The 56,734-nt window shown below is 62.5% G+C and carries 53 protein-coding genes (1 of these 53 cut by a window edge); 32 read left to right on the top strand and 21 right to left on the bottom strand.

The genetic code is table 11. The features are described 5' to 3' along the window. Positions 1-205: 205 nt before the first annotated feature. Entirely contained in the window at positions 206-454 is a 249-nt protein-coding gene (locus E2E30_RS20250; protein ID WP_133192457.1) for a hypothetical protein, read from the bottom strand. Between the two features lie 281 nt (positions 455-735). On the opposite strand from E2E30_RS20250, the gene E2E30_RS20245 reads away from it, so the two are divergent. The 4 genes from E2E30_RS20245 (at position 736) to E2E30_RS20890 (ending at position 5,694) form a co-directional block, all read left to right on the top strand. Beyond that, positions 736-1,857 (top strand): site-specific integrase, encoded by a 1,122-nt coding sequence (locus E2E30_RS20245; protein WP_133192456.1) that lies wholly within the window; start codon positions 736-738, stop codon positions 1,855-1,857. A gap of 504 nt (positions 1,858-2,361) precedes the next feature. Then, the gene (locus E2E30_RS20240) at positions 2,362-3,567 is read left to right on the top strand and encodes an SIR2 family NAD-dependent protein deacylase (RefSeq protein ID WP_133192455.1); all 1,206 of its coding nucleotides are present in this window, start codon (positions 2,362-2,364) and stop codon (positions 3,565-3,567) included. Beyond that, entirely contained in the window at positions 3,564-5,462 is a 1,899-nt protein-coding gene (locus E2E30_RS20235) for an ATP-binding protein (protein WP_443018423.1), read from the top strand. Before E2E30_RS20240 ends, E2E30_RS20235 begins: the two co-directional genes overlap by 4 nt. Positions 5,463-5,475: 13 nt before the next feature. Further along, the gene (locus E2E30_RS20890) at positions 5,476-5,694 is read left to right on the top strand and encodes a KTSC domain-containing protein (protein ID WP_165954609.1); all 219 of its coding nucleotides are present in this window, start codon (positions 5,476-5,478) and stop codon (positions 5,692-5,694) included. Positions 5,695-5,781: 87 nt separating this feature from the next. Here the strand turns inward: E2E30_RS20890 and E2E30_RS20230 are convergent, their stop codons facing one another. Then, on the bottom strand, positions 5,782-8,412 hold the full coding sequence (locus E2E30_RS20230; protein WP_133192454.1) for an AAA family ATPase: 2,631 nt from the start codon (positions 8,410-8,412) through the stop codon (positions 5,782-5,784). Then, positions 8,409-9,518 (bottom strand): metallophosphoesterase family protein, encoded by a 1,110-nt coding sequence (locus E2E30_RS20225; RefSeq protein ID WP_133192453.1) that lies wholly within the window; start codon positions 9,516-9,518, stop codon positions 8,409-8,411. Before E2E30_RS20225 ends, E2E30_RS20230 begins: the two co-directional genes overlap by 4 nt. 320 nt (positions 9,519-9,838) lie before the next feature. On the opposite strand from E2E30_RS20225, the gene E2E30_RS20215 reads away from it, so the two are divergent. After that, positions 9,839-10,729 (top strand): DUF4238 domain-containing protein, encoded by an 891-nt coding sequence (locus E2E30_RS20215; RefSeq protein ID WP_133192451.1) that lies wholly within the window; start codon positions 9,839-9,841, stop codon positions 10,727-10,729. Between the two features lie 12 nt (positions 10,730-10,741). Here E2E30_RS20215 and E2E30_RS20210 read toward each other — a convergent pair whose 3' ends face one another. The 8 genes from E2E30_RS20210 to E2E30_RS20180 form a co-directional block, all read right to left on the bottom strand. Continuing rightward, positions 10,742-11,506, bottom strand: a complete 765-nt coding sequence (locus tag E2E30_RS20210; RefSeq protein ID WP_165954608.1) for a hypothetical protein — start codon at positions 11,504-11,506, stop codon at positions 10,742-10,744. Next, a complete protein-coding gene (locus E2E30_RS20205) occupies positions 11,503-12,234 on the bottom strand; it encodes a hypothetical protein (RefSeq protein ID WP_133192449.1) in 732 nt (243 codons plus the stop codon). The genes E2E30_RS20210 and E2E30_RS20205 overlap by 4 nt, the downstream gene beginning before the upstream one ends. A gap of 46 nt (positions 12,235-12,280) precedes the next feature. Next, positions 12,281-13,624 carry an McrC family protein gene (locus E2E30_RS20200; protein WP_133192448.1) on the bottom strand — a complete coding sequence of 448 codons (1,344 nt, stop codon included), beginning with the start codon at positions 13,622-13,624 and terminating at the stop codon, positions 12,281-12,283. Next, complete coding sequence (locus E2E30_RS20195; protein WP_133192447.1) at positions 13,621-15,807, bottom strand: AAA family ATPase; 2,187 nt, start codon at positions 15,805-15,807, stop codon at positions 13,621-13,623. The genes E2E30_RS20200 and E2E30_RS20195 overlap by 4 nt, the downstream gene beginning before the upstream one ends. Positions 15,808-15,861: 54 nt before the next feature. Continuing rightward, positions 15,862-19,257, bottom strand: a complete 3,396-nt coding sequence (locus E2E30_RS20190) for a type ISP restriction/modification enzyme (protein ID WP_240699151.1) — start codon at positions 19,255-19,257, stop codon at positions 15,862-15,864. Between the two features lie 214 nt (positions 19,258-19,471). Further along, a complete protein-coding gene (locus tag E2E30_RS20885; protein WP_165954607.1) occupies positions 19,472-19,627 on the bottom strand; it encodes a hypothetical protein in 156 nt (51 codons plus the stop codon). A 230-nt stretch (positions 19,628-19,857) separates the two neighbouring features. Then, entirely contained in the window at positions 19,858-21,144 is a 1,287-nt protein-coding gene (locus E2E30_RS20185) for a type II toxin-antitoxin system HipA family toxin (protein WP_133192446.1), read from the bottom strand. After that, positions 21,141-21,425 carry a helix-turn-helix domain-containing protein gene (locus tag E2E30_RS20180; protein ID WP_240699150.1) on the bottom strand — a complete coding sequence of 95 codons (285 nt, stop codon included), beginning with the start codon at positions 21,423-21,425 and terminating at the stop codon, positions 21,141-21,143. Before E2E30_RS20180 ends, E2E30_RS20185 begins: the two co-directional genes overlap by 4 nt. Before the next feature lie 335 nt (positions 21,426-21,760). On the opposite strand from E2E30_RS20180, the gene E2E30_RS20175 reads away from it, so the two are divergent. The 3 genes from E2E30_RS20175 to E2E30_RS20165 all read left to right on the top strand — a co-directional run bounded on the left by E2E30_RS20175 (position 21,761) and on the right by E2E30_RS20165 (position 22,648). Further along, complete coding sequence (locus E2E30_RS20175) at positions 21,761-21,967, top strand: hypothetical protein (RefSeq protein WP_133192444.1); 207 nt, start codon at positions 21,761-21,763, stop codon at positions 21,965-21,967. Positions 21,968-22,063: 96 nt separating this feature from the next. After that, positions 22,064-22,351 carry a hypothetical protein gene (locus E2E30_RS20170; protein WP_133192443.1) on the top strand — a complete coding sequence of 96 codons (288 nt, stop codon included), beginning with the start codon at positions 22,064-22,066 and terminating at the stop codon, positions 22,349-22,351. Positions 22,352-22,357: 6 nt separating this feature from the next. Next, complete coding sequence (locus E2E30_RS20165; protein WP_133192442.1) at positions 22,358-22,648, top strand: DUF1488 family protein; 291 nt, start codon at positions 22,358-22,360, stop codon at positions 22,646-22,648. Positions 22,649-22,745: 97 nt separating this feature from the next. Here E2E30_RS20165 and E2E30_RS20160 read toward each other — a convergent pair whose 3' ends face one another. Genes E2E30_RS20160 through E2E30_RS20145 form a run of 4 tightly spaced genes read right to left on the bottom strand, consistent with a single transcriptional unit; the run spans position 22,746 to position 28,760 of the window. Then, positions 22,746-23,033 carry a hypothetical protein gene (locus E2E30_RS20160; protein ID WP_056626057.1) on the bottom strand — a complete coding sequence of 96 codons (288 nt, stop codon included), beginning with the start codon at positions 23,031-23,033 and terminating at the stop codon, positions 22,746-22,748. A 3-nt stretch (positions 23,034-23,036) separates the two neighbouring features. Then, positions 23,037-26,303, bottom strand: a complete 3,267-nt coding sequence (locus E2E30_RS20155) for an error-prone DNA polymerase (RefSeq protein ID WP_133192441.1) — start codon at positions 26,301-26,303, stop codon at positions 23,037-23,039. Next, positions 26,300-28,084 carry a Y-family DNA polymerase gene (locus E2E30_RS20150; RefSeq protein ID WP_335925476.1) on the bottom strand — a complete coding sequence of 595 codons (1,785 nt, stop codon included), beginning with the start codon at positions 28,082-28,084 and terminating at the stop codon, positions 26,300-26,302. Before E2E30_RS20150 ends, E2E30_RS20155 begins: the two co-directional genes overlap by 4 nt. Continuing rightward, a complete protein-coding gene (locus E2E30_RS20145) occupies positions 27,999-28,760 on the bottom strand; it encodes an ImuA family protein (protein ID WP_240699149.1) in 762 nt (253 codons plus the stop codon). The genes E2E30_RS20150 and E2E30_RS20145 overlap by 86 nt, the downstream gene beginning before the upstream one ends. Before the next feature lie 303 nt (positions 28,761-29,063). Between E2E30_RS20145 and E2E30_RS20140 the strand changes: the two genes are divergently transcribed. The 3 genes from E2E30_RS20140 to E2E30_RS20130 all read left to right on the top strand — a co-directional run bounded on the left by E2E30_RS20140 (position 29,064) and on the right by E2E30_RS20130 (position 30,663). After that, complete coding sequence (locus E2E30_RS20140; RefSeq protein WP_133192440.1) at positions 29,064-29,507, top strand: hypothetical protein; 444 nt, start codon at positions 29,064-29,066, stop codon at positions 29,505-29,507. Positions 29,508-29,720: 213 nt separating this feature from the next. Further along, positions 29,721-29,990 (top strand): HU family DNA-binding protein, encoded by a 270-nt coding sequence (locus E2E30_RS20135; RefSeq protein WP_133192439.1) that lies wholly within the window; start codon positions 29,721-29,723, stop codon positions 29,988-29,990. A 49-nt stretch (positions 29,991-30,039) separates the two neighbouring features. After that, positions 30,040-30,663, top strand: a complete 624-nt coding sequence (locus tag E2E30_RS20130) for an SOS response-associated peptidase (RefSeq protein WP_133192438.1) — start codon at positions 30,040-30,042, stop codon at positions 30,661-30,663. A 42-nt stretch (positions 30,664-30,705) separates the two neighbouring features. On the opposite strand, the gene E2E30_RS20125 is transcribed toward E2E30_RS20130, so the two are convergent. From E2E30_RS20125 to E2E30_RS20115, 3 genes are all read right to left on the bottom strand, one after another. Beyond that, the gene (locus E2E30_RS20125; RefSeq protein WP_133192498.1) at positions 30,706-31,575 is read right to left on the bottom strand and encodes a DUF7146 domain-containing protein; all 870 of its coding nucleotides are present in this window, start codon (positions 31,573-31,575) and stop codon (positions 30,706-30,708) included. Positions 31,576-31,826: 251 nt separating this feature from the next. After that, the gene (locus E2E30_RS20120) at positions 31,827-32,150 is read right to left on the bottom strand and encodes a single-stranded DNA-binding protein (RefSeq protein ID WP_037533373.1); all 324 of its coding nucleotides are present in this window, start codon (positions 32,148-32,150) and stop codon (positions 31,827-31,829) included. A 51-nt stretch (positions 32,151-32,201) separates the two neighbouring features. Then, a complete protein-coding gene (locus E2E30_RS20115) occupies positions 32,202-32,891 on the bottom strand; it encodes a hypothetical protein (protein WP_240699147.1) in 690 nt (229 codons plus the stop codon). A gap of 417 nt (positions 32,892-33,308) precedes the next feature. Between E2E30_RS20115 and E2E30_RS20110 the strand changes: the two genes are divergently transcribed. The 15 genes from E2E30_RS20110 (at position 33,309) to E2E30_RS20040 (ending at position 47,802) form a co-directional block, all read left to right on the top strand. Then, entirely contained in the window at positions 33,309-33,965 is a 657-nt protein-coding gene (locus E2E30_RS20110) for a muramidase (protein WP_240699146.1), read from the top strand. Beyond that, positions 33,962-34,315 carry a hypothetical protein gene (locus tag E2E30_RS20105; RefSeq protein ID WP_133192436.1) on the top strand — a complete coding sequence of 118 codons (354 nt, stop codon included), beginning with the start codon at positions 33,962-33,964 and terminating at the stop codon, positions 34,313-34,315. The genes E2E30_RS20110 and E2E30_RS20105 overlap by 4 nt, the downstream gene beginning before the upstream one ends. Continuing rightward, entirely contained in the window at positions 34,312-34,929 is a 618-nt protein-coding gene (locus tag E2E30_RS20100) for a lytic transglycosylase domain-containing protein (protein ID WP_133192435.1), read from the top strand. Before E2E30_RS20105 ends, E2E30_RS20100 begins: the two co-directional genes overlap by 4 nt. Next, positions 34,926-36,254, top strand: a complete 1,329-nt coding sequence (locus E2E30_RS20095; RefSeq protein WP_133192434.1) for an LPD7 domain-containing protein — start codon at positions 34,926-34,928, stop codon at positions 36,252-36,254. Before E2E30_RS20100 ends, E2E30_RS20095 begins: the two co-directional genes overlap by 4 nt. A 21-nt stretch (positions 36,255-36,275) precedes the next feature. Continuing rightward, positions 36,276-36,599 carry a TrbC/VirB2 family protein gene (locus E2E30_RS20090; RefSeq protein ID WP_133192433.1) on the top strand — a complete coding sequence of 108 codons (324 nt, stop codon included), beginning with the start codon at positions 36,276-36,278 and terminating at the stop codon, positions 36,597-36,599. After that, complete coding sequence (locus tag E2E30_RS20085; protein ID WP_133192432.1) at positions 36,592-36,933, top strand: type IV secretion system protein VirB3; 342 nt, start codon at positions 36,592-36,594, stop codon at positions 36,931-36,933. The genes E2E30_RS20090 and E2E30_RS20085 overlap by 8 nt, the downstream gene beginning before the upstream one ends. Next, on the top strand, positions 36,926-39,292 hold the full coding sequence (locus E2E30_RS20080; RefSeq protein WP_133192431.1) for a VirB4 family type IV secretion/conjugal transfer ATPase: 2,367 nt from the start codon (positions 36,926-36,928) through the stop codon (positions 39,290-39,292). The genes E2E30_RS20085 and E2E30_RS20080 overlap by 8 nt, the downstream gene beginning before the upstream one ends. Before the next feature lies 1 nt (position 39,293). Continuing rightward, positions 39,294-40,019, top strand: a complete 726-nt coding sequence (locus tag E2E30_RS20075) for a type IV secretion system protein (RefSeq protein ID WP_133192430.1) — start codon at positions 39,294-39,296, stop codon at positions 40,017-40,019. Positions 40,020-40,021: 2 nt separating this feature from the next. Beyond that, positions 40,022-40,294 carry a hypothetical protein gene (locus E2E30_RS20070; protein ID WP_037533493.1) on the top strand — a complete coding sequence of 91 codons (273 nt, stop codon included), beginning with the start codon at positions 40,022-40,024 and terminating at the stop codon, positions 40,292-40,294. Positions 40,295-40,339: 45 nt separating this feature from the next. Further along, positions 40,340-41,404, top strand: coding sequence for a type IV secretion system protein (locus E2E30_RS20065; RefSeq protein WP_240699164.1), 1,065 nt, complete (start codon positions 40,340-40,342; stop codon positions 41,402-41,404). A gap of 436 nt (positions 41,405-41,840) precedes the next feature. After that, on the top strand, positions 41,841-42,518 hold the full coding sequence (locus tag E2E30_RS20060; protein WP_133192429.1) for a virB8 family protein: 678 nt from the start codon (positions 41,841-41,843) through the stop codon (positions 42,516-42,518). 1 nt (position 42,519) lies between these two features. Further along, the gene (locus E2E30_RS20055; RefSeq protein WP_133192428.1) at positions 42,520-43,527 is read left to right on the top strand and encodes a TrbG/VirB9 family P-type conjugative transfer protein; all 1,008 of its coding nucleotides are present in this window, start codon (positions 42,520-42,522) and stop codon (positions 43,525-43,527) included. Between the two features lies 1 nt (position 43,528). Continuing rightward, positions 43,529-44,839, top strand: a complete 1,311-nt coding sequence (virB10, locus tag E2E30_RS20050; RefSeq protein WP_133192427.1) for a type IV secretion system protein VirB10 — start codon at positions 43,529-43,531, stop codon at positions 44,837-44,839. Positions 44,840-44,843: 4 nt separating this feature from the next. Further along, complete coding sequence (virB11, locus tag E2E30_RS20045; RefSeq protein ID WP_133192426.1) at positions 44,844-45,866, top strand: P-type DNA transfer ATPase VirB11; 1,023 nt, start codon at positions 44,844-44,846, stop codon at positions 45,864-45,866. 13 nt (positions 45,867-45,879) lie between these two features. After that, the gene (locus E2E30_RS20040; RefSeq protein ID WP_133192425.1) at positions 45,880-47,802 is read left to right on the top strand and encodes a type IV secretory system conjugative DNA transfer family protein; all 1,923 of its coding nucleotides are present in this window, start codon (positions 45,880-45,882) and stop codon (positions 47,800-47,802) included. Positions 47,803-48,255: 453 nt separating this feature from the next. Here the strand turns inward: E2E30_RS20040 and E2E30_RS20035 are convergent, their stop codons facing one another. Genes E2E30_RS20035 through E2E30_RS20025 form a run of 3 tightly spaced genes read right to left on the bottom strand, consistent with a single transcriptional unit; the run spans position 48,256 to position 50,554 of the window. Beyond that, on the bottom strand, positions 48,256-49,674 hold the full coding sequence (locus tag E2E30_RS20035; RefSeq protein ID WP_037535052.1) for a YncE family protein: 1,419 nt from the start codon (positions 49,672-49,674) through the stop codon (positions 48,256-48,258). Continuing rightward, complete coding sequence (gene copM, locus E2E30_RS20030) at positions 49,671-50,051, bottom strand: CopM family metallochaperone (RefSeq protein WP_051211422.1); 381 nt, start codon at positions 50,049-50,051, stop codon at positions 49,671-49,673. The genes E2E30_RS20035 and copM overlap by 4 nt, the downstream gene beginning before the upstream one ends. A gap of 23 nt (positions 50,052-50,074) precedes the next feature. Beyond that, positions 50,075-50,554: a hypothetical protein gene (locus tag E2E30_RS20025; protein WP_043150680.1), complete on the bottom strand. Its 480-nt coding sequence runs from the start codon at positions 50,552-50,554 to the stop codon at positions 50,075-50,077. Between the two features lie 244 nt (positions 50,555-50,798). Between E2E30_RS20025 and E2E30_RS20020 the strand changes: the two genes are divergently transcribed. From E2E30_RS20020 to E2E30_RS19995, 6 genes are all read left to right on the top strand, one after another. Then, the gene (locus tag E2E30_RS20020; protein ID WP_051583499.1) at positions 50,799-51,968 is read left to right on the top strand and encodes a YncE family protein; all 1,170 of its coding nucleotides are present in this window, start codon (positions 50,799-50,801) and stop codon (positions 51,966-51,968) included. A gap of 46 nt (positions 51,969-52,014) precedes the next feature. Next, positions 52,015-52,998, top strand: coding sequence for a malate dehydrogenase (locus E2E30_RS20015; protein ID WP_133192424.1), 984 nt, complete (start codon positions 52,015-52,017; stop codon positions 52,996-52,998). An 88-nt stretch (positions 52,999-53,086) separates the two neighbouring features. Then, positions 53,087-53,959: a LysR family transcriptional regulator gene (locus E2E30_RS20010; RefSeq protein WP_019054677.1), complete on the top strand. Its 873-nt coding sequence runs from the start codon at positions 53,087-53,089 to the stop codon at positions 53,957-53,959. Positions 53,960-54,024: 65 nt separating this feature from the next. Continuing rightward, positions 54,025-55,107 (top strand): TDT family transporter, encoded by a 1,083-nt coding sequence (locus tag E2E30_RS20005; RefSeq protein ID WP_231958561.1) that lies wholly within the window; start codon positions 54,025-54,027, stop codon positions 55,105-55,107. 107 nt (positions 55,108-55,214) lie between these two features. After that, positions 55,215-56,459 (top strand): molybdopterin-dependent oxidoreductase, encoded by a 1,245-nt coding sequence (locus E2E30_RS20000; RefSeq protein WP_019054679.1) that lies wholly within the window; start codon positions 55,215-55,217, stop codon positions 56,457-56,459. Positions 56,460-56,472: 13 nt separating this feature from the next. Continuing rightward, positions 56,473-56,734: the 5' portion of a hypothetical protein gene (locus tag E2E30_RS19995; RefSeq protein WP_037535047.1), read on the top strand. The gene runs 215 nt beyond the window's last position; only the first 262 of its 477 coding nucleotides appear in the window; its start codon is at positions 56,473-56,475; its stop codon lies beyond the right edge, outside the window.

The following is a 56,734-nucleotide window of genomic DNA, read 5'->3' as shown; positions in this document are numbered from 1 at the left end:
ATCTTGGCTTGTTGAGCGAGCAGGTGCGCGACACGGCCGACTCGTTGACCGGGATCGATGCGATGGCCAGACGGCACCAAAAGGCGGTCGCAGCGGAGTTGGGTAGGGGTTGGCGTTCCTTAGCCGTAAGTTCGTAGCCGGTTGAAGAACCCGAGAAGAATTTGATTCAAGCCGACCACACTATTGCCGCAGATAACGCATGAACTCAGCGGCGACCGTCTTGTGGGTAAAGCTGAAGTATAAGGCTTGGCATCAATCTTGGTGGAACGCCCTCGTCAAGCATCATTGCAAACATCTCATCGTCATCCGCCGTCGGTACAAGCCCCTCGATGACCAAATTAGCGCGCGCTTCCGCCAGATCGTCACGCCAAAGGGCAATTTGATCCGGTGTGCCACGTTCAAACGTCATCGAGCGGATCTGCGTTTGCATTTTACTCAGATCGACACTTCCCATTGTGGCTCGGCCTCCGCACGTTTGAGGGTGTTCCTGAACCTATACGATCGATGCAGATCGACAAAGGAACGCGTCAGCGGTCGCGCCGGACCGTGTCGAAAAAATCGTTCTCCGAGTTACACTCCGCCCGTCACCTACCACGCCATATAATTAGCGATAACGCTGATTCCCGCTAATTACATGCTGGCCTCAAAACGATCGCTCGCGTATCGATTCCGAAGGTTCAAAAACGGCCGCCGACGCGTCTGTTTCGGTTTGGACGAGCAACGCAGGAGTTCGGCATGGCCGACGAAGGTAGCATCGATGACGTGACGCGCGTCGATCCTTCGGATCTGGCTGGTATCGTGGCTGACGCGCTGGTTGTGGTCGACCAGGTTCAGTCGCTCGAGCCGTATCTCCCGCAACTTGCGCCCGACGATCGCGAACGGGTCGACGATTATGTCCGTCGGGCCTCGGCCGACGCGACGTTGCGCGCCTACAAATCGGATTGGCGTCTGTTCTGCGCGTGGTGCCAGGAGAGCGGCTATCGGCCCCTTCCAGCGACGCCGGCGACGGTCGCAGCGTTCCTCACGTTGCTCGCCGAGAGCGGGTTCAGTCCGCAGGAAGTCCGCCGAACGAAACGCGGGACGGCGCTGCCGCGAAAGGAGCCCGTGCCGCTCGGCCGCGCGACGATCGGTCGGCGGCTTGCTGCGATCGTCTTCGCGCACCGTGCTGCGGACGTCGAGCCGCCGACGTCGCAGCCAGACGCCGCGCGCCTCGAACGGGCGATGCGCGGGATCCGCAAGGACAAGCGCGGCGAACTGCCCGGGAAGAAGCGTCCTGCCGACGGCGACGTCCTGCGTGACATGGTGCGCGCAATCGTTGGTGAGGATTTGCGCAGCTACCGCGACCGCGCGCTACTCGCGATCGGGATGGCGGGCGCGTTCCGGCGCTCAGAGCTGGTGGCCATCACAGTCGGCCATGTGAGCCAGGACAGACGCGGGCTCCTGGTGCGGATCGCTGCATCGAAGACCGACCAAGAGGGCAAAGGCCACACCGTTGCGATCCCCGACGGACGCCGCTTGGAGCCCGTGCGTCACTATCGCGCCTGGCTCGAGAGTGCTGGTATAAGCAGCGGGCCAGTGTTTCGAAAGCTCACGCCGCAAGGCCGGCTGACCGACAAGCCGATGAGCGCGCAAGGAGTGGCGTTGGTCGTGAAGGCGGCCGCGGTGGCGGCGGGCTATCCGCCGGAGTTGTTCTCGGGTCACTCGCTGCGCGCTGGCTTCCTGACCGAGGCCGGTCGGCAAAATGCTAACCTCTTCAAGATGAAGGAGCATAGTCGGCACTCGTCATTGGAAATGGTTGCGGAATATGTGCGGGACCATGAGCGGTTTCGAGAGCATGCGGGCGAGGGTTTCTTATAAGCCGGCCCACACGGCGCCATTCACTCTATAGAGCTCTCTTTTATCGCTCACGGATTTTTCTATTATGCGGCAATCTCGCATTCAATACTTGATCACGGGTTTTCGGTATCTCGCCAGTCCTCCCAGGGGGAAGCGATCTGTTTGCGCAGTCGCACTTTAGTTCATTCCAAGCGCAAAAAGTGCGTTATCAGTAAACTCTTCCGGCTAGGAGCCGGCCAGCTCATATGATGGGCATCAAAAACATAGCCCAATAATTTATCTTATGTTAAGTAATATCAATAACTTAGATGTTGCTTACACCAAAGCGGGTCATTCGGCGGAGTATCTCGCGGAGCCCTGCGATCAGTATTCCTCCAGTCGTACTCACGTCATTTTATTCCGTGATCTGCTGTGTTGCACAGGTGCAAAGAAGCAGGCACCAAGCTTTATCAGGCTTGGTCGTTCGGCTCGCGGCATGCTAATATCATGCCTTCTATCCTTCCGATTTCTTGTTCGCGGACCATCATGATCCAGCACGACCCACTTCATCAGATCAGTTTTATCCAGCAAGCCCTCTCGCAAAATCGAAAGCCGATCGGTTTCTTCATCGGCGCCGGATGCCCCTTGTCGGTTCGGATTGAGCGTGAGGTCGACGGTGTGACGAAAAATGAGCCGCTCATTTGGGATGTAGCGGGCTTAACCGCGATCATTCACAAAGCCTGCACGGGCACCCCGGAGGCGCCGTCCGCTTGGGACAGAGTTGTTACCGTGGTCGACGAGGATGGCGGGGATTCGAAGAATATCGAACTTCTACTGAGCACGATCCGTCTTCTTATCAGCGTTGCAGGTAACGGCACGGCACGTGGCCTTCAACGAGACGAACTGCGCGCACTCGATGAAAAGATTTGCAAGGTGATCTCGGATGTCGTCGACGTCCCGCTGCCATCTCACGACACGCCCTATCACAATCTCGCGATATGGGCGCGGGCCATCCACCGCGAGCAACCGGTCCACGTCTTCACGACCAACTATGACTTGCTTCTCGAACAGGCTTTCGAGGAAAGCGACGCGCCCTATTTCGATGGCTTTATCGGCGCGCGCCGGGCGTTCTTCGATCTTGGAGCAGTCGAGGACGAGACCCTGCTTCCATCCCGCTGGGCGCGCCTTTGGAAAATTCATGGCTCGCTAAACTGGCGCCTCGATAAGACCGGGGCGGTCGTCCGCAGCGACGTCAAGAATGATGGGTCATCCTACCTGATTTACCCATCGCACCTAAAATACAACGAGAGCCGCAAAATGCCCTATCTGGCGATGCTCGATCGCCTGAAGGCGTTCCTCTTGAAGCCATCGTCTGCGCTCTTCATTTGTGGTTATTCGTTCGCCGACGAGCATATCAACGATGTCATCTGCCGCAGCCTTTCGACCAACTCGACCACACAGGTCTTTGCCTTCATGCATGGCGCCCTCGGCGATGCGAAATACAAAGCGGCCCGTGAGTGCGCATTGCGTACGCCCAATCTGAGCTTGATGGGGTTCGACGAGGCCATCATCGGACGCAATGCGGGTAGCTGGAAACCAAATGACGGCGATCCACCCGCCCTCCCGCCAAAAGTCTACGTCTCGGACGGGACGACGGCATCGGTCCAGCTCGGCGATTTTGCCGCTTTCGGCAATCTCCTGCGAGGCCTGTCAGGCGTCAAGGAAGATACATCGACACCTCCGGTGTCATGAGCATGCGGTCTGAAAGCCTCAACGCGGCGACGGCGATTGGGTCGGTCCAAGATGTCAGCGGAACGTCCGTCAGCGTGACCTTGCGCGCTGACCGCTTCTCGGGCCTTAGCTTCGTCGATGGCCAGGGCTATCGGATCGGCCAGATTGGTAGCTTCGTAAAGATCCCGATCGGCTATATGGACCTGTTTGGCATCGTGTCCCAGGTCGGGGCCAGCGCCGTTCCTGAGAGCTTGGCCAAGGAACTGCCAAACGGATTGCGCTGGATGACAGTCCAGTTGATCGGCGAGGGCTATCGAACGGGCCGTTTCCAGCGCGGGATCTCGCAATATCCGACAATCGACGACGAGGTTCATCTCGTTTCCGAAGCCGACCTGAGAGTGATTTATGGCAAATCCGATCGGCAGAACCACCTGGTGCGTGTCGGGCATATCGCAGGCAGCGAGTCGATAGACGCCTTGGTCGATATCAACAAGCTCGTCACGCGGCATTCCGCTGTGGTCGGCACCACGGGCTCGGGCAAGTCGACTACCGTTGCTGGTTTACTCAACGTGCTGTCGAACGAAGAACGCTTTCCATCTGCGCGCATTGTCGTTCTCGATCTTCACGGCGAATATGCCAAGGCGCTCGGTGATAGGGCGACCGTGTTCCGGATCAATCCGGACCCGCGCAACCCGAACGAGCAACGGCTTTGCATCCCCTTTTGGGCGCTGAGCTTTGACGAGATGCTGCGCGTGACATTTGGCGCGCTGTCGACAGATGGCAAGGCGCGTAATGTCATTCTCGAACGCGTGCTTGCCGCAAAGGCGGCAAGCCTCGCGACGTCGCCGATCCGCGGACTTACCGCGGAGAATCTCAGTGCGGACAGCCCGGTCCCTTTCTCGCTGCATAAGCTCTGGCATGAACTCTACGGCCTGGATTTCGCGACCTATTACAACAGCAAGGGCAGTCCGGCAGATCCGGCGACCTGGGCCTATGAGTTAGATGCGAACCACAATGAGATCGCCGGCAACGCCGAGGCGGGCCATCCGCCGCGCTTTCGCAAGGTCAAGAACGTCAAGGACGATCCGGAGAAGATCAACTATGTTCCTGATGGCCTGAATATCCGAGCCCAACTCGAGGCGCTCGGATCGAAATTACGGGTGTCGCGCTACGATTTCCTGCTCCGTGCAGGCGACTGGCACCCAGATGCCGAAGGCATTGTGACCAAGGGTCTCGCCGACCTGATGAAGGCATGGCTCGGCAGCCCCAAGCCGATCACTATTCTCGACCTGTCCGGCATTCCATCGTCAATGACCAACGACATCATCGGCAATGTTCTGCGGGTGCTCTATGATGGGCTGTTCTGGGCAAGGAACCTCTCAGAAGGCGGCAGGGAGCGGCCGTTGTTGATCGTGATGGAAGAAGCTCACGCCTATTTGAACGACAATTTCGACAGCGCTGCCTCGCTGATTACACAGCGTATCGTCAAAGAAGGCCGCAAATACGGTATCGGCGCGATGATCGTCAGCCAACGCCCTTCGGAGATCAATGCAACGATTCTGTCGCAGTGCGGCACGTTCTTCGCCATGCGGCTGAGCAACGGCTCTGATCGCTCGCAAGTGACCGGTGCCCTTTCGGACAATCTTGAGGGATTGACCAATATGTTGCCGATTCTGCGAACAGGGGAGGCGATCATCCTTGGTGAGGCGGTTGGCCTACCGATGCGAACGATGATCCAGGCCCCGCCCAAAGGAAGGCGACCAGACAGCCAGGATCCAGTGATCTGTGACGAACTCTCGCCCGACGAGTCGATGACGCCTGGTGGGTGGAACATCAAGCCGCTCGAAGCGCCCAGTTACGATCCCTTTGTCGAAACCTGGCTTCAGCAAAACCCCATCCCGTCGAACAACCCATAAGGACAAGACGCAAATGGCATGGCAGCAATTTCCTGCGTTCACTTCGTCGAATATCAGCGCGATTAGATATGAAGACCAACAGCTGATCCTGGAAGTGACCTTTCACAATGGCGGGACCTATCAATATTACGACGTGCCCAATCATGTCGCGGCGGCCCTCAACGCGGCCGGTTCGAAGGGGGAGTATCTCGCCAGCGATATCAAGGGGAACTATCGGTACAGCAAGGTCTGAACGAACGGCGGATTAAACCCCGGCCGTTGAAAGCCGGCACGATTGAAAAGGCACGGGGCTGCAGCCTGGCGCCTTTCCCCGATCCTCTCAGATCGGGCTGAATGAAATCCGATTGCCTGGCACATGTCGAAAAGCTCGATCTCGGCACGTCAGCAAGATAACCTGCATCCGCTCGGCAGCCTCACTCAATATCTCGACCATGAGGTCGAGCCGAGCATCATCGGCATAGACAAGCGGATCGTCGAGAATGAGCGATACCGGCCGCCCCTGCTCGAGAAGCATGTCTGCAAACGCTATCCGGGTCAGTACCGCTAGCTGCTCCTGTGTGCCACGCGACAGATCCCCGCATCCTTCGCTGATCCCGCCCCGGACGACCGCATCGAGCATAAGATCCTCAGAGAAGGATAAATCGCACCCAGGCAAAAGCCGCTCGATGTGCTGTTTCGCGCGCTTCGCCACCGGGCCGACGAACTTAGCCGACGTCTCGTCGCGTGCCTCATCGAGAATTTCGCGCAACAGCTTCAGGGTTTCGGCCTCTTCGGTGACGCGTTGCACGGCCGCGCGTGCGGCCTCAGCTTCCTCTCGGGCGCTTGCATCACGGTCGGCAAGACCCTTGCCCCCCTCGCTCTCGATCGTCCCTTCAAACCGGGCAATCTCCATCTCAAGCTTTGTCCGCGCTTCCCCGGCGGACCTGCTCCGCGCATCCACCGTCTCGATCTTCCGCGCGATCGCCCCAGCGTCGTGCGCTGTTGCGTCGCGGGTCGCATCTTCGAGCTTCACGGCCGCCTCAGCAGTCTGCTGGCGGGCACGAGTGAGATCCTCCGCCAGGCTCGGAAATTCCGGCCGGCTCTCGATCGCTGTGATTTGACCCGTAGCGTTTGCGAGATCGCTCGCGGCACCCGCTTCGGCGGTGGCGAGCGGTGCATCCTCTTCCTCGGCACGCCGGAGAGCGGCGAGCGCGCTATCCTGACCGCCTTCGGCCCGCGCAAGCGCGGTGTCGGCCACCTCCAATGCTGTGGTGAGGACTGCGATATCGGGAAGAGCGCCCTCGCCCGCCTCGGCTTCATCGCCGAGCTCGACGATGAAGAGCTTGAGCGCGCCGGCGCCGGCGGCGAGCCCGATATTTTCGTCGGCCGCCGTCGTTGCTTCGATCCGGGCTGCGATGGTGCGCAGCTCGCTTGCGGCATCCCGCGCAGCGTCATTGCGTAAACGCGCAGCCGCAAGGTCGGTAAGATCGAGATCCGCCAGGGCAGACTGCTGCTTTTTCAAAGCTGACGACAGAGCCTCTTCGGCGCTGGCCGTGCCTGTCGGCGGTATCACTATCAGCTCAGCGCCACCGATACGGAATTGGGTCCTCCCGGTGAGGGTCCGCTCTCCGGCGCCCGCGGGTTCGCCGTCAATCAAGATGCCGGCAGTGTCGCCGGTCAGCGCAATGCGCGTCGCACCCGCGTTCTGCGCTGCGCGCGCCTCGGCACTCGCTCGCTCATTCGTCTCGAGCAATTCGATCGTCTTGGCAGGGATCAATGTCGCCGCGAGGGTCTTGGCCTTGCCCTGAAGCCGTTCAAGCTCGACCAGTTCCGCATGCCGTTTGCGCGCAGCCGCGATCCCGGTCTTGCGACGTGCAGCTCGCACACGATCCTCGCCGGCACTGAGTGCGACGCGCGCGTCCTGACGCGCCTTCCGGGCGCTTTCGAGCGCTTCACGCGCATCAACGAGGCGCTGCTTGGCCGCAGCCAGTCCCTCGCCGAGGTCCGTCCGTTTGGCGCGCGCCTGCTCCAGTGCAAAGCTTGCCTTGTCACGAGCTTCCGTCGCCGAGCGGTGGCGCTCCGAAAGATCCTCGAGCCCCCTGCCCTTCGCGCTGACAGCTTCGTGCTCGGCGCGACGGGTCGCGAGGATCTGTGCGGCCGCACGCGCGACCTCAAGGGACGCGACCAGGTCCTTCCGGGTCTGGACATCCGTGTCGTCGGCGATCTCCCGCTGAACGACCTTCAGCCTGGCCCGCGTGGCTTCAAGCTCAGCGAACGTCTTCTCCAATCCCGCGTGCCTATCAGCGGCGTCTCGCGCGGCGGTCTCAGCGCTTTCGACCCGCTCCCGCACGTCATTCTGTCGCTCGCGCTTCTGACCGGTTGGCGACCAGTAGCGGGCAAACTGCTCATCGAACCTGGTGCGGACGCGTTTGTAAGCCGGACCGCCCATGATCGAGCCAACCTCGGCTTCAAGAGTCGACCTGACGGTATCGCGTACGATCTGCCCGGGTGCGGTGACCGCAAGAGCGTCCGTTTGCGCCACCCAGAGCAGGCCCAAGGCACCATAGGTTCCCGCATCGCCCTTCTGACTAGTATCGCGGACGGACCCGAGAAGCGTATGGAGCCGCGCTTCGGCTTCCTCGCCCTGGGCCTTTCCCTGTGGCCCCGTGACCTCGATCATGGCGCCCCGCAGGAACCGCTTGGTGACGGTCCACGGCGCCCCGTCGGCCTCGAACGACACCTGGATCTCGGGCCCGACCGCCTCGCCATAGGGCGCGAACGACTGGGCAAGCTGGTTTTTGGTTCCATGGCGCACGAAGAAGGCTGCTCGAAGTGCTTCGAGCAGTGTCGATTTGCCGGTTTCGTTGGGCTCAATGATGATGTTGAGGCCATCGGTCAGGCCTTCGATCGCCATAGGCTCGCGAAACTTGCGGAAGCCGTCGACGGCGATCCGGCGGAGGCGCAGGCTCATGCCTTCTCCTCCCGGCTATATTCAACGAACAGACGCTCTAGCGCCCGTTTCGCGACCAATGCCTCAGGTCCACCGGCTTCAATCCGGGCCGAGAGTTTAGCGGCGGCAACGCCTAGCATGCCTTCGACCGCAAGCTGAGCGAGATCATCTTCGCTCGGCCGACCGACGAGGTCGTTGGCGCGAACATCGAGGTAGCGAACGCGGTGGCTGATGTCATTTTCGAGCCGTCCGAGCATCGCCACCCGATCGGTGAGGCTGGTGATCCCGGCGAGCGATAGTTCGAAAAGCGTCGCTGGCGGGTCGATCATCCCCAGCAGCTGGTCGCATTCGGCGTCGAACGCAGCCTGATCGTTCACGGTCCAGCTGCGCCTAATCCATTGGAAACGGCCGGTGCGGATCGGGGTGACGGTCGGCTCGCGGCCTTTGCCGACGTCGACCAGCAAGATGTGGCCCGGCTCGTCGCGCTGGAAGCGATCGGTCTCAGGCGTGCCCGAATACCAGGTGCGCCCGTCGACCTTCAACGTTCCATGCCAGTCGCCGAGCGCCAGGTAATCGAGATTGGATCTGCGAGCACGGTCGGGCGCAATCTGATTCTTGGTCTCACCCTGCGTCCCGAAATCACGGATCGACCCGTGAGCCACGCCGAGTCGCAGCCGTGCGCCGGGCGTTGCCATGCCGTCGAACAGGTCGGTCGGATCATCGAGATTGTGCCGGTGCGTGAGCGGCGCAGGCAACAGCCAGACGCCTGGCTCGATCTCCTGGGCCTGCGGTTCGGAGAAGACGGTGATAGTGCCGCCCGCGCGCTGGCGCAAACGATCCCACAGACCGCCATTACGGGCGAAGTCATGGTTGCCCGGGAGAAGCCACCAGCGACACGGATGGCGCTCCATCCGCGATATCGCCTGCACGATCGTGCGATCCTCGGGGCCTTCGGTATCGAAGACGTCGCCGGCGACAAACACATGATTGGCACCGTGAAGGGTGGCCGCCTTACCGATCTCGTCGATCGCATCGAAGCGCGCCTCGGTCAGCGCTCCGCGAACCTCCGGTTCGAAGCGGCCATAAGGCTTGCCAAGTTGCCAGTCGGCCGTGTGGATGAATTTCATTGTACTCTATCGATGGCAGTTTCGTCGGACGGCCTGAGAGGCTCAAGCCGACCGGCCGATCAAAGCCGACCTGCCAAAGCTCCGGCTGCCGCATCCGTGATTGTATAGACTGCCTTTCGCTGCGCACCACGTTTATGGTGATCGACGCGAGAGCCCTGATAGTGACGGCGAACGAGACCGGCCCGCACCAAATCTGGCACCGCGCGGCTGACGTTTGCTCGACCCGACCGCCGCGCTACCGGGGTCCTTTTTCCACGCCGATCCACAGACCTCGGTTGCGGAAGGTCCATAAGATCGGCAAAACTCTCGCTTGAACTGGTATGACCCAATCCACAAAGCAAAACCCGTCACGGCGACACCACTTTATTCCCCAGTTCCTGCTGAGGGAATGGGGTGACGGTGCAGGCGACCTGGTCTGTTATTGGCCTCGGGGCGATGGCAAGGTTCGCAGCAAGCCGCTCAGTCCCAAGAGCGTGGCTTACAAGGACTGGATCTACGAGACGACTGGCTTCTCAGCCGAACACGCGCAACAAATGGAAGACATCTATTTCAAGCTGATCGACGATCGTGCGTCGAACGCCCACCGTCTTCTGGTAGACGGCCGAACCGGCGAGATGAGTCACGAGATGATGTGCGACTGGGCGCGGTTTATCATGTCGATCTGGTTTCGCACACCGGGCGACGTGAAAGGGCTAAAGACCGTTATTAACGCGCTTTCCGACCCTGCCGTTAGCGAGGCTGCTATCGGCCTGACCGTTCCTGATGACTTTCCCGAAGCAGCCTTGAATCAATTGCAGATGGAGGCCATACGCCGCGCCATCGACGATCCCGAGCGGGGACAGGTTTTCCTTTCTATGGAGTGGGCCACGATCACGTCGACGGAAACCCGTAGCTTCCTGATCTCGGATTGGCCGCTCGATACGGCCAAAGATCTGCCGTTCCTGGGACATCCGAAATCGTACATTACGATCCCGATCAGCCCCCGGCAGCTCTTCATCGCGGCGCCATCGCGGGCGTTTCTCCTCGCTCTTGGCGATCTCCAAGAAGGTGAGCTCGAGCGCAGGCAGAATTATGCCACGGTCGCTCAAGCGCGGAGCTTTGTCGGCGCCTCTAACGATGAGGAGGATGCCTTTATCAAGCAAAACTTCGGATGCGAAAAAAGGCCCTCGATCGCACGATCGATCGCGGAGGCTTGGAATGTCGAAATCTGACCTCCGCGTGCTCTATGCCTTTCGGCGCCGATCCGCTTGGGCAGCCGATTGAAAAAACGCATATTCTGCGGTTTCCTCGAAGCGAACATGAGGCACTATCAGCGAGGTGGACGCGTTGACGATATATGGCCGCATTTCCTTGTGGAACGGCCGTTGATCGATCTTCGCTAGAACCTGAAACCCTCCCAGGCCCATGCTGAACACATTCAGGTTTCCAGACCGGATGCGGAATGGATTGAAGATAAATCTGCGCGCGTCATGATCGGCAGAGGCATACCGTAGCAAAGCGATCTCGATTTCAGGGAAATCTGGAAGGTTGCTCAGCCCGAACAATATGTTGCCGATGATGGACTCGTATCTCCCCAGGGTGATTTCGATCCATTCCTCTCGCACGCTGATCGATGCCCGCCAGAGGATTGCCAACATCGCGCGCGCAAAGATCGCGCCGTTGAATTCCGATTGCCGGTAAAGACTGCCTGTCGGAGCGGCGCTGCTCGCCGGCAACGACCCGCAGAAATTGATCGCATATTCGTCAAACACACCAAGCTTGCCGTCGCATTCGGAGCACAGAATGTTGAGATCGAATGGCCCTAGAGGTTGGTTCGCGGGTTTTGCGCCGCCCGCGCGAACCGCTTTGTTATGACCGTCCGCTTCGCTCAAGGGCCGCGCAAACCCCTGCGGGATGATGTGCGCTTTGCAGAGCTTGGTAGCGTCGCAATCGGGCGCTCTGCACTGAGCGAGAGGCATCCCTTCATCTCCTCGCCGGACGACCTTCATAGCGGCTCATAATACTGATCGCAGCCCGTCAGCTCTGAAAAATCGGCGGACGGAAAGGTGACGATCCTGCGGATGCACTCCCTGGGCAAGGCAACTCGGACGCGGTCATGCGGCAGACCATCGTAGGAGTGGCCAGCACGCCAAGCAGAGAACTGCCGCGCAATGTGCGACTCGAACCCGAGGCTATCTGGAAACAAAGCGATGGGGATCGCCGCCTCCACAACGGATGGGATACCAACCGATCGCAACACCGGTCCGAGCGTCGGGTCGCGGTCGATCGCCGCGTACAGGGATTCCCCACCCCAGAAGCGGAGAAAATCCTCAATCCCCGTGTCGTTATGCGGCCGCGTGAACAGAAACCAGATGCGGCCAGCTCGGGTTGGCGAGTCTGCCTGGTGCCGTCCCTTGAACCCATCGGCGATAGCCGAGGAGAAAGCGCCTTCCGCTTGTGCTGCATCGATCCGCTGGAGCAACGCGTCAACGCTGGGCAGAAACATGCCATTGGCGAGGATGGCTTCTGCTTCGCGCGCCGTCAGGCGAGTGTTATGCCAAGCGAGAATGTCATGAGGCTCGAGCAGGGCGTAGAGCCTGCGAATGATATCGTCATATTCATAGGGCGTCGCAAAGCGCTGAACGCCGTGCCAGTCGTCGAGAATCGCGACCGTCTCGTCGAGGAAATTGATGACCTCCGCCGGCCATGTGGCGGGCGCATCGTAATCAAGAATCATGGCGCCTTCTCGATCATCGAGGCGAGGCAGAAAGGCAAACCCGCTTTCACGCTGGGAAGGCTTCGGAAACCCGGTTCGAGGTCGCCCAGAGCGCGGACATGCCGGAGAGTTGGTCGAGGATGAGCGGCTCGCGCAATCGTACGTCGACGCTTCGCAGATGAAGGCAGGCCGCGCTGTTCGAAACGCGATAGGGCAGGGTCAGCACGGTCTCGCCCAACCCGGCGTGGTGCGGATAGAGCAAGACCAACTCACCGCAGTCGTACAATTGGCCGTAGGCCATCATCTGGTAGACATCGGACTGGCTGACACCGTGCTTACGATCCTCGACCGAAGGTGACAGCCGTTTCCACTTGGTGTCGATTATCGCGACAACTTTCCCGCCGTCCTTAGGATGGCGACGGAGAACCAAGTCGGGCTTCGTCTGGAAGCGCCCGCGCCCCCCCTCCTCAATCAAACAGAACAACCGACCGCCCTGCGCCTCCACGCTCAGATCGAGCGGGCGGATCGCCTTTCTCATCAAAGCCGCGACATAGGCTTCGAACAGATCATTCATCGGAAAGAGGAGCGCGATCCCTTGGCCGACGTCAGAGGCGCGGTGCGTCGCCTGCCAGTCGCGCTTTAGAAACAGCCGCGCGAGCCCGTAGAGCGTTTCCCAGCGGCGATTGGTCCGGTCGATGCGAACCGATCCCCAAGGAAGGGCGGACACGTCGACATCGCTGATATCCGCCAGAACGAAGCGCAACTCGTCGAGTTTCCGGGTTGTCGCCCCTGCCCTGGCATGGCGACGGAGCGCGATCACACATGCCTTCATGACCTGCAAAAGCGGAATATCGTTGGAGAGAGCGTCAAACCGGCAAGCAAGCCTATCCGGCCGCACTGCATGCGCGGTAAATTGCCTCACCACGTTCAGGCGGCCACGCAGGGCCGGCAGGTCTTGCTCCTGTGCCAGATACATCCGCGGCAACCCGCGCCGCGCCTCTTTCAACAGCTTGTCAGCAAAAATCCGGATCAGGATATCAAGCAGGCTCTCTTGCTGCCGTGCCATACTCGCCGCCACGCCATCGCCGATGTTCAATCCCAAGGCCACATCAAGCATTCGAACCAGACGCTGGCGCACGGAGCTCCGGGTTTCGATGTCCTCCCCTTCCGTTGGGTCGATCTTCGGAAGGATTTCGAGGCTGCATCCCGGCGCGGCGATCACCCCGACCATCTGTCGTGCGGTCAGGTGGCGGTAGTGATCGCCGAGGATCCCCGTGCCCTCATCACCGCCGAGGGGGTGAGCGCGAGCAGCAGCGATCAGCGCATTGGCCTGCGCGCGCGTGAAGCCGGCCTCGTCTGATCGATCGAGTACTGGGACACGTCCCCATTCGCTGACCGACAAATGGCTCATTCGGGCTCGGATTCTGCCGGCGCCTTGCCGACCAGGCCTGCGAAGGCATCATCCCCGAACCTGTCGCGCACGAACCAGCTATCGCGCTCCTCGCCTTCGATGCCCGGGGGAGGTGCGAGCTTTCGCGCGCCGATGAAGCCATCGCCAAGCACGCCCTGTATCCGGCTCCAATCCTCAAAGAAATATTCCTGAAGAAGCGGAATCACCTTGTCTCGCATGACGCTGGCGACAGCCGCTCGGCTGTCGCATCCCATGAAAAACGCGTGACCGATCCGATGTTCTCGATCGATCAGGTACTCGATCCGGTCGTTGATCTTCACAAGCACAGCCTTCAGATCGATGCCATCGACGGTCCCGAGCAACTCCGGTCTTGGCGTGATCTCCTGGAAGACGAAGCGGCGGCGTAACGCTGTATCGAGCAGCGCGATCGAGCGGTCGGCCGTGTTCATCGTACCGATGATGTGAAGGTTGGCGGGGACGCCGAAGTCTCGCTTCTTCGAGTAAGGCAAGGTCAAAGTCAGGGCATTGTCCATACCGAGCCGCTTGTCAGGCTCGATCAAGGTGATCAGCTCGCCGAAAACCTTGGAGATATTGGCTCGGTTGATTTCATCGATGATGAGAACGAACTGGTCAGGCTCGACCTCTCCTTCACCAACCGCTTCCGCGCTCTCATCGCCAATCAGGCGCCCGAGTGCCGGCAGGTTCACCCGCTTCGTCGCGATCGGATAAAGCGTGCGCATCGTGAAGTTGCCGTCGACGATGGTGTCGAGGGCTAAAGGCTCATCGAGCGTGAGCAGCCAACGCACATCCCGCCGATGCGCGTAATGCCCCTCGGCTGAAGGTTCATATCGATAGTCGCCTGTTACCTCGGCGACGGCCCGGAAGGCCGTATTACCGTAGGGGACAATGACGATGTCGCCCACCTTCATTTCACTGCGGAAGGGCCACATCTGGGTCCAATTGCTGGGTGTGGGATCCTCGGGATTCCGTTCAAGCCACTCCGCCTTGATTGCTTCGAAGGTGGAAAATCGCTCGTCACTCCAGTCTATCGAACCTCCCCAACCGAGCGTGATGTAGTTATTTGAAATCGCAGCATCGTAGACATCGTCCTCGCTGCCGATCGCGCCTTGGCCCATCTTCCAAAACCGGCGATCGCTGAAATCGAAGCCTGTTGCACTGACCGGCGGCACGGTGCGCGTGCGCGCCTGATCGGCAAGCGCACAAATTTCACGGAAGATGCCAGGACGTGCCTCAAGCCGAAAACCGACCGTGGCTCCGTCGTTGTCTCCGGTCTCAGGGCGCAGCCCCTCCACGAAGCTCTCATAGTCGTAATTCTGGTGGAAGGTGACGAAGGCGATCCGTTTCTCTGCCTCCAGGTCGCGATATCGGCCCATGAGGGTCTTCCTGCCATCCGCGGTGTCAGGATAATCCGCACTGCCGTCACAGAGCGCCACGGCCTCACGGGCCGTCTGATAGGTCTTGCCGGTGCCCGGCGGTCCAAAGAGGATGAGGTTGGTTGGCAATTGCTTTGGCCCGGTCACGTCGCCAGCCTTCGATTTCAGTGAAAAGGTCAGTTTGCGGGTCGTGCTTTGCCGCGGCCCCTCCGCTGTTGGGCGCGGCACATTTGCAAGCTCCAAAAAGAGTCGGCCCTCAAGCGCCTGACAGATGTTCGGCCACGCCATCTGCAGGCCCATCTCATTGTTCAGCGGTCCAACGGTGATCGTTACCGTCGGCTGCCCCTCGGCGCGCGCAGGGGTGATGTAATTGTCCAAGACGTACCGACGGATCTTGTCCGCCTGGCTCTCGTCTTCCTCGTCCTCGTCCGTCGTCTCAGACGTCGAATAGTTCGGATCACGACCTTCGCGAAAATAGCCATATTGCTTGAGGGCCGCGATCATGTTTCCTAGCTGGACATGCGGCTCCTCCGCTTTTGGCACCACGGCCCGCATGCCTTCCAGATCTGCTTCCGGGTCGCTCTTAAGCGCGGTCAGCTTGTCGAGAAGTTGCTGCCATTTCCCGGCATCGAACAGTTCGTCGAGCGTGTCTTCGGCGAAGCCGAGACCGTGTATACCGCGTTCCGCCCGGAAGCTTCGACGGACTCGGTTGTCCGTTGCCTTTTTGGTCAGGGACTGTCCCTTCCAAAGGCGTTTGCCCAACCAAGTCCTGAACTCTTGTTCCTGCATCTCTTCCCCCACGCCGGGCCAGCGGCACCGAATTTGATATCTTTCTATGCAGCCCTAATGACCTTCGGGACGACCGTCAGACCAAGGAAGCGGGTTCGCCTTTGCGGCGAGATAACTCGCATCCAGGCGTGGCGTCAGGAGCAGGATGGCCGATATGCGTCGCGCCGCGTCAGGCAAGAACATCATCTCTTGGATGGATAGAGGGCGGCCCAGCACCCCTTGCTCTCGATAGGAGAGCCACTTTTTCAAAACTTGGTATCCTGAGAGCGAATAACTCCACACCAATTCTGGGATGTTTTTGAGAAATACGCGGTCAGATAAATAAATATCGTATGTTGCCAGTCCGAGAAGGGCAAAAAGCTCCTCGCTATCAATCTCCTGCGCCGCGGCCTCCTCCTCGAAAGCCACGCGCTCTTCGACGGAGTAACCACGACGGACAACCTTCCCTCTTCCGGGCATGACAATCTGGTTTCCGTTGGCGGTGATCTGGATGTTGCCCCAGCCGGCCCGTACCGACAGATCGTCGTCAGCAATCATTTCACCATCGGTGCGGGCCGGTTGGGCGACGACCCTTAGACCCGGATGTGCAGCGCCGCCGATCATTGGCGCGACGTTTGATTCGGTGTCGAGCAGCTTCGCCAGTATCTCGCCAGCTCCTGCAGAGACGGCGAGGACGGGAGGATCTGCCGGTACAGGAACGCGCGGCCACCCCATCCGCAACGCGCTCCTGTTGTCCGTCCTGTTCGCCGGCGAATGCAACATGGCGAGCGCGTGATGAAATATTGTTGTTGGCGCGAGCTCTAGGTCTCGTAGATACTCAGCAACCGAACGCGAGAGGTTGATCCTCGGCTCACCTTTAGGCTCGTCCGGTGCGAGCAGCATCGGGAAGAAGGTAGAGAACCCACTCCCATAATTATCCGCAAGCGTGCTCGTCAGAGCGCCGCGATCGAAGCTCTCCTGAGTTTGCTTCTCACGCGCCTCGATCCAGAGATTTCCGCTGAACGCATTCGGAAAGAAGTCGGGGCTTTTTTCACCCAGCAGCTTTGTCTCCGGTTCCCAATATATCCATCGCGTGTCGAATGGGCGGTAGCTGTACTTCACGATGTTATCAGCAAGGATGCCCGTTTTCAGAAGTTCAGCTCGCGTCTTGGCCGGTTCATATCGCTTAGTTGCTTGAGAAGCCTCGGGGTAGCGAGATGCGAAATTCTCGAAGCTCAATGCCGTATCGTAATATTCAGCAATACGTTTGCCGAGCGCATTACGGTCAATATCTACAAGAAATTGATCACGTTTCGTCTGAACACCAGACATATATGCCGGCAGCAATTCCGTGATCTGTGGCCAATCTAAATATCCGTTCTGGAGGTTGGTCTTGATGAACGGCAGGCCAAGCGGCAGCGAAGGCGTGATCTTTTCGTAGATGTCCTCAGCCGCCGCGCTCCCGGTCGCTGCGAGTTCGTCTACCTTACCCGTGCCCCAGAGCAATCGTGACTCGATGGTCGATGCGGCGACATGGTCCAGCCGGCGAACCATCGTCGTGATGGTTGTTCCGACCTGGATTCCCTCTCGATTTTGAACCGTCGAGAAGATCGAAGGGTCTGCAAGGCCATCCGGTGTCTTCTTCCCTGTCTTATATTTGTCGCCGTTCAAAACATCGACGCGGATAGCGTCAAACACGTCGAGAAAACGCTCGCGCATTCCCGTGAACGATAAGCCGTCGAGCCATGAGTAATTCGATATGAAGCAGACGACACCCGCGCCTGTCTTGTCGATGATGCGCCGCTCGGCCATCCGAAAGAAGCGAACGTACAGGTCGTTGAGGCCCTGTCCTTCGGGCGGTTGGACAGCCTTAGTCGTCTTATAAGCTGACGATAGCTCGCGCTCTTCCTCAACGGCGACACCCGCAAAGCCGTTATAAGGAGGATTGCCTAGGATCACTAAAATAGGCGCGTCCTGCTTCACTTCGTCAGCGCGTCGCCGTTCTTCTTCGAGTTCGGGGAAGGGCAACGGCTTCGATACCACCGGCTCCCAACCGGTCAGCGCGTTGGTGAGATAGACTCTCGCCCGCTCGTCTTCCGATTGCAGAACCGCGCCCAACGAGCGCAGAACAAGCCCCGCCTGAAGATGCGCGACGATGAAAGGCGCGGGCATGATCTCAAATCCGAAAACGCGTTCCAGCGCAGCTTTCTTGACCAATTGGCCCGTCATGCTGCCATAGCCCGCTGCAGCCAATGACTCGCTGATCCTGCGTAGGACCGACGCGATAAACGTCCCGGTCCCGCAGCACGGGTCAAGAATGTATACGTTCTCGGATGCCAGACCCTCAGGCAGCCCGAGGTCTGTTTTCAACGCAAGGTCTACCCGCGCGACCATATAATCGACGACAGGTGTCGGCGTGTACCATACGCCTAGTTCCTTGCGCAGGACCGGGTCAAAGGCCTCAAGAAACGGCTCATAGAAATAGGGCACCGCCTCGGCGTCGTCGAACTTGTCGAAGAATGAGTCGACCTGAACTCGATTCAGCGTCCCCGCCGTCCAATCCAGCACCTCCGTCAGGTGCAACGGCTGGAGGTGGAGGGGGCTTGCGATTTGCTGGAAGAGAGTACGTACGAACGGAACATTAAGGTGCCAAACTGCACCATGCCAGTCGAACCGCTCCGTCGGCCTCGGTAGCTGGCGAGCCCAAAGCACCCAGGCGGAAAACACTCCATAGAAGAGCGTTTGCACGAGCGTGGATCGGAAGAAATGGTCGCCCTTCTCAGCTTCGAAAGCGACTCCCAAAGCCCCTTCAAGCGACTCGCGGACGGTGTGAAGCGCGGGTAGATCTCCGGCATCCGTAACCCTTTGAAGCGCGTCTCTTGCGTAGGATGCGAGGAACCAAGCGACGTCTTTTGGTTCATGGAGTGCTACAGATTGTGTGAGAGCGCGGCGGAGGAACTCAAAGAAAGTGCGCCCGTATTGCCGTGCCGATTTCGTTGGTTCCGAGACCAAGTCCCAGAATGCTTTCTCGGACGTAGCAAACCGGAAGGTTTCCAGCCGCACTGGCAATCCGCCCGGCCCTTCGCCGATGACGATGAAATCGCGTAAATTTGTGACGAGGACGCTTCGGTAAGCGCCAAAATATTTGGTGACCTGTTCCGTTTTGGCGGTCACCCAAGCGTCGTCACCGACGCTCTTCATTTCAATCACGCCGCGCTCGGGGGACTGGCCGCGCCGAGGTTCTCCCTTCTGCAGCTGCGACGCTGCGAAAAGGCCAAAATCGGGGTGGCCCGCGCCAGTGTTTCCAAGGTCCGACAGGCATATGACCCGCGGGCTCAACTCGGCGCCGATGCCGTTGAGGACTTCAGCAAAAGCGGGATAATAAGACCGCTCTTTGGTTCCCGCTCCTAGGCTTCGAACATCCCTGAGCGATCGAAAATAGCTCTCAATCTTGGCCTCGACCTTATCCACGTGTACCCAATGCCCCCATCCTCTCACGGGGGCGTGATCGCCCCAAGCCTGCGTCTGCGCCCATACGGAGAGTCAATCCGAATATCGCGGCGATGCTGCCGCGTGGCAATGTCAAACCTGACCCGCTGGCCGCGGCCCTAAACGTCGACTTCAATCGCCAGCTTAAGCTGCATATGCTGACAATATTCCGTCGAGCCGCGATATTTTACTGAATTCACGCGGCGGCCGCAAAGATGTGTTGGATCAGAAAAGGATCGCCCGTGCCGCTGCGGTGATGCGATATATAGAAGACGCGCTTAATCTGGGGCACGAAGCTCGATCTGAGCAGCGCGGCGTCGCCGTCAATCATCAGGTCACGGCCGCTGTACATAATCGTCGTCTGGACAGACTGGATCGCGAGAAAGATCTGGCTGTCATGCGCCTACCGTGCCGTTTCAAATTCAGGTGATCCGATAATACATGCAGGACTAAGGTTCTCGACATTTATTACTTCGCAGTTGTCACACTGATCCAATTAACCAGCCGCTAGTTAGCGGCGTGGATCAGGCGTATCATCAGAATTCTTCTAAATGGCTGCAGATTTAGACGTCGAGCGCTGCATCATGCCAGCACGGCACGTGCCGCGGCGCGCTCACCGTGTTCGAACGCCTCGGCAAAGCTGTCGAGGTCGGCGCTGGTCATGCCGAGCGCGCGTCCCTCGTCTTGCCAAGCCGCGACGGCATGTTCGACCTGAGCTAGCATCTCCCTCGCGCGATACGGGCTGATGCGAAAGTATGGCAGCACCGACATCAGGGCATCGATCGTCGCTTCAGGTCCAACCTCTTCCGAGACCCAGGTCTTCAGCTCGCGCAGTCGCTCGGGGAATGGATTGATGTCGAAGGCTGGCGCCAGCCGCCACAGGCCACGGTCGACGTGCAGGAAACCGTGGTTCATCAGGTGATCGTCGACGTTCGTAATCAGGATCGAGAAAGCGATCCGGCGCCATAGCTCCTCGATGTCGGCGGTGGGGGCGCTGCCATTTACCCGAAGCGCATCGACGATCTCGGTATAGGCGTGCTCCTGCGCATCGCCGGGCTCCGCACCGATCATCGTCGCTGCCGAGACGTACATGAGCCGCCCGCCCCCTGCGGGCCGATCGAACCGCCGGATCAGCGCGATCGCGTCACCATCGCTTTCGATCAGCCGGGCTTCGGCCGCGTCGATCCCGGCGCGACGGGCCAGCCGCATCGCCAGTACCTCCCCTCGTGTGACCGAGCGCTCGTCGGCGACGCTCGGAAACTTGCCGATCGACACGCGCCCTTCGTCATCGACGACGGTGCATTTGGGGCGGAGTCCACCGAGCGAAGTGCCGCGACCGCGCAGATAGGCAAGGTCTGCCGCGGTTTCGGTATTGGTCTCGACCGCACGACTGGCAGCGAGGAGGTGGCCCAGCTCGATGAGGGGCGGCGTGGTGCGGCGACCATCCTCGGTCGCGCGCTGAGCAACCCCCTGTTCGTCGACAAGGCGTAGTGCCCCCACCCGGCTGACGTCATCGACTGCCAAGAGATAATCGAGGCCGTTCAGTGCACGAGCATCGACCTCATCACCGCGGCGGCGGGCATCCTGCCGCCGCTTGGCATGGTCGCGCTGGATGACGCGCTTCCCCCAGCCGTCCGGTTCGGTGTCGGCGATGGCGGCATGGAAGACGGAGCCGGTGCCCACCTTTCGATGGAACTGCGGGCCGGCAACGAGCGGCAGCGCAGGCTCCAGCGCGAAGCGATCGGGCGAGCCGAGCCAAGCGGCATCGTATTCGAAGCCAGCGCTCTCGCGACTTCCTTGCTGATTGTAGTGCACGGATCCGACGCCGCGGGCTTCGTCGCCGATCTGGATGCCGATCGTTCGCCTCACAGCGAAGCCGGCGGTTTGGGTCGGCGGACGCGCTGCGGCATGCGTTCCACGTCGAGTAACAGACCCTGCTCGTCGTTCTTGGCGTCGAGGATCTCTCCGAGGCTCTCGCCAAAACCCAGAACGAAGAAGGTCATGGCGTATGTACCCAACGCGACAGTCGGGTCGCCTTTTTCCAGCTTGAGATATGTGCTCTTGGCCACACCGATGCGTTCGGCCATCATGACCACCGTGAGGCTGCGCTTCTTGCGCGCCAGCGCAATATCGTCGCCCAGCTTCGTCAAGCTCCGCCTCACGCGCGGCGGAAGAGTATCAGCGACAGTCGATCGCATCTAGCGTCTCATATAAGCGCCCATCAGGCCAATACGGTACGTTATACACGACCTTATGCCGCCAGTCGAGATAGCCGGTTCGAAGCGCATTGCCTGGGTTCGACAGGAGCGGATGCAAGTGCCCGCTCGGGCGGCATCGACAGAACCGGTAATCTCCCACAGAGCGTCGGCCGTGGCGGCTTGCTCTTCAGGCAGCCGCCACTGCGGGGCGTGGTACGTGCAAGTCGCATGGCGCGGCGCTATGTCGTTGGTCTACCGATCAGACCGAGCAACCTTCACGAGGCAGAATGAAAGCCCTAGACGCCCTGAAGGCTGCACCCCCTGAGGTGCGCGCAGCAGCGCTTGCCGTTCTCGATCAGGTGTCGGCGCCATTGACCGAGCGACAACTCGCCAGCGCCTTTCGCGCACATGGCATCGGGCTGCTCGATGCCAAACGCATGGCGCGAGCCCTGCGCAAGCTCGATATCATCGCGGTCGCCCCTCGCGGCCCTTGAAGCTCGAGCACTGTGAGCTTCGGACTGGCACGGACGCGCCCTGTCGGGCTACATTCGAAATCGCGCCAAGAACCAGACGCGAGAAGGTAGACGATCATGACAGAAGCGACCTGGGGTGAAAGCGCCAAGACCCCCCAGATCAATTGGCGGATGAGCGCCTCGCTCGAAAACGTCCCGCGCGGCGATAACGACGTCGCTGAAGTCACCAACCTGGAACGAGCAGTTCGCGATTGGCGCGAGCTGGACCCCGAGCATCAAGTCGCAGCCGTCCTGACAGTGGAGCATCCTGTCCAGATCAAGGGCGCCTCCAGCACGACCTTTACCGGTGAGGGTATCGCAGCACTGGCGGAGCACCTGCCGGCTTCCAGCCCAACCGAGGAGTAAGCCGGCATGGCCAATCCCAGCGTCCGCTTCGAGATGGGGGACTATTACTGGGTTGCCGAACGCGAGAGCGTCGGTTTCACGGGTGCCACCAACTTAGGGGTCGTTGAGTTCCTCATTACCAGCGAGGCTCTGACGCAACTCCTTGATCCCGATCGCGATACGCTCGATTCCGAAACTGCCCTCGAGGTCTTCATCGAGTTCGAGAGCGACATTCACCGCATAGCACAGCGCGAGTTCGTCAAGCGGCTCGGCGGGGAGCCCCCGATCCTGCTGACTGCCGCCGACGTAGAAGGCTGAAGCCGTGACGCAAGGAAGCCCAGCCGGATCGATCCATGGCATTCGACGGGCATCACCCCCGAGGTGCCTGAGCCGAGGATGCGGGCGGCACTCTTTCTCACTGATCCAGCACTTCCTCATATCGGCCTGCGCGGCGCAGCTGACGGACAATGCCGTTGAACGCGGCGGTCACACCCTGCGCCCTGCCGATCTCATTCTCCTGGCGCGCCGCATCCCAATAAAGCTCGAGCGGCCAACGCTCCGGGCAATGCGGTAGAAGACACCGAAGCGCCAGGCGAACCTCTACGCCGTCCACGCGCGCGTCCGAGCAGCGGGCGACGCCGCTCCGCAGGATATGGACCGATAGCGCTATGACGACGCGCTGGTGGCGAGCGAGCTTTGCCATCGCTCAACGAAAGTCATGCGATTTGAAGCGAACCGCGTCCTCGGGGTCCATGCCCTCGGCGTGCGGCGGCCAGTAGCAGTTCCGCGGCTCCGGCTTCCAACCCGCGTCACCCCGGTCAGGCGATCCGGCATGCTTGGCCCCGTCGCCGCGGCCGGTACGATGGGGGAACGACATCTCGCCCACGCGGTGCAGCAGATCACCATGGTCGATGATCCGGTCGCAGATGACGTGGATCACCTCGCCCTCTTTCTGCACCCTGCCCTTCATACCGATCATCGATGCGGACATGATCGTGCGGCGTTGCCGCTCGAACCGATCCGGCCATAGTATACCGTTGGCGATCCCGGTTTCGTCCTCGATCGTGATGAACAGCACGCCCTTGGCGGAGCCGGGCTTTTGGCGGACCAGAATGATGCCGGCGACCTCAACGTGCCGGCCATCCCGGATGTTCGCGAGTTCGGCGCATTTGGTCACGCCACGCCTGGCCAGCTCACCCCGAACGAACGTCAGCGGATGCGCCCGCAGCGAAAGCTGCAGCGAACGGTAATCCTCGATCACCTCGCGCCCGTCCGTCAACGGACGGAGCGCGACGGACGGTTCGATCCCTTCGGCGCTGATCGTCTCCGCAGCGCGATCCGCGGCGGCGAACAGCGGCAGTGGCGCCTCGCCGAGGCCCCTCACCTTCCACAGGCCCTGCCGCCGATCCGCGCCGAACGCGTGAAACGCATCGGCATCCGCCAGCTTCTCGATCGCCGCGCGTTGGACGCCCGATCGACGCCACACGTCCTCGACAGAATCGAACAGCGTCGTGCTGCGTGCGCCTACAATCGCGGCACCGTCGGCGTTCGACAGCCCGCGCACCTGGCGCAGCCCGAGCCGCACCGCGAGGTAGCGGCCGCCTGTCGGCTCCAGCGTGCAGTCCCAACGGCTCGCGTTGATGCACGGCGGCCGCACCTGGACATCGTGCGCCTGAGCGTCGCGCACGATCTGCGCGGGCGCATAAAATCCCATCGGCTGCGCGTTCATCAGCGAGGCGCAGAAGACGTCGGGATGATGATGCTTCATCCAGCTCGACGCGTAGGAAATTTTGGCGAAGCTCGCCGCGTGGCTTTCCGGGAATCCGTAGGAGCCGAAGCCCTCGAGCTGGCGGAAGGTGCGTTCGGCGAAGTCGCGCGGATAACCGCGCGCGACCATGCCCTCGACCAGCTTCTCCGAGAAGTGCGATACGCCACCGGTGACCTTGAACGTCGCCATCGCTCGACGCAGCTGATCCGCCTCGGCCGGGGTGAAGCCCGCACCCACGATCGCGACCTTCATCGCCTGTTCCTGGAATAGTGGCACGCCGAGCGTCTTTTCCAGCACCGCGCGGAGCTCCGGCCGGGGATATTCGGGCTTCTCCAGCCCCTCGCGCCGACGAAGATAGGGATGAACCATGTCGCCTTGGATCGGCCCGGGTCGGACGATCGCGACCTGGATCACGAGATCGTAGAACCGGCGTGGCTTCATCCGCGGCAGCATCGACATCTGCGCGCGGCTCTCGATCTGGAAGGTGCCGAGCGTGTCGGCCTTCTGGATCATCGCGTACACCGCCGGATCGTCGTCCTGGAGGTCGGCCAGGCCGATGCGGATGCCCTTATCCTGCTCGAGCATGTTGAAGGCACGGTTCATGCAGCCGAGCATGCCGAGGCCGAGCACATCGACCTTCATGAACTTCAGCGCATCGATGTCGTCCTTGTCCCACTCGATGATCTGGCGATCTTCCATCGCGGCGGGCTCGATCGGCACGAGATCGTCCAGCCGATCATGCGTCAGGACAAACCCGCCCGGGTGCTGGCTCATGTGGCGGGGCACGCCGATCAGCTTGCGGGCGAGTTCCAGGGTGAGGCGCAGTCGGCGATCGCCGATATCGAGGTTCAGCTCCTGGACCTGTTTCTCGCCCACGCCTTCGGCGGACCACCCCCATACCAGCCCCGCCAGCGAGGACGTGAGGTCTTCGGGCAACCCCAACGCCTTGCCGACATCGCGCACCGCACCGCGCGCGCGGTAGCGCTGAACGACCGCGGTCAGCGCGGATCGATCACGCCCATAGGTTTCGTAGATCCACTGGATGATCTCTTCTCGACGTTCATGTTCGAAGTCGACGTCGATGTCGGGTGGTTCGCGCCGTTCCCCCGACACGAAGCGCTCGAAGAGAAGCTCGTGCTTGATCGGATCGATCGAGGTCACCCCCAGCACGAAGCACACGCACGAGTTCGCGGCCGAGCCACGCCCTTGGCACAGGATGCCGCGGCGGCGTGCTTCGCGCACGATCGCATAGACGGTGAGGAAATAGGGCGCGTAACCGAGCTCGCCGATCAACCGCATCTCGTGGCCGATCTGGTCGGTATAGGCGGCCGGGACCTTGCCATCGAACATCCGCTCAACCGCCTCGGTCGCGAGCTTCTGCAGCGCGTCCTGCGCACTCAGGCCATCGATCAGCCGCTCGTGGGGATATTGATAGGCCAGCTCACCAAGATCGAAGGTGCAAGCCCAAGCGATATCGACGCTGGCGCGCAGCGCATCGGGATAATCACGAAAGCGCCGGACCATTTCCTCCGGTGATTTGAGCGCGCGATCGGCGTTGATCTCACGGCGGTAGCCGAGCTCATCAACGGTGCACTTCTCGCGCACGGCCGTGACCACGTCCTGCAGAAGGCGGGCTTCGGGCGCATGGTAGAGGACGTCACCGGTTGCGACCGCGCGAACCCCGGCGCCGCCAGCCTGCCTAGCCAGCGCATCGATACGGACGGCGTCGTCCGGCCGCCGTCGCTGGAACAGCGCCATGTACCCGCGTCGGCCGTAAACCGTCTTCAGGTCGGCAAGTGCCGCAAGGTTCGCCTGATCCGCCTCGTCCGGCAGAAGGATCGCAACAATCCCCTCCGACCATGGCTCGAGGTCGTGCCAGTGCAGCAGGCAGCCCCCCTTCCCCGCCCGCTTCTTGCCGAGGGTCAGGAGCCGCGTGATCCGTGACCAGGCGGGGCGATCGGTCGGATAGAGAATCAGGCGACGCCCGCAGGAGAGATCGACACGCGTACCCGCGATCGAGCGGACGCCGGTCGCCTTTTGCGCCTCCCAGGCGCGCACAACGCCCGCCACCGTACCGATGTCGCTGATCCCAATCGCGGAATACCCGAGCAGTGCCGCCGCCGCGAACAGCTCGTCGGGGCTCGACGCGCCGCGCAGCAGCGAGAAATGGGTGAGCACCTGAAGCTCGACATAGGGCGCGCTCATGCGAACACGCCGTGGATCCACCAGCTCAGATCGCCGGTATCATCATGGGTGCCGTCGCCGCGCCGGAATACCCAGAAACGGCCGCCTGCCTCATCCTCGACGCGGTAATAGTCCCGTACCGCCCAAGTCTCGGCGTCGCGGCGCCACCATTCGCCGTGAATCCGCTCGGGGCCATCGCCGGCGACGACCTTGTGCGCTTCGCCACGCCACTCGAAGCGCCGCGGCGGTTGGTCGGGCAGCAGCGCAATGACGCCCCATAAGGGCTCTGGCCTGGCGAAGAGCCGAACCGGCCGCCGCCATGTCGGCCACCCTGCCGGCATTTCGACCGGGTCGGCGCGCGCGACCGCTCGCTCGGGTACATGGCTCGGGATCGGCGCGATCCGATAGACGGCATTCGGGCCAATGCGGCCGGCGACGACATCGACGAGGCGCGCGGGGTCGCGCACCAGAACCTCGCCGGCTAGCACTGCGCCGAGATCCACTGCATCGAGCGGCTCGGTATGCGGCGCCACAAGCAGGAACTGCTCAAGCCCCAGTCCGGGATCAATGCGCTCGATCCTGAGCTTCAGCAGTCGCAGGAGATGGGGAACTTCGCGTGTCGGCCGCGATGTCCCGACGGCAACCACCTGTTCCGTCCCGTCGACGCACAGCCCCGACAGTCGGAGCGATCGCGCACCGAGCCCTCTCGCCTGCAGTACCTCGGCCAAATCGCCCAGCAGATCTTCCATCACCTGCGCGATCGCCTCGGCCGTGCCGATCGGCTCGAGCAAGCGGCGCTCGACGGCTGGAACGGTGACATCTTCGCGCGGTGTGATCGGCTCCGCTACGCCACCGAGCGCCTGATCAAGCCGGGTGATGGCGGGCAGGCCCAGCCGCCGCGCGAGCGGGCCGCGCGCGACCGGCAAAAGGTCTGCGATAGTCTCGAAGCCGAACCGCTTGGCAGCGCTGAGCGCCGTGCCGGTCAGCCGCAAGGCAGCGATCGGTAGCGATGATATCGCTCGGACCGTACCACCGGCCGGCACGATCGTCAGATCTTCCCGGCCGTACCGGGCGAGCGCGTGTGCGGCACCGGGCGTGTCGGCGACCGCAACGCGCGCGGTAAACCCAGCACGCTGGCAAAAGGCGCGCAGGCGTCGGCAAAATCGCTCTTCTCCCCCGTAGAGGTGATCGCAGCCGGCGAGGTCGAGCCACAGGCCATCGGTCGGCGTCGCGGCCGCAATGGGCGACCAACGCCGAACGGCAAGCAGCGCCAGGCGATCGAGCAGGACTGCGTCCGCCTCTGGTTCGGCGGGCCGGAAGTCGAGATCGGACACCAGCGCGCGGGCATGCGTCGCGGCCATTCCGACATGGATGCCGAGCGAGGTCGCCGCGGCACAGACGGCCACAACTTCCTCACGACGCCCAACCTTGCCGACAAGCGCCAGCGGAGCGTGAGCGGTTGCGGGCCGTGTCACGATCATGGCCGGTCGCGTGACCGACTGGTCCTTGTACGGATGGCTCGCAGCTTCCGATCGCCGCCCGAGTTCGCGCATGGGCGGCTTCGCATGCGCCGGAAGCGCGGCTATCTGCCCGGCAACCTCGGCCTTGGTAGGCGATTGCGCCCGCGCCCAGCGCGCACCCGGCCGCCATCCGCCACCCCTCGGGACAGAGCATTCACCCGGATCGTCGTCGACCGGAAGCTGGAGCGCGGGCCGCTCAGGCCGCGGCGTAGCGTGCCGGTCCAGCCGTCTCAGCCGCTCGATGGCCAAGTGCGGCAGGAACAGCGAGACAACCCGTCTCATCGCACCCCTCCACGATCAATGAGAAAGACCCGCCGGTGCGTTGACGCGCCAGCTCGACCGACCAACGGGCGCGTCCCACCCCGGCAACCGTGAGCCGCTGCGACGGGGCGCTGGCAATCCGCCAGCGCGTCCAGGCAGCGGAGGGCTCGCCGAGCGGGTCTTGCGAGCGGCCCCGCCAGCGTCGCAAGAGCAGCACAGGAATGTCGGCTTCAGCAGCGACGAGCTGCAGGCGGCGCGTGGCTACCATCGAAACTTTTGCCGTCTCGGCCACCACCGCTGCCGGCGTACCATCCCGGATCGCGTCCTCGACAACCGCCAGGAGAGCGGCGTCGTCCCCAGGCTGAGCGTAGACCACGTTCGCCGAGCACAACCCGGCTTGCGCCAAGCCAGGCGCGTAGAGATCGTTCCGGCAGCTTGCCCAAAGCACCGGGGCACGCATGTTTTGCGCTTCTCGCGCGGCAATACCGGCAAGGAACAACGTGGCAGCCGCATCGTCGACCAGCGAACAGGTCCGTGCGGCGACCTCGTGCAGCGCTCCAGCCCGGAGCCCTCCCCCGTTCAGCCGGTTGTCGAGGTCACTCACGCCGAATGGCAGGACCCGGTAATCGGCGAGCGGCATCGCGATGCTTCGCAGATGGGCGATGCTCTGGGGAAGCGAATCGAGGACGGCTGACATGGTGGTTAGACTCTACGTGTTCGCTTTATGTTCCGTTACCGCCGGCGCTTGGTCAACGGATTTATGTCTGCCGGATCGAGTCTTTGGGCTTGACCGCAGCCGAGGGCCGGACGGTACGGATTCGTAACGAATACGAGGTCTACAGCGCGATCTCGAGTGAGTTGCCAGTTTCGCCGCGCACGATCACGGGCATCGGCACGAAAACTGACGGTACGCACCGCGTGGAACGGTTACACAACAGACCAAAAACAAACCAAGAAGATTTCGCTTTCGTTCTGCCATCGGCTGACTCATAGAATCGAGATGCCGATCCGCCCTGAAAACCGCTGGCTTTACCCGATCGACTGGCGCCAGCTGTCGGACGTGATCCGGTTCGATCGGGCCGGCGCGCGCTGCGAGCACTGCTCGAGGCCGCATATGCGTCGGGTCGCACATCTTGGCGATGGTCGCTGGTGGGATGCCGATGCCGTGTGCTGGCGCTCCGGCCGTGGCAAGCGGATCGCGCTCCAGGGCAGCTTCATTCTGGCGTCGATACGAACGACTTATGTCGTGCTGGCTTGTGCGCATCTCGATCACGATCCAGGCAACAGCATGCCCGGCAATCTCGCGGCGCTCTGCCAGCGTTGCCATATGATCCACGATGCGGCCGAGCATCGATGGCAGCGCTGGTGGAACGTCTTTCGCCTGCGCGCAATCCGCGACCTGTATGAAGATCCGCGCGTCACGCGAGAGCGCAGCGCGCAGTAGAAACCCGGCCGAAGTCTTTGCGTTGGCTCGGGCGCCAGCTCGGCGATCGCCCCCTGCCCGCACCCGGGCTGATACACCTCCACCACGTCATGATTAGACAGTTTGCGGACCATCAGGCGGGCGCCCGCGACATGCGCATCGTCGAGCAGCATCATTGTATCGGCGCTCGGCACGGCTAAGGTCCGGCCAGATCCACTAGGGAGAGTAAGTAGCATGAACATCGGTGAACTGGCGAAGGGCGTCGCTGGGACGACAGGCACGAGCGAGGCCGAGGCCAAGGCCGCAACCGCCGCCGTGTTCGACCAGATCGCAAGCGCGGCCGCAAAAGGCGAAGAAGTCTCGATCGCCGGCTTCGGCAAGTTCTCGGTCAAGGATCGTCCTGAGCGCCAGGGCCGCAATCCGTCGACCGGCGAGGCGATAACGATCGCTGCATCGAAGAAGGTCTCGTTCACACCCGCCAAGGGTCTGAAGGACAAGCTCTAAGGCCAGAGTGCCGGCGGGCGGAGCTTGCCGGCACCGAAAGGGTGCTCGGATGTGCAATCGATACAGGCTGACCGCGAAGCAGGCGGAGATCGCCGCGACGTTCGGCATCCGCCCGCCTTACGAGCCCGACGAGACGTATCCGGTCCCCGACATCTTTCCGACGGGCAAGAAGACGCCGTTCTACGGCCAAGTGGTCATCCAGGACGGCGCCGACCGGAAGATCGAGCGGATGGAGTGGGGTGTACCGACGCAGGTGCCGAGCAAGCGCGATCCAGCGGTCAAGCTCACCAAGTACGTGACCAACGTGCGCAATCTCAGTTCGAGCTTCTGGCGGTCGATGCTGACAACGCCGGGGCGTCGTTGTCTGGTGCCGGTGACGGCGTTCTCCGAGTTCGGGGTCGCGCCTGGCGAGGACGGAAAGAAGCCGCTGCACTGGTTCGACGTGCCTAGCCGCCCGATTTTTGCCTTTGCCGGAATCTGGCGACCGACCGAGCGCGGGAATGCCTATGGGTTCTTGACCACCGAGCCGAATGCGATCGTCGCGCCGATCCATCCAAAGGCGATGCCGGTGGTCCTTCACGACGACGACTATGATCGCTGGCTATCGGCACCATGGGACGATCTGAAGGGGCTCGTTGCCCCCTACCCTTCCCAGTTGATGCGGCTCGGCTGACACGCCCATGATCCGCGTAATTCAGCTGCCGCAGTTGCGGTTTCATGCGCTCCGCTGGTGCGCGCGCCAGGCGTCGTTCCAGTCGTCATGATGCTCCGGCACGCGGCTGATGAGCTCGCGCCCGTTCGCTGTCAGGTGATCGCGTGCCTTTTCCAGCAGGCGATCGGCCGCGCGGCCTCGGTCACCGTAAACGATCACCCGGCGGACCTTCTCCGGGATCGCGACGAAGGCTAGCCGTTCGACACCGCCCAGCGCCCATGTCGGCGTCCCGAACCATTCAGTCGCCGATCGGGCGTCCTCGATCCCTTCGGCAAGGCCCAGCTCGTCGGTCGCCGGCGCAAGACGGATCGCTGCTGTGCCGAGCAGTCCGAGCGCAACCTTCGGCTTTGGGATGGGCTTGCGCAGCACATCGACAGGATCGAGGAAGGTCCGCTGGACAGCAACCAGTCCGACGTCGTTTTCGACTGCGGCGATCATCGCGGGCATTACGCGTCTGTCGGCACCGGAGCCGAATATGGTCGCCGGGTTGAAGCGCAAAGCTTTGGGATAGGGCGCGGAGAGGCCGCGGGCGACGAGATAGGCTTCGGCCAGCGTGCCCGCGACCGGCACGCTGGCATTCCAGAGACGCAGGGCGAGCGCGCCCATGTCGCGCTTTGGTTTTCCCTCCGGCATTGCCACCGCAGAACGGTCGTGGAGCTTTTGGCGCTGAAGCGCCTTCAGCACCTCGAGCGCTGTACAGCCGGCAAAACAGTGGAAGAGGATCGCCGAATCGCCGAGGCGGACGGACAGGCTGGGTGAGCCATCGTCATGGGCCGGGCAGCGGCATTCGCCGCGAGTGCCGCGCCACACCCCGCCGAGCTGTTCGACGATGTTCTTGGCTCGGATTTCGGCATCGAGCGGTAGTCTCGTCATCGGCCACGTCCTGTGAAGTTGGTCGGTTTCGGTCACTTTAGCCTCCGGAAAATATCACCGAAGGCACAGGCGGCATCCTCCACTCTGGATGGTCGACATGAGAAGGTGGGCCGCGCGCGGCGCGACGATCTCTTTCGTCCGGGTGGCAACCAAGCGAGGATCGTCACCCGACCGGGTTGGAACGGCCACGCTGGCTCGACCGCAACGCGGCGGAGGTGCAGCCGTGCCGCCAACCCGCTTCCGATCCCCAATCAGCTATGCTCGGCTTCGGCCTTGGTCAGGATCGAGAAGGTGTCGGCGATCAGCTCGGTGCGGTAGGAAACCTCGTTGCCTTCGCCGTGGTTGCTCTCGCGGACCCGGCCGGTGACATGCACCAGATCACCCTTCCCGGCTGCTTCGACTTGGGGTCCGACATTGGAGAAGCACACGACGCTGTTCCACAGCGTGTCGGTCTTCCAGTCGTCGCCGTCGCGGCGGTTATAATTGGCGGCGACGCTCACATAGGTGACCTTCTCGCGCGCCGTGATTTTGCCGATGCGACCGATGATCCGGAACTCGGCAATATTCTGTGGCATGATTTCCTCCTTCGTTGATGTTCGGATCGGATCCGGCGGGCCTGTGCGAGCCTAGTCGCGCTCCTTTTGGCGGTGCGCAAAGTGGTAGCGCGCCACATTCTCGGGCGTCGCGTATGTGTCGTAGGCCTTCGTCCAGTCGCGCCGGATGGCCTGCTGCGCCGTCCGAAGTGGCACGCGGCGCTCGCAAACCAATCGCCACAAGACATAGGCCAAGGCATTCTTGTCGGCCGCGTTCGCCTGGCCGCGCCGGGGCTGGAGCCATAGATCACGCAGGTCGAGCGGCGCACCGCCAAGCGAGATCGGGATCAGATGGTCGAGTTCGTAATCGGCGAAGGACTCGCCTGGATGCTGCGCGTCCATCAAGCGCCGTTTGACGGGCGCGGTAACCGCGAAGGCGGGGCGGACCGATCGTGCATAGCCGGGTCGGCAGATCGTCGTGCCGATGTTCGCCTGAGTGATAGAGGGATCGACGGCCCCTGGCGTATCGCGGGGCGGCAGGATGCCGGTTCGGTCCACCCGCAAGAAGGGATTGCGGAGCGCCGTCGATAGGCCGGCAACGGCATCGCAGAAGTCATGGGTCGCAGCGACGCTGCAGGCCGAAACCTCCCCGCGCCTCCCAGCCCGCTTGTCGTCGAACGGCCGATACCAGAAGCCGATGGCGATCAAGAGCGCCAACCCGCCCGGTATAGCTTGCAGCTTCAAGAGCGCATGGCCCGTATATCCACCATCGTCCCAGTCCACTCGAAACCACTCGACAACTGAATCAGCTAGGTGCTGGCCTAGCTGACAATTGCCTAAAGCCGTTTGAAACGCATCTCCTGTGGTCAGGGTGCAATATCGTGCCTCTAGTCGCAATAGATTACGCCGTATCACTCCATAATCGCGAATGGATCGCTCCAGATGTGTTGTTGTTTGCCTTATGCTTCAGGTTTAGCCTTTTGATGTCGATGTCCTCTAGTCGCTGACATCTGCTTTGGATCAATTCAGCAATGGTGCATTGGTGTGCTTCCGGCGAGTATCGTAGCGAAGGCAATTCAACTCTGTGCCGCCGGGCTAGCCGGGGCCGGAACGCCATCTCCCGCGTCGCTCGCAATCTCCGTTCGTTCGGGTGCGGTCCTCGCTAGGCAGCCCGGCAACGCAGCTGACGCAGAGGCGACGGTGCGTGATCTGATCGCGTTGGGCGCGGACTTCGAGGCGGGGCCGCTGGCGATCCGCGGCCGTGATTTCGCGACTTACGGTATCACGCTGGCAACGGTTTTTGATGCCTGCGCGTTCTCGCATATCGACGACGACCGGTCTTCTATCGGCTCCGTGGGCGCGCTCTCGGCGTCGAACGTCGCAGCCCTCGTTCGTCGCGCCTTTGGCTCGCGGATCACCGATACGATCCGCCCGATGAACGCCAGCTACGGCGCGCGGTATAGCTGGCACAAGTTCGGCCAGGCGGTCGATTTCGTTCCCGCAGGCGGCGTCCACGCGATCGACCGCGAGCAGATCCGGGCCCTCATGGCACAGAGCGGTATCCGTATCATCGAGCTGCTCGGGCCGGGTGATCGCGGTCACGCGAACCACTGGCATGTGGCGTTCGCGCGACCCGGACAGGTCATCGACCGGACCCGACCGATCGAAGGCGACGAGGACTGGATCATCACCGTCGCACAAGGCGACGCGCCGTCCCCGCCGACGCCCGCCGGAGTTGAGGCGGCCCCCGCACCGACCGCGCCGGCCTCGGCCCTCGCCTTTGCGGCCAGTGCACCGGCGCAGTGGGACGTGTTCGCAACCGAAGAGTGGCGCGCAGTTCATGGAGGTGGCTCATGATCCGATATCTGATGACCAAGCTGGGCGGCACTACTGGCGCCATCGCACTTTGCGTGGCCGGCGTCGTGGCGGTCGCGGCCCCACAACCCGCCTACGCGTCGGACTGGGGGTGTCAGGTGGTCCTCTGCCTCGCGACACCCGGTTCGCCGACGAAATATGTCGAGTGCGTCCCCCCGATTACGAAACTCTGGAACGCCCTCGCTATCGGCGGCTCGTTCCCGACCTGCACCGGGGTCGGCATCAAGACGAAAAAGGCCAAGCACGGCTACGACCTGACCGTAACGCAGGCCGATGGCGGAACGTCGCGGTACGCGCTCGACACCCGCTACCAGACGGTGACGCAGCAATGATCCACGCCATCGCCGCGATCACCATGCTTGCGCAGCAATGCGCGCCTGAGATCGCGACCGAGGCGGTTGTTCCCCTCGTCGTGACCGAAAGCGGCGGCGACGATCTGGCGATCAATATCAACAAGGGACCGCGTGTCCGCGCCGCGTCGATCGCGGACGGCGCCGCGCTGGTGCGGCGGTACATGGCGGCCGGCTATACGGTCGATGTCGGGTTGGCACAGGTGAACTCCGCCAATTTAGCGCGGTTGGGCGTTACCGTCGAACAGGCCTTCGACCCCTGTACGAACCTGCGGCTCGCATCCTCGATCCTTCGGGCGGGATATGGCCTCGCGATCCAGCAATATACGGGGCTGGACGCGATCTCCGCGACCTATTCGCTCTACAACACCGGCACGCTGACGCGCGGTTTCCACAATGGCTATGTCGGTCGCGTCTGGTCGGCCGCGAGCGGCATGGGGACGATCCAGACACCCCCGCCCATCCCGGGCTCGGCGTCGGCGTCGGCGTCGGCGTCGGCGCCGACCGCCACGCCCGCCTCGGCAAAGCAAGGGATCGCCGAAGCTAGCTGGGTGGTGGGGCAGATCGATTCCAGCGCGGTTCAGGTCTTCAAATGAGCGCGGATAACAGCGTTGCTCGGGGCGGCCTCGACGCGCAGACGCAAGCCGAACAGGCTGCGTTCCAGATCCCGCCTGAGCTGGCGACACGTTATCAGGTCCGGATCATCGAGCCGTCCGACGGCAGCGAGCGCCGCGTCGGCATGTTCCTGCCGACAGATCGTGAGAATCCGTCGATCGAGATTGCCGGCGATCGCATCATTGCTCGAAACGAGGATCCCGACACCGTCTCGGCCCTGGTCACGATCGCCAAGCACAATGGCTGGGCGGGGATCGACGTCGAAGGTTCGCCTGAGTTTCGTCAGGCCGTGTGGACGGCGGCGTCGCGCGAAGGCCTGACCGTGCGCGGCTATGAGCCGAGCTTCGACGAACAGGCGCGAATGGAAGAGCTGCGTCGCGCCGATGCTGCACGACGCGACCGTGAGGTGGCGGAGAAGCCGGCGCCGACTGTCGAACCAGTCGCTCCGACGGCGGCTGTCGGGGCGACGGAGGCGACAGTCCTCGCGCCGTCGGCCGACGCGGAGAGGAACGGCGCGCCTCAGCCGTTGCCAAGCGGAAGCAGCACCGAATTGTCCGACGCAGACAAGCGCCTCCTGTTGACGGTGAGCGTCCACACGCAGGATCGCAAGGCGCTCTACGCGGCCGTCAGCGAGGACATGGACCCCTTGCGGAGGGAGGTTCAGGCCGAACGTATCGATCTGAACAGGGATGCGCTGAACGGGGCGCTGGAGCGGGCCCTGGAAAGCCCGACGCTGGTCAACGCCTTCTCCAGGTCCGGTTATGAACCCGACGATCTCCGCCGGATGGCGCGCGACGGCGCGTGGGACGGCGAGGTCGCCGACGCAATCTACCTCGTCCGGTCCGGGGTCAAACGGCACGAAGTCGGCAGGGAAGTCGGCGCGAACATGTCGCTCAGCGACGAGCCCGCCGGCGCGCGCGAAGACCGCCTGGTCGGGGCGTCGACGGCCGGGCCCGAACGGCAGCCCGAACCGGAGCCACTCATCGTCCGGGAGGAGCCCCTACATCGGCCCGCGCCTGGGCGACGTCACGAGAATGACGACCTGGCCGAGCTGTTCCTGCATGGCGAGGCGGAGCGGATTGCCGCCGAGCCGCGCCTCGCCAATGCGCTGCAGGCGCAGGAGGCAATGGAGCAGCATCTCGGTGCGGCTTTCGACGGGGACGCGGACCGGATGACGTCCGCGAGCCTGGAGAGCCGCCACATGATCTCGGACGTGCTGCGGCGCGGCCTGGATGTTTCGGTCCGCGAGCCGACGCCTGTTCGGCAGGTCGAGCCGATCCGACCCACCCACGATCTCGAGAGGTAACCTCAAGCCATGGAGACCCGTATGAAGTTCACTCAAGGCATGGGCCGGATGTTGTCCGACGCCCGCGCCCGGCAGGTCATCGGCTTTGCGGGTGCGCTCGCCCTCATTTCGCTCGCGCAGCCGGCCTTTGCCGATGGAACCGCGATCGAAGGTGGTCTCAACACCATCAAGACGTGGATGACCACCGTCGCGTCGGTGGTCGGCGTCATCGCCGTCATGGCGGTCGGCTATGCGAAGCTAACCGGTCGGATGGACTGGGGAAAAGCGGTCACGGTGTTGATCGGCATCGGTATCATCTTTTCGGCCACGACGATCGTCGGCTGGATGAGCAGCTCGGGTGGCTGACCTGGAGAGGCTCGCCGAGGATAAGGTGTTCCTCGCCCTCACCAGACCATCGGTGTTCATGGGATTGCCGCTCGAGGCGATCCTACCGATCATCATGGTCTGCATGGTGATCTGGGGGGTTTTCCATAATCCGTTCTACCCCCTGGCCTTATTCGGAGCGCTCTACTTCCCGGCACGCATGATCTGTCACTACGACTTCAACGCGTTCCGGCTGTGGGGCCTGTGGTTCCAGACCAGCTTCCTATCCAAGAACCGCAAGTTCTGGGGCGGCGGGAGCTACTCTCCCGTTCGCCTCGCCAAAGGCGTGAAGCGGAAGCATTTCGGCAATGACTGATTCCAGGCTCAAGCATAAGAAGATCGCTGTCCGCGAGACGGATGACATCAAGTTCATTCCCTACACGCGACACGTCGATGACACGCTGGTTGCTCTCGAAGACGGCTCGCTCATGCGCATGTACCGCGTCGATGGGCGGCCGTTCGAGACCAGCGACATCGGCGACCTTAACACCTGGCATAACAAGCTCAACATCGCGTGGCGCTCGATCGGTGACGATCGCGTTGCGCTGTGGACCCATCTCGTGCGGACAGCCACAGACCCCGTTCTCGGCGGCGACTTCCACTCCGACTTCGCGCGAACCTTGCAGGAGAAATACGCCGACACGCTGAAGGAGAAGGTTCTCTACCACAACGAGTTCTACGTTACGATCATCGTCCGGCCGTCGAGTATGGCCGGCGAGCAAGTGACGCGGCTTTTCTCCAGGCGAAAAGCGAACGCCGAGATCGACCATCGCGCGCTCACGATTATGGCGGACAAGTGCCGCGACTTCGAAACGCTGCTTGCTGATGTCGCGCCGGAGCCGCTCTCGATGTATGAGCATAACGGTATTCTATTTTCACGACCGATGGAGGTGCTTCACTTCATCCTGACCGGCGACCGCATCCGCGTGCCGCTGCTCGACGGCAGGCTGGGCCAAGCCCTGTATGCCTCACGCGTGGTGTTCGGTCGCGAGGCGGCCGAGATCCGGCTTCCGCACAAGTCGCATTTCCTCGGCATGTTCGGCGTGCGCGAGTATGTCGCTAGCACCAGGACCGGTCAGTTCAACAGCCTGCTCACCCTCGACTTTCCGTTCGTGCTGACCCAGAGTTTCGCGCCGTTGGTGAAGTCGGTCGCGAGCGAGCGGTTCACCAAAAAATACAAGCAAATGGTCTCCTCGGACGATGCCGGCGTCAGCCAGGCGGAGGAACTGCTCGACGGCGTCGACGATCTCATGGCGAACCGCTTCGCCATGGGCGAGCATCACCTCTCGATCGCGGTAATCGACGAGAACCCGAAGCGGCTGCTGGAACGCTTGTCGATCGCACGATCCGCAGCGGCCGATACAGGCATGGTGATGGCGCGCGAGGACGTCGCGCTGGAGGCTGCCTTCTGGGCGCAGCTTCCCGGCAATTTTCGGATGCGTGCGCGCCCCGCGGTCATTAACACGCGCAATTTCGCAGGCTTGAGCCCGTTCTACACCTTCCCGGCAGGCCGCAAGTCTGGAAACCACTGGGGCGAGGCGGTAACGCTGCTCAAGACCCGCGCGGGCTCGTCTTTCTGGTTCAATTTCCACCGCGCCGACATCGGCCACACCCTGATAATCGGGCCGACCGGTGGCGGCAAGACAGTCCTACAGAACTTCCTGCAAGCGCAGCTCGAAAAGACCGGCGCGAAACAGGTGTTCTTCGACAAGGACCGCGGCGCCGAAATCTTCGTGCGCGCTTGTGGCGGCACCTATTTGGCGCTGCGCGACGGCGAGCCCACCGGCTTCGCGCCGTTGAAGGGTCTTACCCCATCTCCACACGACATTGCGTTTCTGCGGCAGTTCATTCGTGTGCTGGTACGCCGGGAAAACCGGCCGCTGAGCGTCGCGGAAGAACGACTGATCGACGAGGGTATCGAGGCGGTAATGCGCCTGCCGGCGCCGTCGCGCTCCTTCAGCGCGTTGCGCGAGATGCTGGGTTACGCCGATGCCGAGGGTATCGGCGCCCGGCTGGAGCGCTGGTGTCTGGGCGGCCCGCTCGGCTGGGCCTTTGACGGTCCGCAGGACGAAGTGTCGATGTCGGCGCGGTTCATCGGCTTCGACATGACGGACTTCCTCGAGAACCCGGAAATCCGCACTCCCACGATGTTGTACCTCTTCCACCGCGTCGACGAGCTGCTGGACGGGCAGCGTGTCGTGGTCGACGTCGATGAGTTCTGGAAGGCGCTTCAGGACGAGGCTTTTCGGGCGTTCGCGCAGGACGGCCTCAAGACCTTCCGTAAGCGCAACGCCTTCATGGTGTTCGGCACGCAGTCGCCGGCCGATGCGCTGCGCTCGCCGATCGCGCACTCGATCATCGAGCAGACCGCGACCAAGATCTTGCTTCCAAACTCGGACGCCAAGCGATCGGATTATTGCGACGGGCTCGGCCTGACGGATGCGGAGTATCGGCTGATCCGTGAAGACCTGACGCCGGAGAGCCGGACCTTTCTGGTCAAGCAAGGGCATACCTCGATCGTTGCGAAGCTCGATCTCGGCGGGATGCCCAATGAGCTGAAAGTGCTTTCTGGCCGCGAGGAAACGCTTGTCGCCATGGAGGAGGCCATTGCCCTGGCGGGCAACGATCCCGCGGCGTGGCTGCCGCATTTCTATGCCAACCAAAGGAGAAGCTGACATGTCGCTCAAGCGCATCATGATGGTTGCAGCCGCGCCGGTCGCGATCGTCGCGTTTACGTCGCCGGCCGCTGCACAGGGCATCCCTGTATTCGACACCTCTACCTATGTGCAAGCGCTCGCCCAGGTCCAGAACACGATCAAAATGATCCAGCAGGGCGAGCAGCAGATCCAGACGGCGACGACAACGCTCAGCTCGCTTCAGAAGCTGACCAACGTCAACGCGCTCGCCCCGCAATTGCTCAACGCGCAGGTGCGCAACATCCTGCCCAACACGACGATCGACGCCTCGACGTTGCTCAGTGGCGACCTGTCGAAGATTGGTTCGCTCGGTTCGCTCGCATCGAGCATCCAGTCTCGTTACGCGCTGCCGGCAACGTCGTCCTCCGACGCAGACCTAGCCTACAACCAGGCGCTCAAGGATGCGACCAGCTCATCGGCCGCCACGGCCGCGCTGGGCGAGAATACGCTCAGTATCGCCCAGACCCGGATGCAAGGCCTCGACCAGCTCCGCGAGCAACTGTCGTATGCCAAAGATCCCAAGGACGTGATGGACCTCCAAGCCCGGATCTCGGTCGAACAGGCACAGCTTCAAAACGATATGCTCAAGATGCAGGCGATCCAGATGGCGCAGGCCGGTCAGGCGAACATGCAGATCAGCGCAGCGCAAGTGGCGGCCGGTCGCGATGAAGCAGCATTCTTCAGTGCCAACACGATCAGGAAGTGATCATGCGCAAGATACTATCCCTCTGCTCGTTGCTCGTCGTCTGCGGATGCCAACAGAACGTCGTAGTGCCTACCGCCAAGGAGCTGATCGCCAGTCCTCAACTCCTCTCGCAGTGGCAGGCGAAGTGCGACGCGGGGGAGTACAGCCATCTCCCTGCGGATCAGAAGGCCAAGATGTGCGCGACGACCGGAGACGCGACCATCTCGGTCGCCCAGACCAAGGCCGGCAACGAAGAGGCGGACTTCTTCAAACAGAACACGATCCGCAAGAAGTAGATTTAATCGCTGCGCTTTGATCGCCGAAGATCGGAACCTCATCCAGTGGCTGCCGGCCCACCCAACATCATGACGCTGTTCACGACGATGTATTCGTATGTGGAGACCGCCATAGCGACCTCGGTTGCGAGCTTCGGGGCGGGGCTCGTCAGTTTCGTTGCAGCGCCTTTGGCACTGGCGGCGATCATCTACTTCCTGCTGCTCGGCTTTGCCGTGCTACGAGGGGCTATCCAGGCTCCACTTCGCGAGCTGGTATTTCAGGCTGGTAAGGTCGGGTTCGCCCTCGCGGCTGCCAGTGCGGTTGGCTATTCGGCGTTTGTGGTGAACGTGGTCACCAACTTGCCGAGCGAGATCATCGCGGCTGGATCGGGCACGCCCGTCACCAACCCGGGCACGACCTTCGATACTTATGTCTCCGATACCGGCAAGCTCTCGGAGAAGTTGGTCAATGCGAACCTGAAAGTTCAGTCGCAAGAGCAGAAGGGCATCACCGACTTTCGAACGCCCGTGATTCAGCTCAGCGCCACGCTGATCACCTATCTGTGCGTCGCCGTCCTCTACATCTTCGCGTTTATGTCGGCGTCGATCGGCTTTTGCATCGTCATTTTTGCCAAACTGTCGGTTGCGATCTGCGTCGCGCTCGCACCGCTCGCGCTGGCGTGTCTGCTTTTCAACTCCTCCCGCTGGTTGTTCGACGGGTGGCTGAAGCAGACCGTCAATTTCATACTGCTGATGGTCGTCATGGCGATCATGACGAAGTTCATCACCGGCCTCCAGGAAGCCGCGATGGACGGCATCATGGGATCGATCCCCGAAGACGGCTCGTCCTTCGTCATGGCGCAGAACGGCTACATCGTTCTGAAAGCCGCCGTGATGCTCGTCGCGACGATCGCCTGTGCGGCGATCTACATCGTCGGCACGATCTTCTTCTTTCAATCGCCGGCCATCGCCGCGGGTATCTCGGGGGGTGCGTCCTCTGGCGGCCATGGCTTCCTGCAGACCGGGGCGAACATGTTGACCAACCGGCTGATGTTCCGGCGCGCGACGCAGGCGAACCGTCCCCCGCCAGGAGGGGGCGCCACGGGCGGCTCGGCCTCTCGGTCCAATTAGGCCGGCTGGCCGGTCCGGAACCATGCATCACGGAACCGCCGGGCGCGGGACCTTACGAACGGAGACCGTATGAAAAGGCTAACCATCGTGTCGATCGGCACGCTTGTGCTTGGCGGCTGCACCGGGACTCATATCAGACCTGTCTCGGTGTGCGACGGCAAACACCGGCGTCCCGCCAACCTCTACGGGTCGATCCTGCCGAGCTTGCCCGTGCCACTGCCGGCGTCACAGCAGGGCGCAGGGCAGTCGATGGTGGCGCCGCCATCACGCGAGCTAGCACCGGCGCCTCTTCCCGCACCGACCCCTACGCCCGGTGCCGGAGGTACGCCTGCCGCCCCCATCGGACCCGGGGCCATGAATATCCCGCGATCGGCGCCACGCACGTCCGCGCAGGACGTCGCGCCGACCTACTCCTCCTGCTGAAGGGATCGACGCCATGGGCGCGGTGAAGGCCGAAGATAAAGAGAAATACTACGAGACATCGAGGACGTGGGAATATGACCGTATGCGTGCGGCGATCCAGTCCAAGCGGCTCGCCTGGGGCGTTGCGGCGGCTGCTTGCACGCTCGCTGTGGCGTCGGTTGCGGCAGTCGCGATGCTCAGCCCGCTGAAGACCGTCGAGCCCTATGTCATCAGGGTCGACAAGAGCTCGGGCGAGACGCAGGTCATGACCGCGCTCAAGGGGCCGCAGCCGCGCACCTATGAGGATGCGGTCAACCGCTACTTCATCTCGCAATATGTGCGGTTGCGCGAAGGCTGGCTAAACGATGCTGCGCGCGAGAACGCCTATACGGTCATGCTCACCAGCGATTCCGCCGAAAGCGCTCGTTACCTGAACAGCGTTCAGGCCAACAACAAGAACGCGCCTTCCAACATTTACGGCGACAAGGGCTTCGTCTCGATCTCGATCCGGACGATCAGTTTCCTCAGTCCTACCGTGGCGCAGGTCCGCTTCACGAAGATCATCACCTTCGGGCAGAACACGCCGATCGCGCAAAATTGGAACGCGATACTGACCTTCAGATACACGACGGCGCCGGAGCATGAGAAGGATCGGAATCTCAATCCGCTCGGCTTCCAGGTCGTGAATTATCGTTCTGACCCGGAGGCGTGACATGAGCGATCAGCCAAATACGTCGGACAATGGCGACCGTCTCGCCGTCCCCTTCATGCCCGCGCTCCGCAAAAGGCTGGATCTGCGCCTGTCACCGCCGACGACGGAGTTGGTGCTGACGGAGGATGGCGCCAAGAACCGCTTCTGGCGCGGCGTGGGGGCGGTGTGGCACCGCCTCGTCGCGTTCTCGGTTCTGGGTGCCGCGGCAGTCACGCTCGCGCCACACGCCGCGTTCGCGTCGGAGACCCCTGTTCCTGGGGCCAAGGACGCCCGCGTTCGCAACGTCAACTACGATCCGGATCAGGTGGTAACGATCGTCGGCAGTTTCCGGCACGCGATCGAGATACAGTTCGGGCCCGGCGAAACGGTCACGCAGGCCGCCTTGGGCGATACGGTCTCCTGGCAGATCGCGCCCGTAGGCAATATCGTCTTTCTCAAACCCCGAGAGAGGGCTGGAGGCACCAACCTGATCGTCGTCACCAACGCGGGCGGCGTGCCGCGCACCTATCATTTCAACCTCGCACTAGGGACGGGCGCCACGATGTACGGCGTACGGTTCCGCTATCCGCGCGAGGAACGGGCGATGGCGGCGTTGCAGGTGCAGATTGCCCAGGCCCAGGCCGCCAAGGCGATCGAGACGACCATCACCACCGCCGCGCTCGACCATGCCGTGATCGAGGGCACCCGGAATATGAATTATACCGTGCAGGGCGACGTCGCGCTGCAACCCACCGAGATCTCCGACAACGGCGAGTTCACCGTGCTGCGCTATCCGGGCCACGCCGACATTCCCTCGATCTTCGCGGTCGACGTCGACGGGACCGAGACGATCGTCCCCTACGATGTTCGCGAGGATTTCGTCGTGATCCATGCGGTCTACCGTCAGCTGCGCCTCCGGCGCGGGGCGGCGGTGCTGTGCATCTACAACGAGGCGCCGCTGCGCAACGATCGCGGCGATCGAACGGGCACCGTCTCCAATGTCGTCGAACGCAAAGTGAAGGGGCAGTAACATGGTCGGGACCGTGATTGACCGCGGGGGCGATGTCGCTGCCGACACCGTTGCTCCAGGCGAGGTCGATAACCCGGTCGCGCGTAGCGGCGGGTGGGGCAACCTCGCCTTCATCGGTGCGGGGATCGGCCTGCTCGGCGCCATAGGCGGCATCGTGATAGGCTATGGTGCGTTTCACCAATCGGCCAGTACCGCGGCTGCCGCGCAGCCCGCGAAGGCCAGTGACCGTGCCGTGGACGACGTGATGGGATCGCCGAGCGCGCAGCGAGCGGCGCTCGCGGGTCAACTCGGCCAGCCCGGCGCGGCGCAGACCGATATCTTCGGGCGGCCGATCGCCGCAGCGGCGGGGACGCAGGTCGCCGATGCCAACGGCAATCCGGTGCCGACAACGGGCGGGACAGCCTCCGCCACGGCGAACGGACAGCAATCTCCCGAGCAGCGACGTGCCGAGCAGGCGCGCGCCATGGCCGATGCGGCCCGGCGATCGCCGATCATGGCCTTTGGTAACACCGGGCTGGCCTCGACCGCTCTTCCCGCCTCCGCGCCCGGTGCGGACGCTCAACAGAGTACGGACCTCGAGGACCGGACGCGCGGCGCTGGACAATCCACCGTCGCGCGGCGGGGTCTCGGTGCCAGTGGCTTCGGAGCGCCGGGCGAAGACAATCCGGCCGAGGCGGGCAAGGGTTCGACCGACTTCAGCGATCAGCTCGGCCATGCCGCGATCCAGACGGTCCGGGCAACGATGGTCGCGGACCGTAACCTTCTGCTGAGTGCGGGCACGGTCATCCCCTGCACGCTCCAAACGGCGATCAACTCGACGCAGGCCGGGTTCGTGTCCTGCGTCATCAACCACGATGTCTATTCCGAGAACGGTCGCATCGTCCTGCTCGACAAGGGGACCAAGGTCCTCGGGCAATATTCCGGCGGCATCACGCAGGGGCAAGCGCGCCTGTTCGTACTGTGGACGCGCGCCCTGACGCCGCGCGGCGTCGCCATCGACCTCGGGTCGCCGGCAGCCGATAGCCTTGGTCGGGCCGGGTTGCCAGGCGGCGTCGATACCCAGTTCTGGGCACGTTTCGGCGTTGGGCTCGTCATCTCGGTGCTGGAGGATGCCTCGCAAATCGCCGGTCGGGCAGTTGCCAATGAGGGGAGCAATACCACGCAAGTTCCTGGGCAAACCGGGCAGACCGTCCTTCAGCAAACTATGAACATCAAACCGATCTTGAAAAAGAACCAGGGCGACACCGCGGCGATCTTCGTCGCCAAGGACTTCGATTTCCGCTCAGTCTATGACGTGGGATTGAGGCGTTAAGGCCGTGGCATCCAGTCCGACGTCGCTGATCTACGAACATAATGCCGAGCCGATCCGACGGCACCTTCTGCGCGACGATGTGACCGAGCTGGTCATCAACGAGCCGGGGATGATCGGCCTCGAGACGCGGGGTGGCTGGGAGTGGCACGAGGAGCCCGCACTCGACAATGCGGCCCTCATGACGCTGGCGAAGCTGATCGCGGGGCTGACCAAGCAGGACATCAACTCCGAATATCCGATATGCTCCTCGGTCCTGCCGGGTGGCGAGCGCGCACAGGTCGTCGTTCCCCCGGCGGTCGAGCAAGGCTTCATCTCGATCACGATCCGCAAAGCGTCGGGCGTGACGATGACCATCGACGATTTCGAGCGCGCAGGCCTATTTAGTGAGGTCCGCGCGCACGGCTTGTACGAGGAGGTCGACCCCGATCTGCTGCGACTGCGCGAGGCGGGCGACTGGCGCGCCTTCTTCAAGCTGGCGGTCGAAGCCCGCAAGAACATCCTCATTTCCGGCGCGACGGGCTCCGGCAAGACGAGCTTCTCGAAGGGTCTCATCAAGCTGATCCCGGACTATGAGCGGATCCTGACGATCGAGGACACGCGCGAGCTCGTCGTACCCCAGCGCAATCACGTCCACATGATGTACGCCAAGGACGGGAAGAGCCTCCAGAAGGCGGGCGCCAAGGAGTTGTTGGAATCGGCGCTGCGAATGCGGCCCGATCGCATCCTTCTCCAGGAATTGCGGGACGGCACCGCCTTCTTCTACCTGCGCAACGTCAACAGCGGTCATCCCGGTTCGATCACCACGGTCCACGCCAATACCGCCGAGGGCGCGCTCGAGCAGCTGACGCTGCTGGTGAAGGAATCGGACGGCGGCAACGATCTCGACCGCCACGACATCCGGGCGCTGCTGCGCTCCCTGGTCGATATCGTCGTGCAGATGCATCGCCTGCCACCCGGTGAGGGCAAGCCGGCGCGCTATCGCATGACCGAAGTATGGTTCGATCCGGCGAGCAAGCCGACCGACTGAAGGGGGTGCCGGCATGAACGGAAAATGGGTGCGAAGCGACGAAGGGTCGCAGCCGGGCGCGATCGCGTTCCTCGGCGTCATCGGCATGTTCGTCAGCGCCGCGATCGGCGCCCTCGCCGTCCTGTGGCGTGCCCACCTCCTCAACGCCCATACCCCGTGGCGCAAGGTGCCGGCCGCGCTGTGGGCGCTGAAGGGCTATCCGATCGTCTATCAGCCGTTCCTGATCGGCTTCGGGATCGGCATTGTCCTGACGGTCGTCATCATCGTCTCGACGCTGTTCACGCGGCAAAAGCTCCACGGCGAGGCGCGCTTCGCGCGAGTCGGCGAGGTCCGCAACGGCAAGATGCTCGCCTCGGCCGGCATCGTGCTGGGCAAGTTCGGCGGCAAGGTGATGCGCTTCGGCGGGCCCGAGCATGTGATGCTCGAAGCCCCGACGCGCGCCGGTAAGGGGGTGGGCGTCATCATCCCGAACCTGCTCGACTGGCTCGATTCTCTCGTCGTGCTCGACATCAAGCAGGAGAATTACGACAACACGGCGGGGTATCGGCTGAAGGTGCTCGGGCAGCAAGTGCTGCTCTTCAACCCGCTCGATCCCACCGGCCGCACCGTGCGTTGGAACCCGCTGAGCTACATCAACCGGTATGATCCGGTGGAGGTCATCAACGAGCTTCAGAAGATCGCGGCGATGCTCTATCCCGATCCGCTCACGGGCGAGAAGTTCTGGGCCGAGGGCGCGCGAACCGCGTTCCTCGGCATCACCGCCTATATCGCGGCGACCGTCGACGATGGGGACGATGCCCTACCCTTCACGCTCGGCGAGGTGTACCGCCAGTTCGCGGCCAGCGACGCCCAGCGGCGTTTCCCGAAGATCATCGCCGATCGTAAGAGGGCCGGAAAGCCCCTGTCGGAAGGGTGCGTCTCGGCGATCAAGGATTATACCGGCTCGTCGGCGAACACGTTCTCCGGATTGCGCCAGTCGGTTACGTCCAAGATCAACGGCTGGCTGAACCCATATGTCGATGCGGCGACCTCAGAGAGCGATTTCGATCTCAGTGACTTTCGGGACAAGCGGATCTCGCTCTATCTCGGCGTGTCGCCGGATGACCTGGAGCGGGTTGCGCCGATCTATGGCCTGCTCTTCCAGCAACTCATCGATCGCAACGTCCGCGAGCTGCCGAAGGGCGACAAGCATCAAATCAAGGTGCTGCTCGCCCTGGACGAGTTCGCGAGCCTCGGCAAATGCACCGTGCTCGCGAACGCGTTCAGCTATGTCGCCGGCTACGGGTTGCGGATGCTGCCAGCGTTCCAGTCGCTCGAACAGATCCAGGGCGTCTATGGAGATAAGGTGGCGGCCGACATCGAACGAAACTGCGCGGTGCGGCTTGTTCTTCGTCCGGCCGGTTTGGCCGAGGCAAAGAAGATTTCGGACCAGCTCGGCAGTTACACGTTCAAGGCGCGCTCGCGCTCGATGGGAACGTGGGGTGGCGGCGGCGGCTCCACCTCGGACTCCGATCAGCGCCGGCCGCTTATGCTCCCTCAGGAAGTCGAGTTGCTGCCGGAGGACGATCTGATCGTTTTCCGGCGAGGCATGTACGCGACCTATGGAAAGAAGGTCCGTTACTATGCCGAGAAAAAGCTCTCGGCGCGGACTAAGATACCGGCCCCGGAGATGCCCCAGATCCGCGTGGACCCAGCCATCGCTGCCAACAGCCTTCGCGTGATCGAGGCCACTCAGGCCCCCGATGACATCATTCCCGCCTGGTCGGCGCCAAGCGCCGTGCCGACGTCGGGATCCGTCGCAACCGACGGAGCAACCGCAACGGGTCGGCGTGGATTGAACCAGGCCGCGATCAGCGCTGCCTTAGCCGTTCCGACAAACGAGCGTGTCGCCAAGCTCTTCGAAGGCGTCCTCATGGTGCGAGGCAGGCCTGCATAACCAATGCGAAGGCCTACTCATCGATTTTTAAAGTGGGAACGAGCGAGGTTGCCTCGAAGGGCGTTAAATGGGACGAAGCGGTCATTCCAGAGTATCACTTTGAACGTCGGCTTTCGGACGGATCAGCCATCCGCGGGGCCTCGGGGATCGGCACAGCAGCGGGCAATCCTGGCCGGTAGCGAACTGTCAGGTTTTGGAGAAGTCGTGCCGAATTGCGGTCGTTGCTCTCATGACGAAAAACGATGCCTTCAAGGTTGTCGCACACTTTCCCAATCCGACAGGGATTGTGGGACACTCGTGCCAATGTGGAAATTTTACGACGCCGCGCTCGCTTTGCGCGCGGTGCGACAAACGTGTGTTTTCCGACAGTCTCAAGACGCTGCGGCAACCTATACCGGCGTCATGACCAAGATACTGGATACGGACAGGAGATCGCAGGGTTCACCTGAACCCTCATTTCTGCACCTGAACGACAGCGCTCGGCATCATCGGGTCGCCTGACGCAATGACGAGGTACCGGCGCATGTCGCCCTTCGCGTCGCTGACGATCTGGCGGAGCGGTCCGAGCGTGTTGACGATCGCGCCGCCAGCCGGATTGGTCATGAACTTTGCCAGAGGCTGGATCACGCCGCCACCATCAGCGCGGGAGGATAGCCCAAGGACATAGGGCATCTTTGGGCTGAGGCCCGCAACCGCCGCCTGCAGGATCTGGACTTGGCCTTGATCGAACAGCGTGACCTGGCTGCGGCCAGTCCCGGCGAGGGTCAGCTGGATCTTCATGCCGGCCTGTGCGAGCGGTATCAGGTTTGCACGGCCTTCGCCTACCGGCACCGCGCCGGGAACATAGGCCACGCCTTGCGGCCCCTGACCGATCGGAATCGTCGCGATGACGGTGTTGCTGGCGGTGTCGATCGCCGCAACAGCGTCGGCGTTCTCCAGCCCGACATAGATCCGCGAGCCGTCGCCCGACGGCCACAGACCGTGCGGCAGCGCGCCGACCGGGATGCTCGCGACCTGCACGAAGTCGGTGGTGCGGAACACCTTCACGACATTCTCGGTGCCGACCGTCACATAGGCGAACTGGCCGGCCTTGGTGCGGGCGATGTTGACGTGGTTGGTGATCGCGCCGGTGTCGAACGTCTTCAGCACTGCGAAGGGTGGCTTGGCGTCGAACACCATGACCTTGCCGACGTCCTTCAGCGTCAGCCAGACCTGCTTGCCGTCGGGCGTCGCGGCGATGTCGGGGCAGAACGGGCTTGCCTGCTTGACGCGACCGACGATCTTCTTCGAGGCGGTGTCGATCACCACGGTCTCGGGTGAGAAGCTCGAACAGACATAGCCGTATTTCCCGTTCGGCGAGAAAATCGTCATGCCGGGGCCGTTGGGGACGGGGATGCGCGTGGTCGGCGCGAAGGTCTTGCCGTCGAGCACCTGGATATAATCCTCGCCGCGCACCGCGACCCAGACTTCGCGACCGTCGGGGCGGAAAAACGCCTCATGCGGCGAGCGCCCGACATAGGTCGTGTGCTTCACGGCATTGGTCGCGGTATCGATGAACGTCACCGAGTTCGAACCGATCGAGATCGCCGCCAGCGTCTTACGATCGGGCGAGAAGCCCATGCCGTGGACAAGCAGCTGCCCCTTGTAGAGCGGGCTGAGGTTGGCGGGGGTCTGGTCGCCGAGCTTGATGACGCCGAGCAGCGTGTTGGTTGATGGGTCGATCACCGACACGGTGTTGGAGAACTGGTCCGACGTGTAGAACCGGTCCTGCGCGCTGACAGGGATGTCGGGGGTCGCATTGGGCACTTGCTGGGCAAACGCAGGGCCTGAAAAGCACAAGGCGGTGCAGGCGGTTAGGGTGAAACGCTTCATGGACGGTCTCCGTGATGGGGGTGACCAGTCGCGGTCGGTCCGGTGTGACGTGGCAACGCGCCGCCTTCGGATAGGATGCCCTGCATCACCGCGATTTCCTGACGCTGTTCGACGATGATCCCTTGCGCAAGCCGGCGCAGGCGTTCGTCCTTGCCGTAACGCAGCTCGATCTCAGCCATGTCGATCGCACCTTGATGATGCGGGATCATCATCCTTGCGAAGTCGCGATCGGGATCGTTTGAATAGCCGGTCATCATCGCGCCGTGCATCCGCGTCATCGCCGCATCCATCGCGGACGCGAAGCCGTCCGTTTGCGCGATAGCAGCGGTCGATACGGACAAGCCTATCGCCATCAGCAAGGTCATGCGTGATCTCATCGTCCTGTCCCTAGTTTTCCTGTTTACGACACGCGAGCGATGATGCCGATAATCGTTGCTAGCACGGCCATGCAGGCCGGGAGAAAGAGCATCTGTATAGCCGCTTCGCGCCCTGTGATCGTGCCCGTCAAGATATCGACCGGGCCCTTGATGAACTCCGAGAACGAACGGAGGGGTTCGCCGGGGGCGGGAGTATCGCTGAGTACGATGCCGCCAGCAATCAGACCGAAATACAGGATCATGAAGACCGACACGACCGTCAGGACGAGCGCCGTAGCTGCATCACGTGCGAAGAAGGTCCAGAAAGTCAGCAACATTGCTGCATACACGCCGACGAGCAAGCCCAACGTGGCAGGATGGACGCCGCGCGATGCGATGCCTGGAGCCGTTCTTTCCAGCTCGTCATAATTGCCTGCATCCGGCACGATTGCGAGATGTCGACGCACAGGCTTAGGAGCAACGAGTGTCTCGGTAGCGAGATCGTAGATCGGCTGTGTTGCCATGAGGAAGTCTCCGCGCGTCTCGATGAATGCCGAGCGTGACAGGATAGATGATTGCGGCGGGGCGGTCGGTCCAACGCATAACCACGGTCATTCCAATCATTTAACAGGAACGGTCGGCAATCTATAATCGCGTTTTCGTATTGAAATCATCGCGACCATGCGTTGGACGCGAGGGACATATCGGTCGATCTAGCGGCATCGGACCGGCACGATCACCCGCCGGGTCCGTGATAAGGATCAAACGATGAAAGCTGCGATCGTTCTGGTTGCCGCGATGTTGGCCTCCGTAGCGCCAGTCCCGGCGATCGCTCAGGCCTATTGGGCTGCACCTGCGGCGGACGACTTTCCCTACGATATCAAGGCGGTTCAGGCACCGTGGTCGAAGGCTGATATCGACCTCAGCCATCATGACCGGATCTATGTGTCTGACCCTACATCGACAAAGATCGTTGTCATCGATCCTGCAGCGGGCAACGAATTGGGACGGATCGACCTCGCCAAAAGCGCGATAGCTGAGCCCAGCTTTTCCAGCCCCAAAGTCCAGCACCTGGCTGCAACGCGTGACGGGCGGACCCTGGCGGTATCGGCATTAGCGCAGCACAGTGTGACGCTCGTAGATCTGGCCACGAACACGGAACGAGGCCGGACCGTGTTCCAGACGTCGCCTACCGCCGTCGCGTTTACGCCCAATGGGCACGAACTCTGGGTTTCGCTCGGCGATGAACATGCCATCGCGGTCGTGGATCCTAAGACAGCGCGGGAGATCACCCGCGTACCAGCAAGTGGCGGAGCGGGCGCGACCATCCTGTCGCCAAACGGACGCTATGCCTTTGTATCGCTTACTGAAAGGCCGTCCATCCTGGTTGTCGACGTCGAGCATCGGCGCGTCGTCGGACACGTTGCCAGCAACGGTGCAGGTGCGGGAGCAATCGCGGTCTCGCCAGATGGCAAACAGATCTGGGCAACACGCCGCGAGAGCGGCACGACCACGGTCTTTGCTGCCAAACCGCCGTTTGCGGTACGCGAAGTGATAAACACTGGTCCAGCAACGGGCGCGGTCAACTTCGCCCAGCGCGCAGACGATTCCTTTGCCTATGTCAGCGTTGGCGGCGATCAACCTGCAATCAAGGTCTATAGAACCGACAGCCTGGAGGCTGTGGCAACCGTCCCGCTACAAGCGGCTCCGAGTGCGGTTTGGCCGTCGGGCGATGGTACGAGGATCTATGCCAGCCTGGCCGGAACCAACAAGGTCGCTGGGATCGACACGCTGACGTACACCACCGTGTCGACGATCCCGATCAGTACGGATGCGCAGAGCCTGATCTACGTTCCTGGTGCCGTAAGATCAGGAAAAGGTCTCGCCAATCTGGTGCCATCCGGGCGCGATGCGGCGCTTGCCCTGGCGGCGCGTTGATCGGTCTCACACCGTCTGTAATCTCCCAACGAAAGCCCTTTCCAAAATGACCAAGCCCCCCGTCAGGATCGCGATCAGCGGTGCCGCAGGACAAATTTGCTATTCGCTGCTCTTCCGGGTCGCGCAGGGTGACGTGTTCGGACCGGACCAGCCCGTTATCCTTCAACTGCTCGACGTGCCGCAGGCGCTGGACGCAGTACGCGGCGTGGTCATGGAACTGGAGGATTGCGCGTTCCCGCTGCTGGCAGATGTGATCATTACTGATGATCCGATGGTGGCTTTCAAGGACATCGATGCGGCCATGCTGGTCGGGTCTCGTCCCCGCTCGAAGGGCATGGAGCGCCGTGATTTGCTCGCTGCCAACGCAGCGATCTTCAAGACGCAGGGCGCAGCGCTGGACGCAGTGGCCAAACGCGACGCCAAGATCCTGGTCGTCGGTAATCCCGCCAACACAAATGCCTGGATCATTGCGCAAAGCGCACCGGGTTTCCCTGCCGAAAACATCACGTCGATGATCCGCCTCGATCACAACCGCGCGCAGGGACAGCTTGCGGCCAAGGCGGGTGTCGGTGTCGATGCGATTACAAAGCTCGTCGTCTGGGGAAACCATTCGCCGACGATGTTTGCCGACTGGGGGAATGCCGAACTCGATGGCCAAAAGCTTGCCGACCGTATTGGAGACGAGGCCTGGTACCGCGAGACCCTGATCCCCACCGTTGCGCAGCGCGGAACCGCGATCATCGAAGCACGGGGTGCGTCCTCGGCCGCGTCGGCAGCAAATGCGGCGATCGACCATCTGCGCGATTGGGTGCACGGCGCAGGCGACAATTGGGTGTCGATGGGCGTGGTGTCAGATGGCTCCTACGGTATCCCGCAAGGGCTGGTGTGCGGCGTGCCGGTGCACTGCAAAAGCGGTGGGTATGCGCGTATCGAAGGACTGATCCTCGATCCATTCCAGCGAACGATGCTTGATCGCACGATTGCCGAACTGGTCGATGAACGTGAGGCGGTTATCGACATTCTGAAATGAACGACCGGTATATCTGATTGGAATGACCGTAATCTTTGGTTGGTGCGATTGATCTCCTTTCCCTATCATTGGGGCAAGGAGATCGGGCATGACCCTGGAACAACTCAGGATTTTCGTCGGTGTCGCTGAGCGCGAGCACATGACGCGCGCGGCCGAAGCGCTCAATGTGACGCAGTCAGCCGCAAGCGCTGCCATCGCCGCGCTGGAAGCCCGGCACGGCGTGCCGCTGTTCCACCGGGTCGGCCGTGGGATCGAACTGTCCGAAGCGGGCCGCATGTTTCTGGTCGACGCACGCGCAGTGCTTGGCCGTGCCGCCAGCGCGGAACTTGCACTGGCCGAATATGCAGGACTGGAGCGCGGCACTCTGCGGCTAGTCGCAAGCCAGACGATCGCGGGCTATTGGCTGCCCCGCCAGCTGGCCGCGTTCCATGCGCGCTACCCCGCGATCTCAATCGAACTGGCGATCGACAACACCGAGGGGGCCGCGGCGCGCGTGCTCGACGGTGCGGTCGAGCTCGGCTTCGTCGAGGGTGTGATCGACGAGCCCGCGCTCGCGCATTGGACGGTCGCGAACGACCGCATGGTGCTGGTAAGCGACCGCGCAGCCGACACGATCGACGAGGACTGGATCCGCGCCGCACGCTGGATCGTCCGCGAGCAGGGATCGGGCACGCGCTCGTCGTTCGAGGAGGTGCTGCGCCAGCGCGGCGTCGATCCGTCGGACCTCACCGTGGCGCTGATGCTACCATCGAACGAGGCGGTACGTAGCGCGGTCGAGGCCGGGGCGGGCGTCGCGGTGCTGTCGCAGCATGTCGTCGCACCTGCAATCGCGGCCGGCACGTTGCACGATCTGCCGCTCGGTCTGCCGCGGCGTCCGTTCTACGCGCTGCGCCATAAAGAGCGGTATCGAACGCGGGCGGCCGATGCGCTGACCGATCTCATCAAGGAGACTGGCAAGTGACCGCCGATCTGAAACCCGTTCTCGATGGCCTGAAGCCCCTCAGCCGGCTCGACTCCCCGCGCGAGATGATCCGGCAGTTCACCCCCAACTGGTTCGCCGCTACGATGGGCACCGGCATTCTCGCGCTCGCCTTGCCGCAGGTGCCGGGCGTCGGCGCATCGCTGCACCCGGTCGGCGAGGCGCTGTGGTACTTCAACATCGCGCTCTTCACGCTGTTCGCCGGGCTCTACACCGCGCGCTGGACGATGTTCGGACACGAGGCGCGGCGGATCTTCGGGCACAACACCGTGTCGATGTTCATCGGCACGATCCCGATGGGGCTGGCGACGATCATCAACGGGTTCCTGGCGTTCGGCCTGCCGCGGTTCGGCGCTGGCGTGATCCCGATCGCCGAGACATTGTGGTGGATCGACGTCGCGATGTCGCTCGCCTGCGGTGTAGCGATCCCCTACCTCATGTTTACTCGGCACGAACATTCGCTCGACGGCATGACCGCGGTGTGGCTGCTGCCGGTGGTCGCGGCGGAGGTCGCAGGTGCGAGCGGCGGCCTGCTCGCCCCGCATCTGGCGGACGCGCATCACCAGTTCGTCGTGCTCGCAACGTCGTATGTGCTCTGGGCTTATTCAGTGCCGGTCGCGTTCGGCATCCTCGCGATCCTGATCCTGCGGATGGCACTGCACAAGCTGCCGCACGAGAGCATGGCCGCCTCGAGCTGGCTCGCGCTCGGTCCGATTGGCACCGGCGCGCTTGGGATGCTGGTGCTCGGCAGCAACGCGCCCGCGATCCTCGCCGCCAACGGCCTGGGGCAGATCGGCGCGGTAGCGCAGGGGATTGGCACGATTGCCGGGCTGCTGCTCTGGGGTTTCGGTCTGTGGTGGCTGGCGCTCGCGACGCTGATCACGATCCGCTACTGGCGCGCGGGCATTCCGTTCAACCTCGGCTGGTGGGGCTATACCTTCCCGCTTGGCGTCTCCACGGTCGCCACCTTCAAGCTCGGCACGACGCTTCAGCTCGGCTTTTTCGGGATCGTCGGCACTGTCCTCACAGTGGCGCTCGCAGCAATGTGGCTGCTGGTCGGCGCTAAGACGGTCGCGGGCGGCTGGCGCGGCAACCTGTTCGTGTCGCCCTGCATTGCCCAAGCCAATTGATGGGCCAAACCGATCGTCCTGCCGGATCGAACCGGCGAATCTGATCGACCCGTACCGGGCAGACCGGCGGACGGGTCGCGCATACAGAACATGACAGAAACGGGAGAATGTTGGTGGACAGCCTGGATATGAAACTGGCGCAGGCGACGAACCGCCGTCGCTTTCTCGCAGAGGCCGCGATCGGCAGCGGCGCGCTGATCGCCGCACCCGCGCTGGCGCAGAGCATGGTCGATCTGCACCTGCCGGGCGGTCCGTCGGAACGGCCGATGACCAGTGCGTTCCCCGGCAAGGGCAACATGATCCTCCAGCGTATCCACCCGCCTTTGCTGGAAACGCCGATGAGCGTGTTCAATGGCGACGTCTTCACGCCAAACGACCAGTTCTTCGTCCGCTGGCACTGGGCTGACATTCCGACCGCGATCGATGTCGAGGCGTTCCGGATCAAGGTGCACGGCGCGGTCACGCGGCCGCTGTCGATCTCGCTCGCGCAACTGCTGAAGTTGCCACGCGTCGAGCTGGCGGCGATCAACCAATGCTCGGGCAATTCGCGTGCGCTGTTCCAGCCGCCCGTTGCCGGTGCGCAGTGGCGTCACGGGGCCATGGGCAACGCCAAATGGCTCGGCGTGCGCCTGCGCGACGTGCTCGACATCGCCGGCGTGAAGCCGGGCGCGGTTGCGGTGCGGTTCGGTGCGCTCGACCAACCGGTGGTCGCGGGTGGACCGGATTTCGCCAAGTCGCTGTCGATCGACCACGCACGCGACGGCGAAGTGATGCTCGCCTTCGGGATGAACGGCGAACAGATGCCGCTCCTCAACGGCTTCCCGGTCCGGCTGATCGTACCCGGCTGGTATTCGACCTATTGGGTCAAGATGCTGAACGACATCGAGGTGCTCGCCGCACCCGACGACGGTTACTGGATGGCCAAGGCGTACAAGATCCCTGACACTCCAGGCGCGAACGTGCGGCCTGGCCAGAAGGATTTCCCGGCCGTGCCCATCAACAAGATGATCCCGCGCAGCTGGGTCACGAGCCTCGACGAAGGGCAGGCAATCGCGTTCGACCGGTCAATCCCGCTGGGCGGCATTGCGATGGGGGGCGATTGCGGCGTCGCCAAGGTCGATGTGTCGACCGACAACGGCAAGACCTGGTACAAGACAGTGCTCGGCCCCGATCACGGCAAATACAGTTTCCGCCGCTGGGACGCGCAGGTGCCGCTCACGCATGCGGGCCCGACCAGGCTGATGTCGCGCTGCTGGAACACCGCCGGCATCGCGCAGCCGATGACGCCGATCTGGAACCCGGGCGGGTTCATGCGCGGCAACATCGAAACCACCAACATCGTCGTCGGCTGAGGAGCGCTCCCCCATGAAAACGCCTTCCATCGGCACGCTGTCGTTCGGGTTCGTCGGCGCGACCGTCGTTCTTCTGCTCGCGATTGGTGCCCCGAACAGCCGCGTCGCCCCGCCGCCTGCCGCCCCGACCGCACCACCGCCGCCAAGCGTCTCGGCGCGCGGCTTCTCGCTGGCGTCCACTTCGGTCGATCTCCCAACCGACGAAGGGCAATATCCCGCCGGCCCGCATGCCGACGTCATCAATGCGAACTGCACCTCGTGTCATTCGGCGAGCA

The organism is Sphingomonas sp. AAP5 (assembly GCF_004354345.1).
GTDB classification, from domain to species: Bacteria; Pseudomonadota; Alphaproteobacteria; order Sphingomonadales; family Sphingomonadaceae; genus Sphingomonas; species Sphingomonas glacialis.
Note: the sequence above shows the minus strand (reverse complement) of the source record. Positions and strands in the feature narration are given on the sequence as shown.

What these genes read in the sequence shown, in the direction of transcription:
- E2E30_RS20070 (WP_037533493.1), top strand. Translation starts at nt 40,022, where the DNA reads ATGCGCAAGATACTATCCCTCTGCTCGTTGCTCGTCGTCTGCGGATGC.
- E2E30_RS20145 (WP_240699149.1), bottom strand. Translation starts at nt 28,760, where the DNA reads ATGTCAGCCGTCCTCGATTCGCTTCCCCAGAGCATCGCCCATCTGCGA.
- E2E30_RS20165 (WP_133192442.1), top strand. Translation starts at nt 22,358, where the DNA reads ATGGCCAATCCCAGCGTCCGCTTCGAGATGGGGGACTATTACTGGGTT.
- E2E30_RS20885 (WP_165954607.1), bottom strand. Translation starts at nt 19,627, where the DNA reads ATGTACAGCGGCCGTGACCTGATGATTGACGGCGACGCCGCGCTGCTC.
- E2E30_RS20175 (WP_133192444.1), top strand. Translation starts at nt 21,761, where the DNA reads ATGAAAGCCCTAGACGCCCTGAAGGCTGCACCCCCTGAGGTGCGCGCA.
- E2E30_RS20200 (WP_133192448.1), bottom strand. Translation starts at nt 13,624, where the DNA reads ATGAGCCATTTGTCGGTCAGCGAATGGGGACGTGTCCCAGTACTCGAT.
- E2E30_RS20010 (WP_019054677.1), top strand. Translation starts at nt 53,087, where the DNA reads ATGACCCTGGAACAACTCAGGATTTTCGTCGGTGTCGCTGAGCGCGAG.
- E2E30_RS20250 (WP_133192457.1), bottom strand. Translation starts at nt 454, where the DNA reads ATGGGAAGTGTCGATCTGAGTAAAATGCAAACGCAGATCCGCTCGATG.
- E2E30_RS20025 (WP_043150680.1), bottom strand. Translation starts at nt 50,554, where the DNA reads ATGGCAACACAGCCGATCTACGATCTCGCTACCGAGACACTCGTTGCT.
- E2E30_RS20040 (WP_133192425.1), top strand. Translation starts at nt 45,880, where the DNA reads ATGAACGGAAAATGGGTGCGAAGCGACGAAGGGTCGCAGCCGGGCGCG.
- virB10 (WP_133192427.1), top strand. Translation starts at nt 43,529, where the DNA reads ATGGTCGGGACCGTGATTGACCGCGGGGGCGATGTCGCTGCCGACACC.
- E2E30_RS20060 (WP_133192429.1), top strand. Translation starts at nt 41,841, where the DNA reads ATGGGCGCGGTGAAGGCCGAAGATAAAGAGAAATACTACGAGACATCG.
- E2E30_RS20210 (WP_165954608.1), bottom strand. Translation starts at nt 11,506, where the DNA reads ATGAAGGTCGTCCGGCGAGGAGATGAAGGGATGCCTCTCGCTCAGTGC.
- E2E30_RS20245 (WP_133192456.1), top strand. Translation starts at nt 736, where the DNA reads ATGGCCGACGAAGGTAGCATCGATGACGTGACGCGCGTCGATCCTTCG.
- E2E30_RS20170 (WP_133192443.1), top strand. Translation starts at nt 22,064, where the DNA reads ATGACAGAAGCGACCTGGGGTGAAAGCGCCAAGACCCCCCAGATCAAT.
- E2E30_RS20090 (WP_133192433.1), top strand. Translation starts at nt 36,276, where the DNA reads ATGAAGTTCACTCAAGGCATGGGCCGGATGTTGTCCGACGCCCGCGCC.
- copM (WP_051211422.1), bottom strand. Translation starts at nt 50,051, where the DNA reads ATGAGATCACGCATGACCTTGCTGATGGCGATAGGCTTGTCCGTATCG.
- E2E30_RS20120 (WP_037533373.1), bottom strand. Translation starts at nt 32,150, where the DNA reads ATGCCACAGAATATTGCCGAGTTCCGGATCATCGGTCGCATCGGCAAA.
- E2E30_RS20005 (WP_231958561.1), top strand. Translation starts at nt 54,025, where the DNA reads ATGATCCGGCAGTTCACCCCCAACTGGTTCGCCGCTACGATGGGCACC.
- E2E30_RS20235 (WP_443018423.1), top strand. Translation starts at nt 3,564, where the DNA reads ATGAGCATGCGGTCTGAAAGCCTCAACGCGGCGACGGCGATTGGGTCG.
- E2E30_RS20100 (WP_133192435.1), top strand. Translation starts at nt 34,312, where the DNA reads ATGATCCACGCCATCGCCGCGATCACCATGCTTGCGCAGCAATGCGCG.
- E2E30_RS20080 (WP_133192431.1), top strand. Translation starts at nt 36,926, where the DNA reads ATGACTGATTCCAGGCTCAAGCATAAGAAGATCGCTGTCCGCGAGACG.
- E2E30_RS20205 (WP_133192449.1), bottom strand. Translation starts at nt 12,234, where the DNA reads ATGATTCTTGATTACGATGCGCCCGCCACATGGCCGGCGGAGGTCATC.
- E2E30_RS20105 (WP_133192436.1), top strand. Translation starts at nt 33,962, where the DNA reads ATGATCCGATATCTGATGACCAAGCTGGGCGGCACTACTGGCGCCATC.
- E2E30_RS20150 (WP_335925476.1), bottom strand. Translation starts at nt 28,084, where the DNA reads ATGAGACGGGTTGTCTCGCTGTTCCTGCCGCACTTGGCCATCGAGCGG.
- E2E30_RS20035 (WP_037535052.1), bottom strand. Translation starts at nt 49,674, where the DNA reads ATGAAGCGTTTCACCCTAACCGCCTGCACCGCCTTGTGCTTTTCAGGC.
- E2E30_RS20015 (WP_133192424.1), top strand. Translation starts at nt 52,015, where the DNA reads ATGACCAAGCCCCCCGTCAGGATCGCGATCAGCGGTGCCGCAGGACAA.
- E2E30_RS20095 (WP_133192434.1), top strand. Translation starts at nt 34,926, where the DNA reads ATGAGCGCGGATAACAGCGTTGCTCGGGGCGGCCTCGACGCGCAGACG.
- E2E30_RS20130 (WP_133192438.1), top strand. Translation starts at nt 30,040, where the DNA reads ATGTGCAATCGATACAGGCTGACCGCGAAGCAGGCGGAGATCGCCGCG.
- E2E30_RS20125 (WP_133192498.1), bottom strand. Translation starts at nt 31,575, where the DNA reads ATGACGAGACTACCGCTCGATGCCGAAATCCGAGCCAAGAACATCGTC.
- E2E30_RS20140 (WP_133192440.1), top strand. Translation starts at nt 29,064, where the DNA reads ATGCCGATCCGCCCTGAAAACCGCTGGCTTTACCCGATCGACTGGCGC.
- E2E30_RS20000 (WP_019054679.1), top strand. Translation starts at nt 55,215, where the DNA reads ATGTTGGTGGACAGCCTGGATATGAAACTGGCGCAGGCGACGAACCGC.
- E2E30_RS20075 (WP_133192430.1), top strand. Translation starts at nt 39,294, where the DNA reads ATGTCGCTCAAGCGCATCATGATGGTTGCAGCCGCGCCGGTCGCGATC.
- E2E30_RS20225 (WP_133192453.1), bottom strand. Translation starts at nt 9,518, where the DNA reads ATGAAATTCATCCACACGGCCGACTGGCAACTTGGCAAGCCTTATGGC.
- E2E30_RS20160 (WP_056626057.1), bottom strand. Translation starts at nt 23,033, where the DNA reads ATGGCAAAGCTCGCTCGCCACCAGCGCGTCGTCATAGCGCTATCGGTC.
- E2E30_RS20055 (WP_133192428.1), top strand. Translation starts at nt 42,520, where the DNA reads ATGAGCGATCAGCCAAATACGTCGGACAATGGCGACCGTCTCGCCGTC.
- E2E30_RS20135 (WP_133192439.1), top strand. Translation starts at nt 29,721, where the DNA reads ATGAACATCGGTGAACTGGCGAAGGGCGTCGCTGGGACGACAGGCACG.
- E2E30_RS20230 (WP_133192454.1), bottom strand. Translation starts at nt 8,412, where the DNA reads ATGAGCCTGCGCCTCCGCCGGATCGCCGTCGACGGCTTCCGCAAGTTT.
- E2E30_RS20020 (WP_051583499.1), top strand. Translation starts at nt 50,799, where the DNA reads ATGAAAGCTGCGATCGTTCTGGTTGCCGCGATGTTGGCCTCCGTAGCG.
- E2E30_RS20215 (WP_133192451.1), top strand. Translation starts at nt 9,839, where the DNA reads ATGACCCAATCCACAAAGCAAAACCCGTCACGGCGACACCACTTTATT.
- E2E30_RS20240 (WP_133192455.1), top strand. Translation starts at nt 2,362, where the DNA reads ATGATCCAGCACGACCCACTTCATCAGATCAGTTTTATCCAGCAAGCC.
- E2E30_RS20195 (WP_133192447.1), bottom strand. Translation starts at nt 15,807, where the DNA reads ATGCAGGAACAAGAGTTCAGGACTTGGTTGGGCAAACGCCTTTGGAAG.
- E2E30_RS20155 (WP_133192441.1), bottom strand. Translation starts at nt 26,303, where the DNA reads ATGAGCGCGCCCTATGTCGAGCTTCAGGTGCTCACCCATTTCTCGCTG.
- E2E30_RS20890 (WP_165954609.1), top strand. Translation starts at nt 5,476, where the DNA reads ATGGCATGGCAGCAATTTCCTGCGTTCACTTCGTCGAATATCAGCGCG.